We start from the raw sequence: 57,671 nt of genomic DNA on the forward strand, positions 1-57,671 counted from the left end.
TCTACGACCAGGCCACCGGCGCCGACGCCCACTGCCAACTCAACAACCCCACCCTCATGACCCAGGACATCACCGACTGGATCACCGACACCCTCCACACCACCGAATGAACCACCCCACCACCCGGCAACCCACCACTCCCAGCCGCGCACACCCACCACGGCGTCCCTCCGCCCTGGCGGCCGCGTTGCCCGCCACCGTGCTGGTCGGGCTCGACGCCTCCGCGGTCAACGTGGCGTTGCCGGCGATCGGGCGGGCGCTCGGGGGGAGTACCGCCGGGCTCCAGTGGATCGTCGACGCCTACACGCTGATGTTCGCCGCGTTGCTGCTGTCGGCCGGGGCGATCTCGGACCGGCTCGGTGCCAAGCGGGTCTTCGCCGTCGGCCTGGCGGTCTTCACGCTGTCGTCGGTGACGTCGGGGTTCGCGCCCGGGCTCGGACTGCTGGTCGGCTCGCGGCTGGTGCAGGGGGCCGCGGCGGCGGTGCTGCTGCCGACCTCGCTCTCCCTGGTCCGGCAGGCGTACGACGACCCGCACGAACGGGCCGGGGCGCTGTCGCTGTGGTCGGTCGGCGGAGCGGTGTCGATCGCGGCAGGGCCGGTGCTGGGCGGCGTGCTCACCAGTGCGCTGGGCTGGCGGTGGATCTTCTGGATCAACGTCCCGGTCGGCCTCGCCGCGCTCGTGGTCGCCGGCCGGGCGGCGCGTTCGCCACGCCGGAACGCGGCCTTCGACCCGGCGGGGCAGGCGACCGCGGTCATCGCGCTCGCCGCGCTGACGTTCGGCGTGATCGAGGGCGGCGCCACGGGATTCGGCCGGCCGCTCGTGCTGGGCGCCCTGGTGCTCGCGGTGCTGGCGGCGACGGCGTTTCTGCTGGTCGAGCGGCGCGTGGCCGAGCCGATGGTGCCGCCGGGCGTCTTCCGGTCGCGGGTGGTGAGGGTGAGCGTGGCCGTCGGCTTCGCGCTGAACGCCGCCTATTACGGCTCGGTGTTCGTGCTCGGCCTGTTCTTCCAGGAGATCCTCGGCAGGTCCGCGGTGGTCGCCGGCCTGCTGTTCGTGCCGATGACCGGCATGATCGCGGTGGGCAACGTCTTCTCGGCGCGGGCCGGGCGCCGGTTCGGCAAGCGCGTGCCGATCATCGCGGGTCAACTGGTCGCCGCCGTCAGCCCGTTGGCGTTGCTCGGCACGGGGGCGCACACCGGGCTGCCGCTGATCGCGGTGGCGCTGGTGCCGTTCGGTGCCGGTGTCGGCTTCGCGGTGCCCTCGCTGGTCGCGGCGATGCTCGACGACCTGCCCGCCGACCGCGCGGGCATGGCGGGCGGCGTGCTGAACACCGGCCGGCAGGTCGGCGGGGCGCTGGCCGTCGCGGGCTTCGGCGTGCTGGTCGCGCACCGGTCCGGGTTCGGCGCCGGACTGCACCTGACGATGCTGATCTCGGCGGTACTGCTGCTGGCGACCGCGGCGACCTCGTTCGCGCTACCCCGGCGGCACGCACGTTGACGGACGCGCCCCGACGCGCCCGGCACCCCCGCGTCCCCCACCGCCCGGCACCCCCGGAAATCGGTTGGACGGCCATGGGGAGGGCTGTCACAGTGACCCGCTATGGCGAACATCGAGCTTGTGAACGCTGCGGACGTGCGGCTCATGCAGGGGCTGGCGCAGCGGGTCACCGCCGTCCGGCCGGATCTGGTGAACAGCGACGCGTCGTACGGCGAGCTGGCCTGGATCTGGGGCAAGGGGCAGGCTGCCGCCGGTGCGACCTGGCCGCGCCGGCTGTGGTTCTCCGGCGGGGAGCTGGTGGCGTGGGCCTGGCTCACGCTGCCGCGCCGGGTGCGGCGCAACGACGGGTCGGTGAAGGACGTCAACGGTGCCTATCTGGCGTACCAGGTCCATCCCGACCACCCCGAACTGGTTGACGAGGTCATCGACTGGTACGACCGTACGGCGGCGGGCCTGGAACGTACGCTGCTGCCGAACGCCGTCGACGAGTTCGCCCTGGAGCGGTGGGCGGCGCACGGGTACCGGACCGACCCGGAGTCGCTCGGCGACGAGGGGTCCTGGACGCAGCTCAACGAGCGGGACCTCACCGACATCGAAGAGCCGGTCCTGCCGGACGGGTTCCGGTTCCGCAACGCCGACGAGGCCGGCCCCGAGGCCGTGGTGCGGGCCCATCTGGCCGCCTGGGCGCCCTCGCCGTACACGGCCGAGAGCTACGAGGGCGTCAGGGCGACGGCGCCGTACCGCGGTGACCTGCACGTCCTGGTGGAGGCACCGGACGGGACGATGGCGTGTTCGGCGATCATGTGGCTCGACGAGCTGAACGCGACCGCCGAGTTCGAGCCGGTCGGGACGCATCCGGACTACCGGCGCCGGGGGCTGGCGCGGGCGATGCTCCTGCACGGGATGCGTCTGGCGCGGGCGGCCGGGGCCAGGCAGATGACCGTCGCCTGCCTGGGCGCGCCGGGGCACGTGAAGGCGCGGCAGCTGTACTACGGCGTCGGGTTCAAGATGTTCACGCGGGACGTGCCGCTCATCAAGGCCGCGACCGCGGCCTGAGGCGGGGCGCGGCGGCGCGGTCACCGGACAGAGGGTGCGGCCGAGCGGGCCGTCGAGGGCCCGTTTGCTACCCCGTGGCCGACGAAGCCGCGCCGGCACGGCAGAACACCTCGGCACTACTTGCCCGGCACGTCGCCCGAACGTGCGATGGAACCGGCGGCGTGATCCATCGCCCCAATGCTCCCAGCGGACCCGCCAGCACTGCGCCGTCCCGAGTTCCGTGGGTTTCCGGCCGTTTGTCGTGACGTCCTCATAGTGGATCAGTAATTCGCGCATGCTCATCGTGGGCGAATTTTTGTCCGCCAGAACGAACGTGAGTATGCCGTTCCTCGGACCGTTTCAGGTCGTCCGATCGCCTTCCCTGGCCGGCGCTTTCGCTCGTTGCAGCTCATTGACCTGCAAAGTCGCCGTGCGCGCGATGCAGAGAAGGAGTGTGATCATGGCGTTGAGTTACTGCCGCTTTTGTGGAGAGCCTCAGGAGGGGGTCAAGCCGGGCGCCAAGGCCCCGGTCCACACAGCCCAGGGACAGACCAAGAAGTGCCTGGGGTCGAAGCAGACTACCACCGTGAGGTGACCGGGCCTTTTCCCGCGATCACCCGATCAGGGCTTCCGCTGGCCGAAGCGAGCGGAAGCCTCCCGTCTCCGCTATAGCCTCGACACGCAAAGTGCGGCGAACACAGCGAACGGGATCGACATGGCCTTTGAATTCTTCGACATGGTCTTCCAGCAGCCGGACATTGATCCAAACCTCGATGATCTTCCCCTCGAGGCTGTCACGTACCCAGCCACCGCCCGCCGAGATGCCGAGGTCTGGACGGCGGAGGTCCATGGCCTCCCTGACGGGCTCTCGGCACATGCCGAGGCGGCAACGTGGCACGAGATGGAGGAAGCCCTGGTCGCCCGGGTCCCCCGGGACTTGAAGGCGGCCCCCGGCACCGTCATCGTCTCCGTCGAGCCCGCCGACCAGAACGCGGTCACCGCGATCCGCGCCCTCACCCAGGCCCGGCTGAACCGCGCTCTCGCGGAACAGGCCGAGCGCGACGCGGCCCGAGCCGCTGTCCGCCTGCTGGCTTCGCAGGGATGGGACGCCGAGGACATCGGCACGGTGCTGCGCCTTCCCACGGCCCGGGTGGAGAACGTTCTCGCCCCCGCCGAGGTCTGAAGCCTCCATCAACGGCATGACCGGGTGCCGGCGTCACTGCCCGGAGATGCCGGCACCCCGGAGGACGTGACCGCCGGCCCGACTGTTGGGCCTGCCACACGGTGCTCAGGGGCTCGACCTGCGCCCGTCAGCCACCACCGCGTGACTACACCTCGCCGAACTCTCCCCCGGCGACCGCGCGCACGAAGTCCCCCCACGCCTGCGGGGTGAACGTGAGCGCCGGGCCACTGGGCGCCTTGCTGTCACGAACGGGAACCACACCGGCGGGGACGAACGCGGGGGCCCACTCGACGCAGTTCATACCGCCGTTGCCGCTGTATGACGACTTGACCCACTGGGCGCGCGAAAGGTCCGGGTTGGTCTTCATGGTGGAAGCTCCTCCGTCACCGAAAGGACGAACGCCGCCACGTCACACGGCGGCAGGGCACGCACTCAGAGCGTAAACACCAGCGAGCGCCGCAACATCCCCCAGAAAGCGCAGAATCGCGACGCCTACAACCATCCCCGCGTGACTACACCTCGCCGAAAACTCCCCCGGCGACCGCGCGCACGAAGTCCCCCCACGCCTGCGGAGTGAACGTGAGCGCCGGACCGCTGGGCGCCTTGCTGTCACGAACGGGAACCACACCGGCGGAAACGAAGGCGGGGGCCCACTCAACGCAACTGCCACCGCCGTTACCGCTGAACGACGACTTGACCCACTGGGCGCAGGAGAGATCAGGGCTGGTCTGCATGGTGGAAGCTCCTCCGTCACCGAACGGATGAACGCCGCCGCATCGCACGACGACAAGGCACACAATCAGAGCGTAAACACCAGCGAGCGCCGCAACATCCGCCAGAAAGCGCAGAACCACAACGCCCGCAGCCACCACCGCGTAACTACACCTCGCCGAACACTCCCCCCGCCACCGCCCGCACGAAGTCCCCCCACGCCTGCGGAGTGAACGTGAGCGCCGGACCGCAGGGCGCCTTGCTGTCACGAACGGGAACCACACCGGCGGAAACGAACGCGGGGGCCCACTCGACACAGTTGCCACCGCCGTTGGCGCTGTACGACGACTTGACCCACTGAGCGTGGGAAAGGTCCAGGCTGGTCTTCATGGTGGAAGCTCCTCCGTCACCGAACGGATGAACGCCGCCGCGCGTCACACGACGGCAGTGGACATACTCAGAGCGAAAACACGAGCGGCAGCCGCGACATCCGCCAGAAAGCGCAGAATCGCGACGCCTACAACCATCCCCGCGTGACTACACCTCGCCGAAAACTCCCCCGGCGACCGCGCGCACGAAGTCCCCCCACGCCTGCGGGGTGAACGTGAGCGCCGGACCGCTGGGCGCCTTGCTGTCACGAACGGGGACCACGCCGGCGGGGACGAACGCGGGGGCCCACTCAACACAGTTGCCGCCGCCGTTACCGCTGAACGACGACTTGACCCACTGAGCGCGCGAGAGGTCCAGGCTGGTCTTCATGCTGGTAGCTCCTCCATCACCGACCGGATGAACGCCGCCACGTCACACGGCGGCAGGGGACGTACTCAGAGCGTAAACACCAGCGGGCGCCGCGACATCCGCCAGAAAGCGCAGAATCGCGACGCCCGTCAGCCACCACCGCGTGGCTACACCTCGCCGAAAACTCCCCCCGCCACCGCCCGCACGAAGTCTGCCCACGCCTGCGGAGTGAACGTGAGCGCCGGACCGCTGGGCGCCTTGCTGTCACGAACGGGAACCACGCCGGCGGGGACGAACGCGGGGGCCCACTCAACGCAGTTGACGCCGCCGTTACCGCTGAACGACGACTTGACCCACTGGGCGTGGGAGAGATCAGGGCTGGTCTTCATGGTGGAAGCTCCTCCGTCACCGAACGGATGAAACGCCGCCGCATCACACGGCGGCAGGGGACGTACTCAGAGCGTAAACACCAGCGGGCGTCGCGACATCCGCCAGAAAGCGCAGAATCGCGACGCCCGTCAGCCACCACCGCGTGGCTACACCTCGCCGAACTCTCCCCCGGCGACCGCGCGCACGAAGTCCCCCCACGCTTGCGGGGTGAACGTGAGCGCCGGGCCACTGGGCGCCTTGCTGTCACGAACGGGAACCACACCGACGGGAACAAAGGCGGGGGCCCACTCGACGCAACTACCACCGCCGTTGGCGCTGTACGACGACTTGACCCACTGGGCGCAGGAGAGGTCAGGGCTGGTCTTCATGCTGGTAGATCCTCCATCACCGACCGGATGAACGCCGCAGAATCTCGCGGCGACAGGGCACACGCCCTCAACAGATCGTAGGCCCGTCGATGGGCCTTCACCACGTCTGCGTCCTCGATCAACGTACCGGTGGTGATGCTCTCCTCGTACGCCACCTGCGTGCCGTCGTCCATGGTCCAGAGCGCCAGCGTGCCACCAGCCAGTGCGTGCTCGCCGTGTGTGAACGGCAGAATCTGAACCGTGCTGGTGGGGGTGAACGCCATATCGGCAAGCCTCTCCAATTGACCCCGCATCACCTTCGGCCCACCGTACGAACGGCGCAGTACGGCTTCGTCGAGGATCAGGGCCACATCAGGTGCGGGGTCAGCCTCGCGCACTGCACCTTGCCGAAGCATCCGGGCGAGCAGCAGTTCACCGATCTCGTCCCGTGTCGCCCGTGGGTTGCCGCTCTTGAACTGCGCACGGGCGTACTCCTCGGTCTGCACGATGCCCGGAACCAACTGACCTGCGTACTCGTGGATCGTCCTTGCCCGGGCCTCCAACTCCATCCGGCGCCGGAACTGATCCGGATGAACCTCCTTGCGGGCCAGGGCGTACAGCTTCTGGAACAGCCCGCCCGTGTGGAACGTCGCGTCCAACCTGGCCGGCAGGTCGGGCGCCATCATGGCGTCGGCCGTCTCCACCCTGGACAGCACGCTCTTGCTGAACCCCACGATGCCGCCGAGGCGTTCGAGGCTCATGCCCTCCTGCTCGCGGCACCGTCTCATCTCCGCCCCGAACAGATCCCGGGCCGATCGTTCAGGTCGCAATACCCTCGCTCGCGCCGGCATATGACTCCGCCTCCCGTTCCGCAGGTCGCAACATCACTCACCGCCGATCATAGGGGCCAAATGAGTGACTATGGACACACGGAGTAAAATTACTGGAGTAGAAAAGTAGCCTGGCGAGCGCCCCCCACGGGCGTCCGCCCCGGGGCACGGAGGCCGACGGCGGTGCCGCATATGCCAGCCCGGACGGGGAAGTCGTCCCCCGCCGGTGTCACACCGTTCCGCGCGTTCGAGCCCTGTTCGGACGGCGTGGAGCGCGTCGTGACCCATGAGAATGCCCAGGTAGGATCATCGGTAATCGCCGTGGCCGTCGGCGAGTGGCGCAGCCGCTCCCGGGCACGTCGGCGCGGTGGTGGCGGGCGAAACCTGACGCTCAATCACTTCTGGACAATCACTGAGGGTGATCTACCCCCCCTCACTCGGTCGCCCCAGGCTCCTGAGCTCTTTCACAGCCTCCATCCCGTCTTCACCGTAAGTGAGGCTTCACCTCCTGTCTCTCCGGTGATCGCCCGGATTTTGTATACGGACTGGCCAGATCCATTTGCTGCGGACTGCTCGGGTCCACATCCGCCGGTAGCGTTCCGTCCGCTCACCGTCCGGCCCGACCGTTCTGGGGGCCGGATATCCCGGAATTCGTGCCGCAGAAGGGTCATCCGATGATTGTCCTCGGAATTACGAACAATGATCTCGCCGGAGCGTGCATCGTGCGCGACGGAGAAATAGTCGCCGCGGTCAGCGAGGAACGGTTCTCCCGCATCAAGGACCACAGCACCTGGCCCGAGCAGTCGATCGCCTACGTCTTACGTGAGGCCGGTGTCTCCCTTTCGGAAGTGGACCGCGTCGCCTACGGATGGTGCGCGGGATTCGACATGGACAAGCACTTGCTGCTCTACGTCGACCGCATTTCCGAGGAAGCGCTGGCCCGTCCCGAGGCCCTGCCGCACCTGCGCAAGCGCATCGCCGACGAGATGCGCAACGACAAGCCGAAGCGCGGGGAGTTCGACGCGTTCGTCGACGAGCACGGCCTGCGCGACAGGACGGTCTACGTCGACCACCACGAGTCGCACGGGCTGGGCGCCTTCCTCTGCTCGCCCTTCGACGACGCCCTCGTCGTCACCTGCGACGGGCGGGGTGACTTCCAGTCCCTGACGGTCACCAGATACTCCCCCGAGGGCGAGGAGGTCCTCCGGCGGGAGACCTCCATCGACAGCCTGGGGTATTTCTACGGCCGTATCACGAAGCTGCTGGGATACAAGCCCAACCGGCACGAGGGCAAGATAACCGGTCTTGCGGCCAACGGAGATCCCGAGAAGCTCCTTCCGCTGATGCGCAAGATGATAGACATCGAAGAGGGCGGCGCGTTGCGCGCGCGTTGCGGTGACTTCTACCAGCCGTCCTACAACGGCTATTCCGATGTCCTGCTCGCCGAGATCGCCAAGCATTCCCCCGCGGACGTGGCGGCCGCCGCGCAGCGCCACATCGAAAACCTCCTGACGGCGATCGTGGCGCAGCACATCGACCAGGTCCCCAGTGGGAACGTCTGCCTGTCGGGCGGAGTGTTCGCCAACGTCAAACTCAACCAGCGTATTTTCGAGACCGCCGGTGTCAGCAATGTTTACGTGCTGCCTCCCATGGGCGACGGCGGGCTGCCGCTCCAGACGGCCGTCATCGTGGACCACCGCGAGGAGGGCAAGCGCCCGCGCGTGCCGTCCATGGCGCTGGGGCCGGAGTCGGCGATCTCCGAGGGACAGCTGGAGGAGATCCTGCGCGACTACCCCGACCTGAAGTTCCGCCGGGTCGGGGAAGGGCTCCAGGAGGAACTGCTGGACGCCCTGGCGAACGACCGCGTCGTCGGCCTCTACCGCGGGCGGATGGAGTTCGGCCCCCGCTCGCTCGGCCGCCGCAGCGTCGTCTACAGCACCCACGACGTGACCATGAACGACTGGCTCAACAAGCGGCTCAACCGCACGGAGTTCATGCCCTTCGCGCCGATCACCGCGATGGAACTCGCCGAGGACTGCTACGTCGGCTGGGCGCCCGACCAGCCGTCGGCGCTCTTCATGACGATCACCTACCCGTGCCACGAGAAGTTCGCGGTCACCTGCCCGGCGGTGGTGCACACCGACAACACCGCCCGCCCGCAGATCGTGCGGCGCGAGGACGACCCGTTCCTGCACAGCCTGCTCATGGGCTGGCACGAGCGCAGCGGTCAGGCCGCCCTGGTCAACACCTCGTTCAACAAGCACGAGGAGCCCATCGTGGGATCGCACCGCGACGCGCTGGACCCCTTGCAGGACGACGTCATCGACCTCCTGCTGATCGACGACGTCTATCTGGTGCACAAGGCGCTTTGACCGCAGCCGGCCCGACCGGTTGTCAGCTGATCACCGTTTGTTGGCGGGTCACCACTCGGACAGGAGTCACATGCAAGGGGAAGCCGGTACCGGGCTCGACGTCGAGGCCGTCGTCTTCGACATGGACGGGGTCCTGATCGACTCCAGGCCGGTGATCGAGAACGCCTGGCGGGACGTGGCACGCCGGCACGGGCGCACGCTGGACTCCGCCGAGGTCGAGGGCTACGTCCACGGGCGCACCGGCGCCGAGACGGTCCGGATGCTCTTCCCCGAGCACTCCGACGCGGCACGCAAGGCGATCTGGGCGGAGGTGGACGCGGTGGAGGAGGAGGCCGCGTACTCCGTCGTCCCGGGCGCGGACGCCATCGCCGCACGGCTCGCGCAGTTCGGCGTGCCCCTGGTACTGGTGACCAGCAGCTGGCAGCGCAAGATCGAGAACGCGCTGGGGCGGCTGGGCCTGCTCACCCTGTTCCCCGAGGTGGTGACCCGCGACGACGTGGAACGCGGCAAGCCGCACCCGGACCCGTACTTGATGGCGGCACGCCGGCTGGGCATGGACCCGGCCCGGATGCTGGTCTTCGAGGACTCGGTCAGCGGCGTGGCGTCGGCGGTGGCCGCCGGCGCCCTCTGCGTCGGCATCGGCGGCGGCGAACTGCTCGCCGCCGGCGCCGTCGCGACGACGGTCGACTTCACGGCACTGTCGACGCGGTCGGCGGAGGGACTGTCGGCGGAGGGACTGTCGACGGAGGCGGCGGGGGCGGCGGGGTCGGGGCGGTCGGGGTCCGACGTCCTGCTCGACGGCCTCGACGTTCCGATCCGCGTCGTCGTGCGGGAAGTGTCGGGCCGCCATGCGTGAGGCCGCCCCGGCCCGCGGCCCCGCGGTGCCCGCCGTTCCGGTCGAGACGTGGCAGGCCGCGCCCGGACCGCGGATGGCGAGGTCCGCGGTGGTCTCCGCGTTCTGCATGTTCTTCCTCCTCGGCGCGTTCACCGCGTCGATCGGCGCCTCGCTCCCCGCCCTGCGGGAGCGTTTCGGCTCCGGCCACGCGGTCGGTGACATCGTCAGCCTGTACAACTTCGGCGCGCTGGCGGCCACCGCCGCGATCGGGCTGCTCGGCCGCAGGATCAGGATGCGGCTGGTCATCGGCGCCCTGCTCGTCTTCCTCGCCGCCGGAACGGCCGGCATGGGGCTGAGCGCCGGCTGGACGTCGTACGTCTCGTTCGCCGCGGTGGCCGGGGTCGGCTACGGCGGGATGACGCTCACGCTGAACACCGCGTTCGCCCGGGGGTTCGGCGAGCGCAGCTTCGTCATGGTGAACCGGCTCAACGGCGTGTTCGGCGTCGGCGCCATGCTCGGCCCCCTGGCGGCCGGCCTCGCCGGGCGGTTCGACATCCGCGTGCTGGCCCTGGCCGCCTGCCTGGTCTCCCTCACCTGTGTGCTGGTCCACCGGGCCGGCGTGGCGCTGGAGGACCCGGCGCCCGCGCGTCAGCCGTCCGGGACGCGGGACGGCACCTCGCCGGCGGCACGTCAGCCGTCCGGTGCGGCAGACGCCGGTCCGGTGGAAGTGCGGGACGGCACCTCGCCGGCAGCACGTCAGCCGTCCGGTGCCGCCCAGCGGCTGGGCTGGTCGTTCGTGCTGTTCCTCGCGGTGGGGCTGTTCTACGCGGGGACCGAGACCAGCGTCGGCACCTGGCAGTCCACCCAGCTGGTCAACACCGGCTGGAGCGCGGCGGCGGCCACCACCGCGGCCTCGGGCTTCTGGGCCGGGATGGCGCTCGGCCGGTTCGTCCTGCCCCGGCTCACCCACCGGGTACCGCCGAGCACCCTGCTGCCGCTCCACCTCGCCGCCGCGGTGGGCATGCTGACGCTGGCCGCGGTCCCCCATCTGGCGCTGCTGGCCTACCCGTTGGCCGGCCTGTGCCTGGCACCGGTGCTGCCCACCCTGGTGACCTGGGTCTCGCGCCTCGCCAGGGTCCCGCAACGGGCGACGTCCGTGCTGACCCTGTGCTGCATGCTGGGCAACGCCGTGGTCCCCGCAGTGGTGCAGACCCTGGTCGGCTCGCACGGGACCACCACGATCCCACTGGTCCTGGCGGCGTCCTGCGCGGTCACCCTGTGCTGGACGGTGGGGCTGTGGTGGGCGCAGCGCGGCAGGAACGCCTCCGGAACCGGGCCGGGAACGCGCACGGACAGCGGAGGCTCACCCCGGGCCCCGCTCCCGTCGCAGGACCCCCGGCCGGCGGTCTGACCGGTGGGGGCGGAATTCGACCGACTGCACCGCGTCCCGCCGGCCGCCGAGGACACCCCGACGCCCTCCTCGGCGACAAGGGCTACGGCTCCCAAACCAACCGCCTGAACTGCGAAGACGCGAAATCCTGCCCGTCATCTCCCGCCGTGGAGAGGCCAAGGTCCACGGACCGGGCAAGCTCCCATACGTCGTCGAGCAGACCTTCACCCCGCTCGCCAGTTCAATCGCCTCGCCGTCCGCCGGGCACGACGCACCGAACTCCACAATGCTTTCGTCTCCCTCGCATGCGCACTCATCTGCTGAAGGCGCCTCAAACGAGCCCAACCATGATCGTGTTAAAAGCCTTTATCCACTACCACAGACTCGCGCAATGAGACGGCTTCTGAGTGTGCCGAAGCCACTGCGGTGTCCGTTGATGGTCTCGGCGAGTGCGCTCGCTCCGTGTACCTCTTGCGCCACATTTACAGCCCCGAAGTTCGGGACCTACTGGCACCTGACGCCTGGTGTTGCCCAACGTCCGACGATGCCAGACTGGTCGTCAGTTCACTGTTGCGATCGGCTTGGGGGCCTCACAGCCATGTCGTCCGTCACCATGCTCTGGACCGCCTTGGAAGACCAACTGCTACCGGTCTTCAGCGACTACCGTGCCCGCCTGGCAGATCTACCAGTAGAGGTGAAGGATGACCGGACGCTGCTGACTGAGGCTGATGTGGTGGTCCAAGATCTGATCATCGCCGCCATTCGCAAGCTGGAGCCAGGTGCAGTGGTGATTGCCGAGGAGGATGAACGCACCAAGACTCGCACGGACGTTCGAGCATCTGAGGGGCGAGTCTGGGTAGTCGATCCCATTGACGGCACCGCAGAATTCGTTCGTGCGGAGCGGACGGAATTTTGTTCCGTTGTCTGCCTGCTCGAGGATTGGCAGCCCTCCGCAGCATTCGTACTGGCACCCGAGTTGGCTACTGGTCGACAACCAATCATCGTCACGGCAGATGCCTCACGCCGTGAAATCCGCGTTGGCGGCGAGCTACGCGCACCTTTCCGTGGGCTCAGCGGCCACGTATCAGCCACGCGGAGCGCGGACGAGGATCGGACCGAGTTCGATACCACTGCTAAAAAGGCGGGCCTGACGGTTAAGAGCGGAACCACGTCGCAAACCATTGACATGGTTCGGACCACCCTGGATCTCAGCGACCTCACGACACCGGCATTGCCTCCCTTCGACTTGTTCTGGCGCCGCCACCAGAAACTATGGGATGGCGCGGCGGGGCTCTGTCTGGCCAAGGCAGCCGGGCTGCGAAGTTGCACTGAACAAGGCAAGGAAATCCCGCTTGATCCGGAGTTCCTCAGCGCGGCAACACCTGTCTTCTCTTCCGACATCACCGGCCGCCCCGAGTCCGTGGACTGGCTCCTGAAGGCCATGCGCGGATGAGCACGGGGCAGCCAGATACTGGCGTCGTACTAGACGTTACTTCGCTCATCAGCGCTGAAGATTTTTTACTGTCTCAGAATAGACGAACCGCTCCGGAAGACCCATTCGCGCGACAGTGCTTCGTCGAGGTGATCCAGTCACTGATTTTTATGTCTCAGATCCACGTCGCGCACCCGATCCTGGCAGATCCACGACCGGATGATTTCGGCGAACGACCGTTGCTCTTACGCACCCTTATGGACGCCCACTTGCTCCGCCCTCTACGCCTGGACGACAGCCAGTTACGTACTGCCACGACTTTTGAAGCGGCGGCGATCCACGACCTGCAAGGCGTACACGGCATCTCCAGCATGGCCCGGTTTGTTGAGCACACATTCGCATGCGATGCAGCAACAGTCGGTGGCCAAAACGCTCTATCGGCCCGCATTCGGGACTGGAGCGCCTTCCAAGAGCGACAGGTCCGCTCAACCACGGGCCATCATGGACGTCGCATCCCTACTCTCGATGGCGTAGAGGAAGATGCCTTTGGTGAATGGGCCAGAGCAGCTGCAATTATTTTGGGGGAAGCACTGGAAGATATCACTGCTCCCGGGCAGGGACGATACCTCATGGCTACCCTGGCCCGGGGCATGAAATACCGCGCGCGGTCGGAGGCATTGGGCATCTCATATCAGTCCCACCCCATGCGTCGCGATTTTTCTCTAACTTTCGACATGACCCGCGGAGGCGCCGACAAAGATCAAGTGCTCGATCTTATTCAGACTGTGCGCGGCATTCACACTACAATTGCACAGGCAGCCGAACGCAATGAGCACCACCGAGTGCGTCTGCTTCAGCTGGAACTACCTCTATTGGGTGGGCGCCTGTGGGCTCGCGATGAAGTCGGCACTCACAGCGACAAAGAGTGGACCAAAATTGTCGTCGGACGTATCAGGGACTACCGGCAGCGCGCAGCGGAGCTGCGACGAGCTGTGCAGCAGTGTGTGACCGACGAAGACTACGCGCGCCTGGCGCGTGACATAGATAACGTCAAAAGGCAGCTTTTAGAACGCCTCGGGCTACGCCGCGTCGAACTGTCCGACATCGAGCGGGAACTGGTGGGCACCGTCGCCTCTGTTGCCGAGGCTGCTCCGGGTGTTCCAAAGGTCAGCGGGTTATGGTTCGGGGCTCGTACACTGGGCAAGCAGTTCTCCTTCACAGGAGCCCAGCCTTTCCAACGTTTCCTTTATCGAGAATTTATCGATGCTTGGAAGCGCGCTGGTCGATAATACGCGCCTGCGCTTGCGATGAAGCCTGACTTCCTGGTCATCCATCCGCGGCCCTCACGATGCCGAAGCCGCGCCGCGTGCCGGACTCACTCGTCCTGGCCGCCGTCATCGTCGTCGAGATCGACGGCCTCCGGATCGCGCGGCGGGCGCAGGCCGGTGACCGGCTGGGACCGCCTCCGGTGGGCGGGTGCCCGACACGCGTCCGGGTCCCCGGTGAGGAACAGGATGCGGTACCGCGTCAGCTCACGTTGACGGCGGTGTCGTCCACGACGAAGGACGTCTGGTCCTGGGCGTCCTCGACACCGGTGAACTTCAGCGTCACGGTCTGCCCGGCGTACGCGGCCAGGCTGTAGGTGTGCTGGGCGTAACCGGTGTTGTGGCTCAGGTTGGAGAAGGTGGCCAGCGTGCCCAGGACGGTGCCGGAGCTGTTGAGCACCTGCACCTTCAGCGTGTCGTAGGCGGTGCTGGTCGAGGTCTCGGCGGTGTCGACGTGCAGCCAGAAGCTGGCGTTCGCCGTGGTGCAGCCGGACGGGATGGAGACCGACTGGGAGGCGGTGTCCGTGGTCGCCTTCCCGTAACCGTCGAGCCACGCCTTGTACGAACCGGTGTGCGCCGGCTCCTTGGTGGCGGTGTTGATGATGCCGCTGGTCGCGGTCCAGCCCGAAGTGCCGGACTCGAAGCCGGGGTTGGTCAGCAGCTGGCCGCTGGTGCAGCCGCCGGTGCCACCGGTGGTGCCGCTGGTCGTACCGGACGTGGTGCCCGAGGTCGTGCCGCTCGTCGTACCGGTGGTGGAGCCGGCCGTCGTACCGCCGGTGCCGCCGCCCGAGGAGCCGCCGCCGAGCCACGCGGTGGCGTTCAGCGCGAGGGCCGCGTTGGAGTCGGTGTTCCAGCCGTTGTACAGCGTGTTGCCGGACTCGCCGGTGCCGTCGTCGACCGGGGAGGAGTCACCCCAGAAGGCGACGCGGCCGCTGCCGTAGGTGCTGGTCGCGAAGAACACGCCGGTGTTGCCGCTGGAGCCCGAGGTGTAGAGCAGGCCCTTGGCGTTGGCGTTGTCCGACGGGTGCAGCGTCCAGGTGGTGCCCGAGTCGATCTCGCTGCTGGTGACCTTGCCGAACGAGCCGTTGAGCACCGGGTCGCTGGAGTCGTTGATCGCGGTCGGCGTCCCGGAGGAGATGTCCAGGTCGTCGTCGCTGACACCGAACGGGTCGTTGTTGTCGACGCCGTTGTTGGACATCAGGTCCTGGATGACCTGCGGGGAGTCCCAGCCGTCGTTGTCGCGGTCGCTGCCCTTGTGGTCCGAGATCAGGAACAGCCCGCCGCCGTTCTGCACGAACTGCATGACCGCGGTCTTCTCGGCCGCCGACAGCTGGTTGTTCGGCTCGTCCAGCACGAAGGTGTTGAAGTTCTTCAGGTCCAGCGCGCCACCGGTGCCGTACGTGATGGTGTTGCCGGAACCGAGGGTGTCCAGCGTGTAGTCGCCGGTCTTCTGGAGCGCGACACCCCAGGCGGACAGCGCACCGGTCCAGTCGGTCTCCTTCGACGGCGAGGCGTTCTGCTTCGTCGGGTCCGGGATGCTGGTGCTGATGATCCAGTCGGCGTTGCCGGCCGTCTCCGCCTTGGTGTCGTCGAAGAGCACCTTCTGCGTCGTCGCGGCGGGGGCCGCGGCGCCGTTGGCCGCGGGGGCCGGGGCCGCGCTGGCGTGCGCGGCCGCGCCGGCCGCCACCGCCGCTACGACCGCCACGCCGCCGACCAGGCCGCGCAGGTGTCTGTGTGTCCCAAGCATCCGTCCTACCTCCGGGTGGGGTGACCGTGGTCCGTGCGGGTGCCGATTCTCCGCGCGTAGAACGTGGAGCCGACCACCAAGACATGGAGAGCGGCTGAACCGTACATGACATACATGCCCCGGGCAACGGGTTTGCTCCCCTGAACCGGGTGGCGGGGCGGTTTTCGTATACGGGTCGCTCCGCGGGTGCGCTCCGCTGGGTGGGGTGCGCTCCGCTGGGCGGGGTGAGGTTGCGGGGTGGGGTGAGGTTGCGGGGTGGGGGTGAGGTTGCGGGGGGCGGTGAGGTTGCTGGGGGTGCGCTTTCGGCGACGGGGAGGTTGCTGGGGGGCGGTGCGGTGAGGTTGCGGGGGGCCTTCGGCGACGGGGAGGTTGCCGGGGGGCGGTGCGGCGAGGTTGCGGGGGGCCTTCGGCGACGGGGAGGTTGCTGGGGGGCGGTGAGGTTGCGGGGGGTGCCTCCATGGTCGACCTCCCGCCGCGCCGACGGAAGAGCGGCTCGCCGGTGACCCGCCGATGGCGGTCCGGCGGATGGCAGCACGCGGCGGTGCGGACCGCGTCGCGCACGCCGACGCGCGGACGCCGGCGCACAGCCCGGCGCCGCCCGTGGCGCACGCGTGCGGTGACCCGCTGATGGCGGTCCGCCGTCCCGGCTCCGGGGAGGCGGTGCGGCGGGGTGGGGCGGCTCCGGCTCACTGGCCGGAAGCCATCCAACTGATCGTCAACTTCCTTACGTATCAGCACGGTTGGAGTTAAATTCGAATCTTCTTCCGAGGCCGCGGCGCCGCGAGGCTCCTGGGCCCTGGCACGGCGGGGGCGACATGGCCGAGGGGCGCGCGTACACCAGGGCCTTACGTGAGATGTTCGGACTCACCGACTTTCTCGTGCAGAGGTTCCGGACCGATCACGGCCTCATGCCGCTCGTGGTCTTCCAGGCCGAGAGCGGCAAGGCGAAGGACGACGCGACCGTCGAGTACATGGTCGAGCAGCTGCGCCTGCGCCACGTCGAGGGCGAACTGATCTGTTTCGACCTCAAGGAGCACGCGAACCGGACGGACGCCGGGAAGAAGCGGAACCAGGACCAGTACGACGCGGCTTTCGACCTGCTCGACTCGCTGTCCAACGCGTCCAACTGGGGCGGCTCCAACCTGCCGCGCTCCCGGCGGCTGGCCTTCCCCCGCAGCCTGCTGGTCAAGGCGATCGCGGAGGCGGCCGAATCCGGAAGCGGGAAGAACGCACTCGACGAACTCAGGAAGATGCGCTGGCGGCCCCGGAGCTCCGGCAGCAGGAAGTGGCTGGCCGGCGAGTTCAAGGCCGTCACCGACGTCGGCAACCTGTTCGGCGCCGTCGTCCTGCTCGTGGTGACGACCGTGCTCGGCCAGTCGAGCTGGCGCTGGCCCCTGGTCCTGCTCGTCCTGCTGTTCCTGCTGTTCGGGCTGTGGAGGGTCCTCCCGCTCTTCCGTCCCCAGCTGCTCTGGCTCAGTCCGGTCAACCGCTGGTTCTCCAGGAGCACGTTCCTGGCGGCGGGACAGGGACAGGCCGGCGGGAAGTCGTGGTCGTGGTGGCGTCCGCTGCGCTCGGGGCGGGTGATGACGCGGCGGGCCGACGGCCTGTCGAAGCTGTTCGCCGCGGCCCCCCGCAGCACCGCCCTCACCCGGGCGCGGGACGCCGATGCCCCGCAGGAGGAGCCCGCCGGGACGGAGGACACGGGCCGTCACCCGCCGCTGCCGCGCGCCCTCGCGACGCTGGCGGCCCGCCTCGTCCCCGCCGGGTGGCGCGAACCGGCGGCGAGCGGGACCACCGAAGTCGTCAACACGAAGCAGTACCTGCTCCAACTGCGGACCCTCGCACTGCTGGAGGACCTGCGGGCGCTCTACCGGCCGTGGATGCCCGACCTGCGCCGCCGCAAGCGGCCGACGCCCCCGATCATCTTCTTCCCGAGGGCCACCGAGGACAGCGGCACCATCGCCCTGCTCGACGCGATCAACGACATCCGCTGCCGCCGCAGCGAGGTCGACCCGCTGCTGGTGATCGCCGGCGTGGACCGGGCGGGTATGAGGAAGCTCAGCGAGTTGTCCGACTCGGGCCTGCGACGGCCGCCGTCGGGTGAGTGGAACGTCGACGTGTACGCGCAGTGGGAGGACGGGCTGCTGCTGGGCCAGTCGCCCAACGGCCGGCCGTGGATACTGCACCGCCGGATCAGCCGGGAGGACATGGAGGAGACCGCCTGGAAGCTGACCTCCCCGCAGGAACCGGCACGTTCCCTCTGGGTGAGGATGTGGTCGGTCTGGACGCTGGCGGCGGTGCTGGTGGTGGCCGTCCTCGCCGCCGGGCGCTTCGGCCAGGACTACGAACACCGCTACTGCGGCAGCCGCATCCTCTTCGGCAACCACGACCTGCGGCGGGTGCCCGACCTGGAAGGCACCGGCGTCGAGTGCATCGGAGTGACGGACCGGGCCTACCCGTTCGACGACGGCGGGTTCCGGCTCAACGGCGGCACCCCGCAGAACCCCGGCACCGGACCGGGCGAGGGCGTCACCGTGAGCACGGTCGAGAACTGGATCACCGCGTCGAACGCGACGATCGGCAACAGCCCGCACGTCACCGTCGTCTACGCGGGCCAGCTGTCGACCTGGCAGGACCAGCCGACCCAGGTGCGCAACGGCCTGGAGGAGCTGGCCGGCGTCTACCTCGCGCAGCAGTACGTCAACAGCGGCAACATGGACGGGCCGAAGATCCGGGTGCTCATCGCCAACGGCGGCCAGGAGCTGCGCCACCAGTACCTGATGGCGCAGCAGATCGTCCGGATGGCCAAAAACGATCCGACCATCAGCGCGGTGGTGGGTCTGGGACGCGACGCCGACGACAGCGCGAAGACCGTGGGCCTGCTGGAACGCAGCGGCCTGGCGGTGGTCGACACCACCAACTCCTCGCCGACGCTGGCCTCGGACAGCACCAACTACTTCGGGCTGGCCGCGACCGACCAGGAGGAGGCCAACGCCCTGACCAACGTCCTGCCCAGGACCTCCCGCGAGTCGCCCGCCCTCGTGGTGACCCGCACGCCGCAGGGCACCGACGACCAGTACAGCCCGCAGCAGCGGAAGGCGGCCACCACCGCGCTGACGCAGGCCGGGTACAAGGTGCGGCAGGTGTCGTACACCTCCGGCAGCGACACCTCGTTCTCCACCGCGATCGACACCATCTGCGGCGGCACGTCCAAGGTGATCTACCTCGCCGGCCGGGCGGAGGAGTTCTCCGCGCTGCTGAGCAGCATCGCCGGCAACGGTTCCTGCGGCCGGCCGCTGGACCTGCTGACCGGGGACGACCTGACGAAACTCGACTTCGACACGAGCACGTCGGTGCCGTCCAACGTGCAGGTGTACTTCGCCGCGCTCGCCGACCCGGCGGTCACCGGCCAGCAGTCGGCCCTGCTCAACAGCGAGCAGGACGTTCCGCAGCTCAGCGAGCACAACCCGCGGGCATCCGGGAAGAACACCGACCTGCCCGCGGCGATCCTCAGCGAGCCGATGTTCGAGGACGGCACGCTGTCCCTGGGGTACGAGGCGACGGAGGTCGTCCAGAACGCCGCGGACAGCGCCGGGGCGGTCGACCACGGCTACCGGTACGCGGTGCTCGCCCAACTGCGCCGGACCGTCCTGGCCAACCAGCCCACCGGCTGGGTCGACTTCGAACACTTCCCGCAGATCGGCACGGCGACCGGTCACGGGATCGTCATCTACGGGGTGACCCACAGCGACGAGGGAAAACCGACCCTCAAGCTGACCTGCGACACGCTGTCCGGCATGCGGTCGTTGAAGGCGGCGCCGGCGCCTGCGGCGGCGCCGTCCGGCTCGTCGGCGGGGAAGGGTTCGGTGGGCACCTGTGACCCGAGGAGGGTGACGGGGTGACGGGGTCACGGGGGCCGGGGGCCGGGGGCGGGGAGGACGGCACCGCGCACCGGCCGCGGCGTCACCCCTCCGGCAGACTCGCGGCGTAGGCGTGCGCCTCGTCGACCCAGTCGTACAGCACGACGTCGTCGACGAGGGCGTCCACGTCGACCATGATCCAGCCGCGCATGGTGTGGCCTTCGTCGACGAAGGGGGCGGCGCCGGGCCGGGCCAGCGCGGCGTCCGCCTCCGTCGGCCCGACCCGGACCACCAGGGCGTCGGCCAGGACGCTCACCGCGAGGTTGCCGTCGTGGTAGAACGCCAGCCCGGTGACCTCCACCCGCTCCGTCACCCCCCGATGCCCGGCAATCCGCTCCCGAACCCGCCCCGCCAACCGCTCGTCGTACGCCATGCGCCACTCCGATCCGTCCGGTGACTCAGCGTATCCGGAATGTGACGCGGAGGAGTGTGCGCAACGGCGGGTTGTGGGCGTTCGGCGGGGGGATGTGGCGGCGGGGGGGCGAGCGGCGGCCTCAGAGCCGGCGGCGCCTCAACGCCCGGCGACAGCCTCAACCCACGCGGCGCAAAACCGCCCCGCCGACGACGACCTGGTCCTCGGCCAGGTGGGTCGCGCCGGACTCGATGTCCCACAGGGCGTTCTGGAGGACCCGGCCCAGCGTCCAGCCGGCCGCCCGGCCGCGGTCCAGGGCGGCCACCTCCGTCATCAGGTCGTAACGCCGCAGTACCGCGTTCCGCGGCGCGCTGTCGGCGGCGATCGCCGGCCAGCGGTTGCGCAGCGCGGGGAACAGTTCGAAACCGGGGTCGCCGGCCAGCGGTTTGGGGTCGATGGCCAGCCAGTCGCCGCGGTCGGCGCCGGGGAGCGGGGCGAGCACGTTGGCGTAGTGCAGGTCCCAGTGCAGCAGCCGGTCGCCGGGTTCGGCGAGCAGCGGGCGGACCGCGCCGGCGCAGGCGTCGAGCAGCCGGGCCTCGGCCGGGTCGGCGAGCCGGGGCAGCGCGGCCGGCACCCGGCGCAGCAGGTCGGCGGCGAGGTCGGCCAGCCGGCGCAGACCTGGCGGCGCGGGCACCGCGGCGAGCCGGCCGAGCAGCGCGGCGAGCGCGGTGACGGCGGCGCGTTCGTCGGGTTCGGCGGCCAACGACCGTGCCGCGTCCAGCCGTTCGAGCAGCATCGAGCCCGAGGCCGGGTGGTGGTCGAGCAACCGGACCGCGCCGCGGCCGTGCCAGGCGCGCAGCGCGGCCGGTTCGCCGCCGGTCTCCTCGTCGACCGGCTGGAGCTTGAGGGCGGCGCGCGTGCCGTCGGCGCACCGGACCGGCAGTACGAGCGCGACGACCCCGTGCGCGGCCGGCCCGTCCCGCGTCAACCGCCAGCCGGCCATCCGCTCCCGGGCCAACGCGGGCAGCCCCGCGATCCAGACGGACCCGGCGGCCCCGAAGAAGTCCGTGTGGTTGGCGGCGAGTTCGGGCGGAACGTCGACGAGGGGCGCGGGACGGTCGGCGGGGGCGGCGGCTCCGTCAACCGCGCCTCCGTCAGCAGCAGCCGCACCGGACACCACGCCTCCCCCAACCACGCCTCCGTGCACCACGCCTCCGCCTGGCCCCGCGCCGTCGAACGCGCCGAGCGAGGAGGTGGGCTTCATGCGGTCAGGGTAGGCGCGGAAGCGGGCGGGGGCCGTGCGGTGAAGGGTCTTCACGGCCTCTCCCTGCCAAACGCACGTTTTCCGCCACGGTGGCCTGAAAGAGCGATGACACGGCAGGGCCGCTCTTCTACAGTGCGAGCCAAGGCGCACCGGTTCGGGCGGTGCCCGCGTTCATGTTCGGCCCGTGTCCACATTTTCACTGAACATGTGAGGGGAACGCGATGAAGCACTCCAAGGGCACCAAGGTCGCGGCGATAGCCGCCACCGTGCTCGCGGCCGGCCTGGTGGCCGCCGGTCCGGCCCAGGCGGCCGCTCCGGCCCACGCGGCCGGCGTACGCCCGGCCTGCGTCAGCTCCGAGGCGCTGCACGCCAGCATCCTGAAGGCGGCCGCGGCCGAGAGCCCCGACGCCGTCATCTCCACCCGCACCTCCGGCCTCGTCTCCAACGACCCGGTCTGACGGGAGCGTGAGCACCGTGGAGAACGCGGCAGACGTGGCTGAGCCGGCGAACGCCGAGGCGGAACCGGTCAGTTGGTGCCCGAGTGGGGCGATGGACCGGCCGGAGTCGCTCGTGCTGGGGGTGCGCTCGCAGGACGACGGCAGCGTGGCCTACCTGGACGAGCCGGTTCCGGCGTCCGAGGTGCTCGGCATGGTTCCGGAGGGCATAGAACCGCGGCGCATCCTGCGGTTCGCCTCGCACTGCGAGTCGTCCTGCGCGAACCGGGTGGGCACCGAGTGCGGTCTGATCAACCGGATCTCCGCCGTACCGGCCCCGCCGCACGCCGCCGCGGTCCCGCGGTGCCACCTGCGGCCCCGGTGCAAGTGGTGGCAGCAGACCGGCGTCGAAGCCTGCCACCGGTGCCCGGCGGTGTCCACCTTGATGCTGGCCGACGACCACCTGGGCAACCTGGTCGCCGACCCGGCCACCACTCAGGAACAGCTGGACTCGTGGATCGCCTCCGCGGAGCACACCGCGCAGGCCTGACGAGTCGACCGCAGCCGGCCACGCGGCCCGCCGTTACCCCTTCCGGGGGACGGCGGGCCTCGTGCGTTGCGACTGCCGTCGGGCCTCGGGCGTCTCGCCGCTCCGGCGGAGTTCCGGCACGTGGGCGCCCTGCCGCGTTGCGACTGCCGTCGGGCCTCGGGCGTCTCGCCGCTCCGGCGGAGTTCCGGCACGTGGGCGCCCTGCCGCGTTCCGGCTTTCGCCCTGCCGCGTTCCGCGCTTTCGCCTAGTCACGTTCGGGCCTTCACCCTGTCGCGTTCCGCGCCTCCGCCCCGCCGCGTTCCGCGCTTTCGCCCCGCCGCGTTCCGCGCTTTCGCCCCGCCGCGTTCCGCGCTTTCGCCCTGTCGCGTTCCGCGCTTCCGCGGCCCGCGCCCCGGCGTTCGCACCGTCGCGCTCCGCGCTTCCGCCCCGCCACGTTCCGGCCTTCGCCCCGGCCCGTTCCGGCCTTCGCCCCGCCGCGCTCCGACGGTTATTCCCGCGCTGCCCCGGCGATTTCCCGCGGCATTGCGCGCCCCGCCCCGCCGCGTTCCGCACCTCCACCCCGCCACGCGCCAGCGTTATCCCCCCGCGTTCCGCACCCCGGCCCTGCCACGCGCCAGCGTTATCTCTCCGCGCGCCCACCCCGTTCCCCCGCGCGGAGCGCCCCCGCGCGGGGGGACGGGACGGTGGGGGCGATCGGTCCGGTCTGCGGGATTTGTACCCCTTCAGGAGGGAACGATAGGAATGACGGCGGCATGACCGAAGGGGGCCGGGTACGGGGGACTGCCGGAGGTGAGGGGAACCCCGAGAGTGATGGAATCCGCGACGATGAATCCGAGTGACGCGACACCGCTTCCGCCGCCCGGCGACGGACCGCCGGACGGGGAGTCGTCGGGTACCCGTGCGGCCGTTGGCAGCTGGGCGGCCGGGCGGCTCGGTGACGCGCCCTGCGACGGCCACGCACCCTCGGTGACCGACCGCGACGGCGTACTGAGCGCCACGGCCGCCCGTGTCCTGTCCGACCTCGGCGCGTCCGCCGTCACCATCTACCTCTACGACGACCCCTCGCGGCAGCTCGTCGCGTCGGTGGCCGCCGTCACCCCGCTGGGCACCGGTTCGGTGGAACGCGTGCCGGTGGACGACTTCGCGTACGCCTCGGCGACCTCGTACCAGACCGGCGGCATCGTCACGGCGCACTCCGTGCAGGAGTTGGGCAACCACCCCGAGACGGCGGTGTTCGCGCCGTTCCCGTTCACCGTGACGTCCGTGCCGCTGGGGCCCCGGGAGCGGCCGCTCGGCACGATGTCCACGTACTGGCCGCAGATGTTCCGCAAGCTGACCGACGACGAGCGCGGCTACCTGCGGAAGGCCGCCGCGACCACCGGCCAGGAGCTGGAACGGCTGGCCTCGGTCGGCGTGTCGATGACACCGCCGGTCGTACCGCACGTCATCGCCTCCGACGCCGGCGAGGCGACCGGGCTGACCACCGGCCTCTCCGGCACCCGGCAGGGCGACCGCACGGCCCGCACCACGCCGCTCATCTACCACCTGCACAAACTGGCCAACGCGCTGATCGGCACGGTACGCACCGAGGACGCGGCCGACCTGGCGCTGGAACGCGTCATCGAGGGCTTCCACGCGCGGGCGATGGCCATCACGCTGACCGAGGGCGACCGGCTGCGGGTGATCGGCGCGCGGGGCTGTTCGCGCGCGTTCCTGCGCGAGCTGAACGGGCGTCCGCTCGGACAGCCGTCACTGGAGACCGACGCGGTCACCCAGATGCGGCAGATCGTGCAGCGGCCGGACCTCGACAAGGACGCCGATGACGGCGCTGACACCGACGACGCCGACGACACCGATGACGCCGATGCGGATGCTCGGGCCGATGCGGATGCGGATGCGGATGCCGCCGCTGCCGACGCTCGGGCCGACGGTGCCGACGCCGTCCGCCCCGCTGACGCCCTCCGATCCGCCGACGCCGTCCGGCCCGCCGACGCCCACGACGACGGGACCGGGAGCGCGTGCGTGTGGGCCGTGCTGCCGCTGCTGGCCGGCGGCCACGCCATCGGCAGCTGCTCGATCGGCTTCAGTCAGGAGCGGACCGGCGTCGTCAACGAACACTCCGTGCTGATCGCGCTGGCCACGCTGCTCGGCCAGACCTTCGAACGCACCCGGCTCTACGACTCCCGGCACAGCCTCGCCCAGAAGCTCCAGCAGGCGCTGCTGCCGCGCATGCTGCCCCAGATGGCCGGTGTGCTGACCACCACGCGGTACGTGCCGACCAGTGGCGGGATAGAGCTGGGCGGCGACTGGTACGACCTGATCAACCTGCCGGACGGCCGGATCGCCGCCGTCATCGGCGACGTGCAGGGCCACAACATCTCCGCCGCCGTCGTCATGGGCCAACTGCGCAGCGCCGTGCGGGCGTACGCGACCGAGGGCCACGACCCGGCGACCGTGGCCGGCCGCACCAACCGGCTGCTGGTCGAGCTGGACACCGACCGCTTCGCCACCTGCTGCCTGGTGTGGCTCGACCCGGACACCGGGATCGCCGAGATCGTCAGCGCCGGCCACCACCAGCCGCTGATCCGGTTCCCCGACGGCCGCTACCACCGCGACGGGCTGGAGGTGGGCATCCCGCTGGGCATCGAACCGGAGGCCGACTACCGCGCCACCCGGATACGGCTCGACCCCGGCACGCTGCTGACCCTCTACACCGACGGCCTGGTCGGCACCGACGGCCGCCCCGACGACGAGACGGTGCGCCTGGCGCTGGAGGACGCGCTGAGCGGCGCGGGCGGCGAACTGGAGACCATCGGCGACCGGATGATCAGCGGCATCTCCGAACGCCCGGCCCGCGCCGACGACTCCGCGCTGCTGCTGATGCGCTACGAGGGCGCCTCCGCGCAGGCCCAACTGCACGTCAGGCGGCTGTCGATCCACCGCCGCGACCTCCAAGGGGTGCGCCGCGCACGGCAGTTCCTGCGCGAATGGCTGCACAGCGTCGAGCTGACCGACCTGACGCAGGACGCCGAGCTGCTGGCGTCCGAGGTGGTGACCAACGCCCTCGTGCACGGCGACAGCGACGTCGACATCCACGTCCGCCGCTACCCCGAACGCGTCCGGATCGAGGTGCGCGACAGCGATCCGCACCTCGCCCTGCCGGCCGCCGCGCTCGCCGAGGACGAGGCCGAGGGCGGCCGCGGTCTGATCATCGTCTCCGCGATGGCCTCCGCCTGGGGCAACTCCCCCAGCGGGCGCGGCAAGACGGTCTGGTTCGAACTGCCGACCCCGGACGGCGACGAACCGCGAACGCCGCCCCCGGACGGCCGAACCCCCGACGGCCGCCCTCCGGAGGACCGCCCTCCGGAGGACCTCGTGGCGGACGGACGCCCGGTGGACGTGTGACGGTGCCCGCGCGGACGGCGGACGGGTCACCGTCCTCCGCACGCCCGGCGAAACCGTAACGGTGTCCGTGCCGGCCGCGATCAGCCCCCACCCGCCACGATTAACCCCACCGCGATCAGCCCCCGCCCGCCACCCGCAGGCCGCCCCACAGCGCGACGACGGCGAGCACCAGGGCCGGCGGCACGGTCAGCAGGCCCAGGACGGTGAACTCGCCGAGGTGCACCGGGTGGTCGTAGGAACGGGCGATCCGGCGCCACAGCAGAGTGGCGAGCGAGCCGGCGTACGTCAGGTTGGGGCCGACGTTGACGCCGATCAGCACCGCCAGGACCGCGCCGGCGCCGTGCGGGGCAGTCAGCGGCAGCAGCACCAGGACGGCGGGCAGGTTGTTGATCACGTTGGCCAGTACGGCGGCCAGCGCGGCGATCCCCAGCAGCGCGGGCAGCCCCGAACCGCCGGGCAGCACGTGACGCAGGCCGCCGGTGAGGCCGTTGTCGGTCACCGCCCGCACCACGACGCCCAGTCCGAGGACGAACGCCAGGAACGGCACCGCCGCCGACCGCACCAGCGCGACCGGTGTCGCGGTGCGCCGGAGCAGCGCCCGGACCGCCAGCACCAGCGCGCCGGCCGCCGCGGCCCACGCCGGGTTCACCCCGAACGCCGACGTCACCACGAACCCGGCCAGCGTGCACGCCACCGTGACCAGCGCGAACCGCGGCAGCCGCGGCGGCGGTCCGTCGTCCGGGGCGGTGGCGCCCGCCGCGAGGTCGGCGCGGAAGAAGCGGCGGAAGACCAGGTACTCCGCGCCGACCGCCACGACCCACGGCACGGCCATCAGCGCGGCGAACCGGGCGAACGTCAGGCCGCTGGCGGTGAAGGCGAGCAGGTTCGTCAGGTTGGACACCGGCAGCAGCAGCGACCCGGTGTTGGACAGGTGCACGCACGCGTAGACGTGCGGCCGGGACCGGGCGCCGAGCCGCGCGACGGTGGCGAACACCACGGGCGTCAGCAGCACCACCGTGGCGTCCAGGCTCAGCACCGCGGTGACCACCGACGCCAGCACGAAGACCGCCGCCAGCAGCCGCCCCGGCGAACCGTGCGCCGCCCGCGCGGTCCAGGCCCCGCAGGCGGTGAACAGCCCGTCGTCGTCGCACAGTTTCGCCAGCACCAGCACCGCGGCCAGGAACCCCACCACCGGTGCCAGCCGCGCCGTCTCGTCGACCGCGTCGGCCCACGGGATGGCCCCGACCGTGATCACCACGGCCGCGGCCGGCACCGCGACGACCGCCTCCGGCAACTCGCGCGGACGCAGCACGGCGCAGACCAGTACCGCCATCAGCAGCACCACGGAAACGGCCTCGGCCGCGGAGGTGTTCAGCACGATTCCCCTTCTGACGACCGGCTTCTTCCGGTTGCGGTTCCGGTCCCGGCGCCGGGTGCGGGGGCCGCGATCCGGTGCCGGCTCCGGACGCCGGCTTCGGACGCCGGCCGGGCTTCAGCGTCGACTATGCCGTCCGGGACGCTGATCGGGCGGTACCGGGCCGGCTGTCGGGCAGGTGAACGGTCGGCGTCACGGTGGCCGGCCCGGTGTTCCGGTGGGCGGTCCGCGTCGGCCGCCCGGCCTCCTCCGGGTGCGCCCGCCACCTCGGCGGCACCCCTCGGGACGTGCCCGGCGCCCGCCGGGTAATGCCTGCGAAGGACGCCGCCGGGGTGCAGGATGACTGACGTCGCCCAGCGGTGGCACCGGCATCCGCCCGTTTTCCGGGGCCCGGTGGCACCCGTCGAGGAGGAACCTTGCACAGACAGCCCTTGAGGAAACTGATGACGTCGGCGCTGGCCGCCGGCGCGCTCGCGGCGGGCTGCGTCGCACTGCTGCCGGCGACCGCCCAGGCCCGCGGGACCGCCGGCGCCGCGCAGGGCGCCGGGGGCGTGACGGCCGAACAGGCGGACTTCTCCGCCGCGTCGGCGCGGTACCACGTTCCGGTGCCGGTGCTGCTGGCGGTGGCGTACCAGGAGTCGCAGTGGGCCTCGCACACCGGCCAGTACAACACCAGCGGCGGCTTCGGCCCGATGGACCTCACCGACGTCACCGCGGCGATGGTCTCCGGCGGCGGCACCGGTGCGGCCGGCCGGGCCGCGCTCGGCACGTTCACCGCCGACCCGGCGCTGCACACGCTGACGGCGGCGGCGAAGCTGTCCGGCCTCCCGGCGGCCCGGCTGCGCGACGACACCGCGGGGAACATCCTCGGCGGCGCGGCACTGCTCGCGTCGTACGAGAAGGCGCTGACCGGCGGCACGTCGGCGGATCCGGCGGACTGGTACGGCGCGGTGGCCCGCTACAGCGGTTCCCCGGACCGCAAGGCCGCCGCGTCGTTCGCCGACGGCGTCTTCGCCCGCGTCCGGGACGGCGCCCGCCTGACGACGCCCGAGGGGCAGCGGGTGGCCCTGGCCGCCGACGGCTCGGTGCGCCCGGCGACCGGCCAGCTGGCCGCGCTGCGCCTGAAGGCCGACGACACGACGGCGGCCGAGTGCCCGGTGGACCTGGACTGCCAGTTCCTGCCGGCCGACCCGTCGAACTACCAGGCGGCGAACCGTCCCACCGACGGGATGAAGGTCCGCTACATCGTCATCCACGACACCGAGTCGTCGTACCAGAGCGCCATCGACTCCTTCCAGGCCCCGGGCAACGGGGACGCCGCCAACTACGTGATGCGCTCCTCGGACGGCGCCGTCACGCAGATGGTGCCGGACAAGGACGTCGCGTTCCAGGCGGGCAACTACTGGTTCAACATGCACTCGATCGGCATCGAGCACGAGGGCTTCGCCGCCCACGGCGCGACCTGGTACACCCGGACCCAGTACCAGAACACCGCCGACCTGGTGACGTACCTCGCCGCCCGGTACGGCATCCCGCTGGACCGGCAGCACATCATCGGGCACGACAACGTGCCCGGCCCTCTTGAGGGTTACGTGGCCGGTATGCACTGGGACCCGGGACCGTACTGGGACTGGTCGTCGTTCATGTCGCTGCTCGGCGCCCCGGTGGACGGCGGCCCGCACGGCGTCGGCGCGGTCGGCAGCGCGGTGACCATCACGCCGTCGTTCGCCGCCAACGAGCAGACGGTCGACGTGTGCCCGGCGGACGACCCGACCGGTGACACCACGACGTGCACCGACCAGACGCAGGCGTCGAACTTCCTGTACGTGCGCACCGCCGCGAGCGCGACCGCGCCGCTGGTCGCCGACCCGGCCCTGCACCCGGGCGCGTCGGCCGGCACCGACGACATCAGCGACTGGGGCGACACCGTCTCGCAGGGCCAGCAGTTCGTGGTCGCCGGCGTCAGCGGCGACTGGACGGCGATCTGGTACAGCGGCCAGAAGGTGTGGTTCTACAACCCGGGCGGGGTGAACACCACCCCGGCCTGCGGCGTGCGGATCGTCGGCGCGGCGGGCGGTGCCGCGGTCTCCGTCTACGGTGAGGGCTACCCGCAGCCGTCGGAGTACCCGGCGGGCCTGTCGCCGTCCACCGAGGACCCGCTGACCGCGTACTCGATCCCGGCCGGCCAGAGCTACGTCAGCACCGCCGCGCCGGTCAGCACGGACGACTTCTTCTCGTCCAGCGACACGCTGGTCACCGGTGCCGGTCAGCTCTACACCATCCAGTACGACCACCGCCTGGTGCTGGTCAACGCGTCCGACGTCAGCGTGCACACCCGGTAGGCCGCCCGACGGTCGGTCGCCGGACGGCAGGTTGCGGACGGTCGGCCGCCGGACATCAGGTTGTCGGACAGCAGGTCGCCGGACCCGTTGAAAAGGTGACTTCCGGTCAACTACCTGGCCGCGTCTCATCTTTGAGGCCGTCCGCTTTGGGCTTGACCGTGGAATTTCAATACGATCCGGCGATGATCATACGAAGGCGGCTGACGGCCTGGCTGGGCTGCGGTCTCCTCGCCTTTCTGGCGAGCGGACTGCTTCCCACCCAGGTCGCGTCGGCCGATGAACCACAGGCGACCCAAGGGTCCCCCAAGGTCGAGCTGGTACTCGACGTCAGCGGATCGATGAGCGCCCGGGACATCGACGGCCAGTCCCGGATGTCGGCCGCCAAGCAGGCGTTCGACGACGTACTGAACGCGGTACCGCCGGGTGTCGAACTCGGCATCCGCACCCTCGGCGCCAACTACCCGGGCAACAACCGGCAGGTGGGCTGCAAGGACACCGCGCAGCTCTACCCGGTCAGCGACCACCTGGACCGCACCGAGGCCGAGACCGCGGTGGCCACCCTCCAGCCGACCGGCTGGACCCCCATCGGCCCGGCGCTGGAGAAGGCCGCCGACGACCTCCAGGGCGGCGGCAACGGCAGCCGCCGGATCGTCCTCATCACCGACGGCGAGGACACCTGCCAGCCGCTCGACCCCTGCCAGGTCGCGCGGGACATCGCCGCCAAGGGCGTCGACACCACGATCGACACCCTCGGCCTCATCCCCGACGCCAGCACCCGCAGCCAGCTCAGCTGCATCGCCAACGCCACCGGCGGCACGTACACCACCGTGCAGCACCGGCAGGAACTCACCAGCCGCGTCAAGCAGTTGGTCAACCGCAGTACCACCCCGGCGGTCAACCCGGTCGGCACCCTCGGCACCGCCGACTGCACGACCGCGCCGCTGCTCAAGCCGGGCCTGTACACCGACCACGAGATGTTCTCCGAGAACCGCTGGTACAAGGTGGCCGTCGAACCCGGCCAGGAACTGCGGGCCTCGGTCAGCGTCTCCGACGACCGGACCGTCAACCAGGACTACGGCGTGCTGCTGCGCGCGGTGACCCAGTCCGGGCGGGAGATCGTCCGGGACCAGGAGGACGGCAGCGGGCGCACCGACGTCGTCTCGGCCGGTCTGCGGTACCCGAAGCCGAAGGCGGACAACGACTCCGACGACTCGCCCCCGCCGCCGGAGACGGTCTGCCTCCAGGTCGGCAACTCCTTCTCCGCGCCGGCGTCGGTCAAGACCACGCCCGGCCTGCCGGTCGAACTCTCCGTCGACCTGGTCAGCTCCCCGAAGGCGGCGTCGGACGTCGCGTTCTTCGGACTGGGCAGTGGCTGGTGGCTTTTGATGTTCCTGACTCTGACAGGATTCGTCGCCGGTACCTTGTGGGGCTGGCTCTCTCGCTGGCGCGTCGCAATCTGGAGAACCCATTGATACGTGGCACAACGATGTTCACCCGTGCTCTGCTCACCGGCGCCGTGCTCGCGGGGGTGGCCGGCCTGACCGCGGCCCCCGCGCTGGCCGACGACTCGGCCTCCCCCTCGCCGTCGCCGAGCGCCTCGGCGGCGCCCACCGAGGCGGGCACCAGCTTCCGCACCGCGGCGGTCTTCCAGCAGGGCCAGCAGGCCACGGCCGACGCCTCCACCGGTGACTACCTGTACTGGGCCTTCCCGGCCGACGCCGGCCAGAACGTCACCGTGCACGCCTCCGTCACCTTTCCGCAGGCCTACCAGCGGCACGGCACGTCCACCTGGCAGCTCGACGTCTACGACGGCCTGCGCCGCCGCCAGCCGTGCACCTACGGCACCAACACCCGCCCGGCCCCGGACGACACCCCGCAGATCCAGCTGACCTGCCGGCTGCGCACCGTCGAGGCGTACACCTCGGCGTGGTCCAACGACCCGCTGCGCGGCGCGTTCTACGTGCGGCTGACCGCGGTCGACGTTCCGTCGGGCGACCTGGGCCTGCCGGTGTCCACCTCGGTGACGGCCACCTCGGTCAAGGCCGGCGCCTCCGCCGCCGTCGACGGCTCGGTCACCCCGGTGGTCTCCCGCTACGGTCCGGACGTCTCGCCCACCGACGGCTGGGCCGGCACCTGGTGGTCCGCCCGCTGGCTGTGGACCGCGGCCGGCGGCGCCCTGGCCGCCCTCGCCGCGATCGGCGGCTACGCCCTCACCCGCGGCCACGGCCGCTTCCGCCGCGTCCCTCCGGGCGTCTGACGGACCCACGTCCCCCCGGGGACACGCGAAGGCGCCCGGCCGGGGTACGGCGGGGCGCCTTCGTCGCTCCGCGGGGTGAAACTCCATGCGGTGCGGTGCGGTGGTGCGCGGTGCGGTGCGGCACCGGGCGGTGAAGCTCCATGCGGCGCGGCGCGGCACCGGGCGGTGCGGCTCCGGGCGGTGCGGCACGGCACCGGGCGGTGCGGCTCCGGGCGGTGCGGTGAAGCTCCGCGCGGTGAAAGCGTGGCGCCCGGCGCGGCGCGGCACCGGGCGGCGCGGCTCCGCGCGCCCGACCGCCGTGCCGGTGACGCTACTTCACGTCGTAGCGCTCGACCTCGTTGCCGGTGCCGGCGGCACGCGGGGGCTGGGGCTGGGCGCCCTCGGCGTTGCCGAGGTTGCGGCGGACCGAGTCGAGGATGGTCAGGCCCTGGCCGACCAGGCCGGCCGCGATCTCGCCCAGGCCGTCGGCGCCGTTGAGGACGTTGACGTTGGCGCCGGCCAGGCCGCTCGCCGCCTCCTTGACGATCTGCGGCAGCTGCTCGATCAGCATCCGCTCCAGCGCGACGCGGTCGTGCGAGGCGGCCGCCTCCGCCTGGATCTTCATCCGGTTGGCCTCGGCCGTCGCCAGCACCCGGATGCGCTCCGCCTCCGCCTCGGCCGGCTTGACGACCTCGGCGACCAGCTGCTGCTGGCGCAACTCCGCCTGGCGCTGCGCCAGTTCGGTCTGCGCGGCGAGCACCTCCTGCTGGGCGTGGGCCTGCGCGAGCGGACCGGCCTGCGAGGCCTGCGCCTGCGCGCGGTCCACCTCGGCGTTGTACTGCGCCTGGACGACCTCGGTCTTGCGCTGGTACTCGGCCTGGTTCCGGGTGGCCTCCTGCTGGGCCTCCGCCGACTCCTGGTTGGCCTTCGCCCAGGCGATCTGCGCCTGCCGCTGGATCGCGGCCTTGTACGGCGCGGACATCGACTCGATGTAGCCGGTCTCGCCGTCGTCGATCGACTGGATCTGGAGCGAGTCGACGATCAGGCCGATCTTGGCCATCTCCGTCTTGGAGGTCTCCAGCACCTCGGTGGCCAGCTTCTGGCGTTCGGTGACGATCTCCTCGACCGTCATCGAGCCGATGATGGACCGCAGGTGACCGGCGAAGATCCGCCCGGTCAGCACCGCCATCTGGTCCTGGTCGGACAGGAACCGCTGCCCGGCGTTGACGATCGACTCGGTGTCGTTGCCGACCTTGAACGCGATCACCGCCCGCACGGTCAGCGCGATGCCCTGCTTGGTCACGCAGGTCTCCGCGACCTCCGCCTCGCACATCGACAGCGTCAGGAACCGGGTCTTGCGCAGCACCGGCAGCACGAACTTGCCGTGCCCGGTGACCACGCGGAACGGCGCACCGCCCTGTCCCCGTCGGCCACCCGAGATCAGCATCGCCTGATCGGGAGCCGGAACGCGGTAACCAAACATGCTCTTCTTCTCCTCAACCAGCGTCGCCGGCGTCGCCGGTCAACGCGTCCAACGGATCAGCCCACTCGATGACATCCACCTGCCGCACCCCGCGGGACTCGACCACCAAGACCTTCGTCCCGCGGACCAGCGGCTGCGCGGACCAGGCGAGGAACGTCTCCGTCCCGCCCCGCACCCGTACCAGGACCTCGCCCGGACCGGCGTCACCCCGGGTACCGATCTCCAGCACTCCACAGCATCCGACCACGGCTTCGTCCGGCGCCATCGAAGGCCGCCCCCTTTTTGTCTCGAACCCGCGGAGAAGATCCCCGTAGGCCCTGATCAACGACCATAACCCCGCCCCGCAGTCACGCCCATCCCTCTTCCGTCGCGGTTTACCGCCGATTCGGCAACAGAGGCAACGTCACCTCCCCGGAAACCGTCCGGCAATCCCGTTACGGACCTGTCAGCGCCACGGCGTACGCTGCACCCCGCGTCCACGTCTTTCACATCATGCACACCTATGTCATGGACAAGCGGCGCAGGACGAGCCCGCGCCGCCGCCCGCCACACCCTCCGCCGCATCGAGCCCGTCGGACGGCGCGTCCGGCGACCCGGACGAGGTCGACAACCTCGTCAACGACTTCGCCGACTACGTGGATGCTGGCGCTGGAGGTCTCCGGGACGGACACGCCCACGAGCGTCACCGCGGCCTTCACCCCGGCGGGTTCGCCGGCCGGTACGGCGGGCTCCGGCAGCCAGGCGCTCGCGCCGGACACGTCCGGGTGGGGCGAGAACTGCGTCCCACCGTCCCCCGCGTCACCGCCGGGAGGCGGTGGGCGTTTCCCCACAGCGAAGTGCACCGCGCTCCGGCCGCGGGAAATCTACGGTCGCCCTATGGACGACACCCTGGGCACCGCTGCCGCCGACACCGGCCACACCCTGCGACGCCTCATCGGCGAGGAGATCTGGGCCGCCCTGCTCGCCGACGCGGTCGTACGCCCGCACCGCCCCGGCGACATCCTGTTACGCCAAGGTGCGCCCGGCACACACGTGTTGGCCGTGCTGGAGGGCACCACGAAGGTCGTCCGGCTGGAGCGTGACGGAGAACTGAAGCTTCTGGCCTTCCGCGGCCCCGGTGAACTCCTCGGTGAAGTAGCCGTCCTGGACGAGGAGGTCCGGCTCGCCACGGTCGAAGCCCTGTCGCACTGCCGCGTCGCGGTGGTCAGCAAGGACCGCTTCATGGCGTTCACCGACCGCCACGACCTCTATCCCGTCCTGCTGCGGCACTCCCTCAACCGCTTCCGGGAGTCCGAACGCGCCCGTGTCGGCGGCGACCCGCTCGGGCGGCTCGCGGACACCCTGGCCCGCCTCGCCGTGTTCGCCGGCACCGGCCACTGTTCCGGGGACCGGATCGAACTGGCACTGAGCCGCAACGAACTCGCCCAGCACCTGGGCATCTCCCGCAACACGGTCAGCACGCTGCTCACCGTCCTCGGGCCGTACGGGGTGCGGGCCGGCCGGATGCGCATCGTCGTTGACGACCTGGCCACGCTGCGCCGGGTGGCGGGCGGAGCGTCGTAAGCCGGCGCCGATGTGTCCGGTGTCATGCCGGGTACGCACCGCGAGTGCACACCTCGGACGCGGACTTCGCGACAGTCGAGGAACCGGCCCGGCGGCGAACAGCCCCGGGTCGGGGACGGTGCCGCCGGCACCGACATCACGACTGCGTGGAGGCTCATGATGACCCCGTACTCCGCTCCGCTGCCCGCGGCCGCCACCGCCGCGCCGAACACCGTCAGCCGGCCGCTCCCGCCGTACCGCGGAATCGTCGCCGTGGACGCCAAGGACTTCACCGGGCGGCCGGCCATCGAACACGCCGAGATCAGCCGCAGCGTGCCGGAGTTGCTGGAGGCGTCGCTGAACCGGGCCGGCCTCGCCCACCTGTGGGCCGACCGCAGGTTCCCCAACTCCACGGGCGACGGTTACGTGTTCGGTTTCGACCCGGCCCACCTGCCGTTCATGATCCACCCCTGGCTGAACACCCTTCAGGACGTGCTCACCCGGTTCAACGCCGGCTCGCCGGGGGTGGCGCCCATCCGGCTGCGCGTCAGCCTCCACGTCGGCCCGCTGCCGGACTCCGGTGGCGAGTTCGACGGCAACGGCACCGCGCGCAACGACACGCACCGACTGCTCGACTCCGTCCCGGTCAAGGCGATCCTGGCGGCCTCCAGCGAAAGCATCACCCAGGTCGCCGCCATCCTGTCCGACCGTGCCCACCAGGACGCCGTCGCCGGCGGCTACGCGGGACGGCACCCCGACCACTTCCTGGAGGTCCCGGCCACCGTCGAGGGCAAGACGTTCGCCCAGCGTGCCTGGCTGTACATTCCGGCGCCCTCGGGGAACCTCTACGACCGCCGCATCCTCGGGGAGCAGGTCATGGCCGACCAGCGGACCCCCGGCGGGACCTGTGACGACCAAGCCGATGACGCCCCCGCCACGCGGACCGACATCAAGGCGGACAACGGCATCGTCAACACCGGCCGGGTATCGGGCGGCCAGCACCTGTCCAACCGCGGCGGCGACCACATCGGTGACCGGGTGGAGGGCTCCAAGATCGGCAGCATCGGCGGCGAACACATCGGCGGCGACAACAACGGTCACCGGGTGGGAACCGTCCACGGCAACCTGGGCGACGTCGTGCGCGACGGCCAGCGCAAGCAAGACCGGTGACGGCCGCACTGCCCGCAGGTTCCTCCCCCGCCGAGGAGGAACCGCCCCCCGGTGAACCGCTCCCGCCCGCCCCCGGCCCGGAGACCGAGGACGTGACCGGGGAGCGCGAAGAGTGGCTGAGCAAACTCCTCTACGGCCGCGTGACGATCCTCGCGCCCAACGGCATGATCAACACCGGTGTCCTGTACGGCGGCCAGCGGATGAATCGCGGCGAGGGCCCGGCCGGCGAATCCCCCGCCCCGCCACCCGAGCAGGCGGGGCCCGTTCCGAAAGCGGACCTCGACGAGGCCCTGACCGCGTTCGTCGAACCCACGTGGTTCGGCACAGCACGCACCAAGCTGGACACCGGCCTGCTCCTGCTCTCCGGCGCCCGGCGCAGCGGACGGCGTACGACGGCGCTGAACCTGCTGTCCCGGTACCCCGGCCCGCCCATCCTCCACGCCGTCGACGCGGACGCGGATCTGAGTACCTGGCATCCGGCCGAGAACGTCAAGGGGTACCTGCTGGACGGCTCGCCCGGGATGCTCCGGCGCGGTGTGGTCGACAGGCTGCGGGCCAGGCTGGCGGCCGCAAGGACCCGCATGGTCGTGGTGCTGCCCGACGACCCGGCACTGCTGGACCGGCTGGAGGAGGAACTCGGCGAAGCGCCTGTGCCGTGCCTGCCGCCGCCCGCCACCGCGATCTTCGCCCGGCACTTCGAGCACCGGGTGCCCAGTGCCGCCGACCGGGACCGTCGGCTCGGATGGGTGGACGGCAAGGACCTCGCGGAGACACTGGAGACCGGCATGGCCCCCGCCGCGGTGGTGGAGGTGGTGGCCCGGCTGGCCGCCATGAACGGCCCGCCGGCGGACGGCTCGTCGGTCTTCGACTCGGTGGAGGGCTTCGACCGCCGGGAGGCACGTCTGCTGGTGGAGAGCCTCCGCAACGATCCCGCCAAGCTGGCGTTCCTGCTGTCGGTCTGCGTCTTCGAAGGACTTGATCACCGGCTGATCCGCGCCGAGGCCGACCGCCTGCTCACGGTGGCCGCCGGCCGGCTCGACATCACCGTGCCCGGGCCGCCCGACGGCAGCAGCGCCGGCGTGGACGTGCGGAACCCGGAGTTCGTGCTGCGCCACTCGCTGAGCGAGCTGCTCCACGCGATCCGGGCCGTCCAGTCGACGGTGGAGATCCGCCATGCCGGCTACCCCTTCCGGGCGGAGCCGGTCAGCTTCGCGGAGCGCGGTCGGGCCAGGGCGCTCCTGGAGCACATGTGGCGCCAGTACAGCCGGATGGGGCCGCTGATGACCCAGTGGCTGGAAGGCATCGACAACCGGGTCGAACTCACCCTTCCCACGGGGGAGTTCATGGGGATGGCGGCCCGGTGGAGCGGCGGAAGCAACTCCCTCGGGCACATCCGCGAACTGACCCGTTCCGACCGCTGGACCAGTCGGGAGATCGCCTCCTACGCGCTGGGCGTCGCCGCCAAGGACGCCCTGCTCGCCAAGGAGATCAAGCACCGGCTCCGGGAGTGGAGCACGCAGGCGAACTGGCAGTCCCGATGGACCGTCGCACGCATGTGCGGGACCGAGTACGGAACGACCAGGCCCGATGAGGCGCTCGGCCTGCTGCACCGCCTGGCGGGTGTCACTTCCGGCGGCCACCTGGAATCGGTCGTCCTGCAGGCCACCGTTGCCCTGCACAACCTCTTCGTCCGGGGGGACCGCGACGCCGTCTTCCAGGCGGTCCGCGACTGGGCCGACGAGGACCACCCGGTGGCCGGCATCGCCCTGCGGACGTTCCCGGCTCTGCTGAACCACGACCGCGACTGGTTCGGCGGACAGCTCACCAGCGGCGGCGAGTGGTCCGGCCCGATCGTGGACCTGGCACGCCGGGGGCTCGACGAGGAACGGCACTATGCCAACACCTGCCGGGTGCTGCTCCATTGGTGCGTCGACGCCGCCGAGTCGGACGAACTGCGGTCCGCCGTACAGATGTTGCTGTCGCGGCTCGCCATCGACGTGAGCCACGGCGTCCTCAGGCTGTTCGTGACCATCGACCGGAACGAGGCCCCGGACCCGGCCTGCAAGGACATCGCGGCCGCAGCACTGCGCGACTGGCGCGAAGGCGGTGCCAGTTCGGCACACCGGGCACAACCCAGCCCGTCACGGGCGGAATGGACGTACACATGACGACCGACACCCCCATCTACCGGCAGGCCCCGCTGTCGGGGCGGCGCGAGATCGTGCGCGCGCGGCTGTCCGGGCGGCGGGACCGCGCCCTGGTCGTACGGGACCACGAGGGCGTGCACCACGTGCGGTGGCCGCCGCGCCGGCAGGCGGTGCACCCCACGCTGACGCCCGAGGCGGCGGACACCCGCAGCCAGGCGATCCGCTGGACCCTGCCCGCACTGTTGCGGCGCGGCGGTTACGACCAGGCGTTCCACGTCGATATCAGTGATCACCCCGGCGCCCTGACGGTGAGCCTCGCCGAGCCCTACGGACCGGAGTCGGCCACGTTACGGGTGGTGTGGTGGGTGCACGACCCCGCACGCGTGGTGCGGGCGCAGGCCGCCTACCCCTGGGACGTGGTCAGGACCGAACTCGGCCACCACGTCGACGCGTTGTCGCAGCGTTACGAGTCCTCCGGAAGCGTGTTCGGCGTCGCCCAGGCGCGGCAGGAGCTGGCCGCTCCCCGTCTCGTGGGGGACTACGGCCTCGTCTACCAGGTCACGGACGTGCGACCCCGGGACGCCGGCGGCGAAGTGCTGCTGGGGTCGTCGCACGGCGGCGGCTTCCCGGGTATCTGGTCGGCCAACCGGCGCGAGGAGTACGACTTCTGCCTGCGGGCGATCCACAGCGGTCCCGCCGCGCTCGCCGCGTTGTGGCTGATGAACCAGCCCGATCAGGTCTCCCGGGTGCTGGACTGGGTCTCCCTGCACGACGACGTCATCCAGCGGGAGCAGGACTGGCAGCACGAGATGGCCGGGCTGCTGGGGCGGCTCAGTGACGAGGAACAGTTGGAGTTGTCGGTGCTGGTCCGCGATCGGTTGCGCGGTCTGGGACGGCGCGTGCCCGCCCGGCCGGGCCGTCCGGTGACGTCGGTCAACGGTTCCGGCGGCCGGCCGTCCGACCTGACGAAGCGCCGCCCGGTGTGACACCGACCGCGCTGGCCCCTCCCCGACCGCGTCGGCACAATGCCCCCATGGGATTCGACAGTGTGCCGATGCCGGACGGGGTGGCGGGGCGGCCCCGGGACGGGCGGGGGTATCCGGTGCCGGCCATCACGCCGTGGGAGGGGGCCGAGCCGCAGTTCGCGCTGACCGACTGGGGGCGCAGCGCCGACTGTGCCCGGGGGCGGCGGTGTTCGGTGTGCGGGCGGGCGATGGGTGCCGGAGCGGTGTGGCGGGTGGTCGGGGCGGCGGAGTGCGCGGCGATCGGTGAGGCGCTGGCGGCCGGGCGGCCGTACCGGAACATGGCGCCGACGCTGGAGGGGCCCGGGCACCGGGCGTGCATGCTGTACGCGTCGATGGTCTGCCCGTACCTGGCCCGGCCGAACGCGCGGCGCGGGGTGTCGGCGGCCGCGCCGGACGAGATGACGGATCACGTCGTCCGGGGCGCGGCGCGCGGTGCGACCGGCGCGGTCGTGGGGTTCGGGCAGTACGAGTACGCCGTCACCCCCGACCAGGTGCTGTTCCGGTTCCTGGACGTCGTCGAGTTCCTGCCGCACGACACGGCCGACGCCCATCTGGCGGAACTGCGCGCGGAGTTGGCGCGGGATCAGCCGCGGTAGGCGGGCAGGCCCGTGTAGCCGGAGACCTTGACCGGCTGGGCGCCGTCGACCTTGAGGGTGACGATGCCGTCCGGGGTGCGAGCGGCGACCGTGCTGCCGTCCGGCGACCAGGCGGGCTCGGTGTAGTCGGTGGTGGCGTTCGGGGTGAGGTCCTTGACGGCCGACTTGGTGCCGCCGGCGGCCAGGAAGAGGTGGTCGTGGCCGGCGACCGAGCGGACGAAGACCACGTGGCCGTCGTCGGTGGGCGCCAGGGCCGGCTCGGAGCCGGGGGCGAGCACGCCGCCCTGCTGCCGCAGGTTGTCGTCGCGCAGGTAGACCTCGCCGTTGGCGGCGTTGGCGTACACCGAACTGCCGTGCTGCCCGGCCGCGTCGGGCCAGACGTTGCCGGACTGCGGCGGGGTGCTGTTCGCCTCGCCGCCGTAGCCGTTCAGGCCGAGCTTCTTGGGCGTGCCGCCGACCGCGGTGGCCCCGATCGTCTCCAGGACCGCGGTGGAGCCGGAGCCGGAGGTGAAGATCAGGTTGTCCTTGGCGGGCACACCGTCGGCGGTGTCGGCCGGCGCGACCTGCCAGGTGGGGTGCGACCAGTTCACGCCGCCGGGGTTGTGCGCGACGACGGTGCGCCCGGTGCCGTCCGGGTGGGAGACGACCAGGTCCCCCGAACCGTCGACGAACGCGGCCCGGGAGCCGTCCGGCGACCACGCCAGGTCGCGGACCGCGGTGCCGAAGTCGATCCGGGTGCCGTTCATGACCACGTAGCGGGTGCCGTCGGAGATGGTCAGCCCGTTGGTCGCGGTGCCGTTGATGACGGAGGCCGGGGCCGGCGAGGCCGAGCCCGCGCCGGGACCGGCGGCCGGGGAGGTGGTGCCGTTCGCCGTCGGGGTCAGCGGGCCGCAGCCGGTGAGCAGGGCGGCGGTGCCGGCGGTCATCGCGACGGTGAGCGCGACGGCGGATCTGGTCAGGCGGGCGCGTGCGGGCATCGTGTGGGTCCCCCGGGAAGTGTCGATCGGCGTTGCGGGTGCGCGGACGGTGTCCGTCGGCGCGTGCCGTTGACACACAGCATGACCGGCCACTGTGCACGCCGTGTGCGACGGCTGTCACAGCGGGGCAACAACTCCACGTCACAGGGCGGTTGAGCACGACCGCGATCACGACGGCTACCGCGATCACGACTGCGGCGGCGGCTCCCGGCGACCCCGTCAGCGCGCCGTTCGCCGGCGCCCGCCGCCTCGCCCCGGCCCCGTCCGCCGGCGACCGCCCCGGCCCCGGTCAGTCCTGCGGCGTGCCGATCTCGTAGACGATCTCGTAACGGACGTCCGGCACGGTGAAGTCGGCGGTCTCGACCGGGCGGCCGTCGGAGTCGTAGAAGGTGCGCTCGATGTGCGTGACGAGGTCGCCGGGGTTGAGGCTGAGGCGGGCCGCCTCCAGGCGGTTGGCACGGCCCGGGCGCAGGGTCTCCTTGGCGGACTCGACGGTGACGCCGATGATCCGCATGCGTTCCACCACGCTGAGGCCCTGGAGTTGGCCCATCTCCGGCATGTGCACCGAGGAGCCGCCGGTGACGGCGACCGGTTCCCAGCTCATGCCGAGCTGCGCGGTCCGGCGGTCGGCGAGGAACTCGTAGCGGGTCCGCATGCACAGGTCGCCCTCGGCGACGCGCAGCCGCCGCGCGATGTCGGCGGGCGCCGGGGCCACCTTGCTGCGCGCGAGGCTGATCGAGGACCGGCCCAGCTCGATGATGTCGGTGCCGGCCAGCATCGCGGCGTTGACGTCCCGGCCGACCGAACGCACCAGGCGTCTGCGTTCACGCGGCTCCCGGACGAACGTGCCGGAGCCGGCCCGGCCCACCAGCAACTCCTCGATGATCAGCAGGTCCACGGCCCGCTGGGTGACGTTGCGGCCGACGTCGTACTCCACCGCGAGCCGGGCCCGGGACGGCAGCCGGGCGCCGGGCAGCCACTCACCGCGCTCGATACGACGACGCAGGTCGTCGGCGACTTCGAGGTAAGGGGCCTCGCGTGCCATCCGCGGTCTCCCGCCTGCTGTGTTGAGGGCTCTCTGCAGAAACTGCCCCTGGGCCTGCCCCGCGGGCCGCCCAGAGAGTGCCCATTCGACCATCAAGCGGACGTCGTTGACAAAGCTACTGCATCAGGTTCAATCTGCTTAAGTAGCCTTACGATCAGTGATGAACCGCTCACCAAGGACACCCGTGCGTTCACCCGAATCCCGCGCCCGCGCCGTGGCCGGCCGACTGGCGGCGGCGACCGGCACCGAGGCGCGCACGACCGAGACCCCGGACGCCATCCGGGTCGAGGCGGACGTGCCGGAGGCGATCGGCCTGGAGTCGCTCGCCGCGATCGTCGCGGCACTCGGCACCGCGGACCACTACGGGCACGACCTGACGTCGGGCACGGGCGTCGCGTGGGCGGAGATCGACCTGCCCGGGAGGACGGATCGGGAGGACACGGGTGGGCGCAACTCCCCGCACCGGCACGGCACTTCGGGCGACCCCGCCGGCCCTCCCGGGAACGGGGGGTCGGACGGCTCGGACGGCCCCGGTGATTCCGGCGGCTCGGACGGCCCCGGCGGCTCCGGTGATTCCGAGGGCCGCGGTGGCTCCGGAGGTTCCAACGACCGCGCCGGGAACGAAGAGTCCGGCGGTCCCGGACAGCGCGGCCGGTGACGGTGACGGCGGCCCGGCATGCGGCGGTGACGGCGGGCGGGGAGGCGGCACGGCCGGGCGAACCGGGCTCGGGGGCCCAGCTGTTGGGGAGGTGAGCGGGGGAAACGGCACCCAACGTCCAGCCGCCCGGCCTGCGTTGGTCGTACGGTCGGCGGTGCCGCCGTCCACCGTGAACAGCGTTCCGCCGTAAAGGAGTTCAGCCCTGGCCGGCCCACGGAGACCGGTGAGCGCCCCCTGACGTCGCCCACGCCCCCGCCTCACCCACCTCCCCCTTCCGCACCCACAACCCCCGCACCCGCAACCCCCGCATCCGCACCCCCCGCATCCCCCTCCGCGCCCCCGAAGCACTCCTGCGCCCGGGTCAGCACCATCGCGGCGAAGTCGGCGGTGACGGGGGTGCGGTGGCGGGCGGTGACGTGGGTGAGGCCGACGGTGCGGTGGGCGGTGGGCTCGGTGAGGGGGAGGTCGACGAGGCCCGGCGTGGCGACGGACGGCGGCGGCAGGACGGCGACGCCGAGCCCGGCGGCGACGAACCCGCGGATGGTGGAGATCTCGGCGCCCTCGAACGCGACGCGCGGGGTGAATCCGGCCGCCGCGCACAGGTCGTCGACCAGCCGGCGCAGCCCGTACCCGGCGGTGGCCATCACGAAGTCCTCCCCGGCCGCGTCCGCCAGCCGCACGGCGCCGCGGCCGGCGAGCCGGTGGCCGGCCGGGACGACCAGCCGCAGGGGTTCGCGGGCCACCGGGGTCGCGGTGACATCCGGCTCGTCGGGCAGCGGCGAGGTCAGGCACAGGTCGACCTCGCCGGACCGCAGTCGCGCCAGCAGCCCCTCGGCGTTGGACTGCACCAGCCGGAACCGCACACCGGGGCGCCGGGCGCGGAACCAGCTGACCAGTTGCGGCACCGGCGCGGTGCCCAGCGCCGGCAGGAAGCCGAGGGCGATCTCGCCGGGCCGGTCGGTGGCCCGGCGCAGTTCATCGGCGCCGACCGCGATCTCGTCCAGCGCGGTCCGTACCCGGCCCAGGAACACCCGGCCCTGGCGGGTCAGCCGCAGCCCGCGGCCCTCGCGGTCGAAGAGCGGGCAGCCCACGGCGCGTTCGAGCCGGGCGACGCTGCGGCTGACGGTGGACTGCGGGACGCCCAGCTCGTCGGCCGCGCCGGACAGGTGCTCCAGCCGGGCGACCGCGGCGAACCGCACCAGGTCCGGGCACAGGCTCATCAGCTGACGCCGATCATCAGACCATTCCATACAGGGAATGTATTGGATGCTTTGATGCATTGGACGCATCACCGCCGCCCTGCCTACCGTTCCTGGGTGACTGAGAGCGCCCTACCCGCGCCCGTGCGCGCCGCCGTCTCGATACCGCCCGCGCACCTGCGGGGTACGCCGGGCTTCCGCCGGGCGACCCTGGCGCTGTTCGCCGCCGGTATGACCACCTTCATGACGCTGTACTGCGTGCAGGCGCTGCTGCCGGCGTTCTCGCACGACCTGCACCTGTCGCCGGCCGCGTCCTCGCTGACCGTCTCGGTCTCGACCGCCGCGATGGCCGTCCTGGTGGTGCCGCTGACCGCGGTGTCCGACGCGTGGAGCCGCACCGGGATGATGACCGCCTCGCTGAGCGCGGCGGCGGTGCTGGGCGTGGCGGCGGCGTTCGCGCCGAACTTCGGCACGCTGCTGGTCATCCGGGTGCTTCAGGGCATGGCGCTGGCCGGACTCCAGGCCACCGCGATGTCGTACCTGGCGGAGGAGGTCGACCGCGCGTCGCTGGGCCAGGCGATGGGCCTGTACGTGGCGGGCAACGGCATCGGCGGCATGGCCGGCCGGCTGATCGCCGACGGCATCCTGGACGTCACCGGCAGCTGGCGGTGGGCGCTCGGCGGGGTGGGGGTGCTCGCGGCGGTGAGCGCGCTGGGGTTCCGGCTGCTGATCCCGGCGTCGGTGCGGTTCGACCGGCGTGACCCGAACCCGCGCGCGCTGGCGTCCGGCATCGCCCGCGCCCTGCCCGACAGCGGCCTGCAACGGCTCTACCTGGTCGGCTTCCTGGCGATGGCGGCGTTCGTCACCGTCTACAACTACCTGGGCTTCCGGCTGATCGCGCCGCCGTTCGGGCTGTCGCAGGCCACGGCCGGCCTGCTGTTCACCACGTACATCGCCGGGTCGTTCTCCTCCGCGACGGCCGGCCGCCTGGTCGACCGCTACGGCCGCCCGCGCGTCCTGGCCCCCGCGCTGGCGATCACCCTCACCGGCCTCGCCCTCATGCTGATCCCCGCGCTCGGCGCGGTCGTGCCCGGCCTGGTGGTCTTCACCGTCGGCTTCTTCGCCGCGCACGCCGTCGCCAGCAGCTGGGTCGGCGCCCGCTCCCGCTCGCTGGGCGCCCAGGGCGCCGCCGTCTACCTCTTCTGCTACTACATCGGCAGCGCGGTCGGCGGCTCCCTCGGCGGCGTCTTCTACTCCTCCGGCGCGTGGAACGGGGTCTCCGCCTACTGCGCGGTCCTGATCGCCGTCGCCCTGCTGTCGGCGGTCACCCTGCGCAGGCTGCGCCCGATCCCGGTGCCGTGACCGTCCCCCGTCTCCCGTACGGCGTCCCCCGCACGCCGCACTCCGCCGTCCTTCGCACCCTCCCGTCTGCCGTACGCCGTCCTGCGCCGCGCTCCGCTGTGATCCGTGTCGCGTTCCGGGGCGGACCGCGGCGCCGGCCGGGTCGCCGGCCGCCCCGGCACGGGGGACGTACCGGTCGCTGACGGGTGCGCTGGTGGGGGGCGTGCGGTGGGGCCGGAGGCGCTCGTGGCGGCCGGTCGTCATCCGTTCGTGCGACCGCGTCGGCGCCCGGCACGGCGGGGGACGAGTGCCGCGTCACACCCCGACGCGGCGAATCGTTCCGGCGGCAATCGCGGGGAAGCGCATATGCTCTCTCCGGTAGCGGGAAAAATCTGTCGCCGTCGCGGTAGACATGACGAACTCCGGCGACTAGATTTTCTTTCGTACACGACAGAGGTGCATGTGACCCAAGAGCCCCGCCCCAGCACGGTCGACCGGTTCGACGACGACGACTACCCGGCCTACACCATGGGCCGCGCCGCGGAGATGATCGGCGCCACCCCGGCATTCCTGCGCGCCGTCGGTGAAGCGCGCCTGATCGCCCCCCTCCGTTCCGAGGGCGGCCACCGCCGCTACTCCCGCTACCAGCTGCGCATCGCCGCCCGCGCCCGCGACCTCGTCGACCACGGCACGCCGGTCGACGCGGCCTGCCGGATCGTCATCCTGGAGGACCAACTGGATGAGGCCCTGCGCCTCAACGAACGGCTGCGGGACGACCAGGACGGCGGCGGCGACCGGACGGGCTGAGGCGGCACTCCACCGGGGGCGGAATATCTACGGCCCCAGGTGCAGAAATCAGTGGCACGCGAAGTAAGAGTTCAACCGACCGGGACGTCGTGGCAAGGGCACGCCTCGCCCAGCAGGGCACGCCATGCTATCTTCGTCCTCAGTTGCAGTTGTGGTTCCCCAAACTTCAAGTGCCTCACCGGCTTCACGGTCGGCGGGTGCACTTTTTCATTTGCCGGTGCTTTTTGCCGGAAGGGTCAATCATCGCGGCAACTCGGAGGTCGCACAGTGCGGCCCCGGCACTGCCCCGAGGGAGAACAACATGGCATCTGGCACCGTGAAGTGGTTCAACGCGGAAAAGGGCTTCGGCTTCATCGAGCAGGACGGCGGCGGCGCCGACGTTTTCGCCCACTACTCGAACATCGCCACGTCCGGCTTCCGTGAGCTTCAGGAAGGCCAGAAGGTTAACTTCGACGTCACGCAGGGCCAGAAGGGCCCGCAGGCCGAGAACATCGTTCCCGCCTGACGCTGACGCGTTCACGTGGCCGGGGCCCGCACCTTGGGGTGCGGGCCCCGGCTTCGTCTCTTTTCGCCCCATCCCGCGCGGCCATGACGGCCGCGCGCGGCAGCGAGGGACGGCAACGGCCGGCCCCCGCCGAGGATCAGCACAGCGCAGGACCCGTACGGCACGGCTCCGACAAGTGCCACCGTCGCGATCCGCGGCGCGCGGACCTGGAATCGCACCAGCGGCTGCCCGGATTCCCATCGAGCGCCCGCTGACGGCCCGCCGGTCATCGCACGGCGATCCGTCCGGAGTACGCGGTCGGCGGGAAATCCCGCGGTGTCCGGCGGACCCCGTGACCGAGCCGGATTCCAGCGGAGCGCACCGGAGTACCGCCGGGGCAGCCCCGGAGTCCGCCAAGGCACGTCCTGAGTGTCCGCCGAAGGCAAGTCCGGCAGTACGCCCGAGGCGGAATGGGGAGTCATCCCCATTCGACCGCCCCACCCGTTCACGCAGCAGGACCGACATTTCCTCCGGGTAATGCCGGCCCCGCCGAAGTATCCGAAGTACCGGAAACATTCCGGGAGTTCGGATTTCGTTTTTCATCCGGCCCGTGCCTGCGACCCCGCGCTGCTCATTCCCGCGAGGCTTCCCCGATACGTGCCGCATCGAGGAAGGTTTCGTATGAAACGCACGACCGGCACGAACGATCGCCCCGGGCGCTCCGGCGCACCCACCGGTTCCGGCGCCGGCTCCGGCGGCCGTTCCGGCGCCAACTCCGGCGGCAGCCGTTCCGGCTCCGCCGCGGGCGGCGGTTCCCGCTCCGGCGGTACCTCCGGTTCCGGGTCCGGCTCCCGGTCCGCCTCCGGCGGCAACCCCAACTCCCGTTCCGGCAACGGCGCGAACTCCGGTTCCCGTTCCGGCTCCGGCGCCAACGGCGGCAACCGCTCGGGTTCCGGCGGCGGTTCCGGGTCCGGACAGCGCGGCCGGTTCCGTTCGCAGGGCCCGGCGCGGTCGAAGGGGTCCGGCAACTCCGCGGGCTCGCGCCGTCCGGTCGCGGTGACCGGCGAGTTCGCCGTACCGGTGCCGATCGCGCCGGCGCTGCCGCCGGTGGAGTCGTTCGCCGACCTCGGCATGCCGGCGCCGCTGCTGGAGACGCTGACCGCCCAGGGCATGCGGGAGCCGTTCCCCATCCAGGCCGCCACGCTGCCGAACTCGCTGGCCGGCCGGGACGTACTGGGCCGCGGGCGCACCGGATCGGGCAAGACGCTCGCGTTCGGTCTGGCGATGCTGGCCCGCACCGCGGGGCAGCGCGCCGAACCGCGCCACCCGCTGGCCCTCGTCCTGGTACCGACCCGCGAACTGGCCCAGCAGGTGACCGACGCGCTCACCCCGTACGCCCAGGCGCTGCGGCTGCGGACCGCCTCCGTGGTCGGCGGCACGTCGATCAGCCGGCAGGCCGGTCTGCTGCGCGGCGGCGTGGAGATCCTGGTGGCGACCCCGGGACGGCTGAAGGACCTCGTGGTGCGCGGCGACTGCGCCCTGGACCGGGTCGCGATCACCGTGCTGGACGAGGCCGACCAGATGGCCGACATGGGCTTCATGCCGCAGGTCACGGTACTGCTGGACCAGGTGCGGCCGGGCGGGCAGCGGATGCTGTTCTCCGCGACGCTGGACCGCAACGTCGACCTGCTGGTGCGGCGTTACCTCGACGACCCGGTGGTGCACTCGGTCGACCCGTCGGCCGGTTCCGTCGTCACGATGGAACACCACGTGCTGTACGTGCACGAGGCCGACAAGCACTCGGTGACCACCGAGATCGCGGCCCGCGACGGCCGGGTGATCATGTTCCTCGACACCAAGCGCGCCGTCGACAAGATCACCAAGCACCTGCTGAACAGCGGGGTGCGGGCGGCCGCGCTGCACGGCGGCAAGTCCCAGCCGCAGCGCACCCGCACGCTCAGCCAGTTCAAGACCGGTGACGTCGGGGTGCTGGTCGCCACCAACGTCGCCGCGCGCGGCATCCACGTCGACAGCCTCGACCTGGTCGTCAACGTCGACCCGCCCGCCGACCACAAGGACTACCTGCACCGCGGCGGCCGCACTGCCCGGGCCGGCGAGTCCGGCAGCGTCATCACCCTCGTGCTGCCGCACCAGCGCTCCGAGGTCAGCCGGCTGATGAACGACGCCGGTGTCACGCCCACGGCGACCCAAGTGCGTTCCGGCGAGGCGGAGTTGACCCGGATCACCGGTGCCCGCACCCCGTCGGGCGTGCCGGTCGTCATCAACACCCCGGCCCCGGAACGCCCCAAGCGCGCCCCGGCCGGCGGCGGTTCGGCCTCCGCTTCCCGAAGCCGCCGCAGCCGCCCCGCCCGTCCCGCACGCCCGGTGGCCGGCACCCCGCGCCGCCGCAACGGGTAGCACGGACCCGCCCTGCGGGGTGGAGCGCGGTGCGCGTGCCGAAGCCCCCGGCCGGATCGACGGCCGGGGGCTTCGGCGTGCTCACGGGTGGGCGGGGGCGGCCGGTTCGGGGGCCGGCGCTCCGTCGGTCAGGCCGGCGGCGGCCGGTTCGGCGGCGTCGGTCCAGCGGATCCGCAGGCTGCACAGCGAGACGATGACCGCCGAGACGGCCACCGCTCCCAGGCCCCACACCAGGCTGCTGGCGCTCGCTATGAAGCCGATGACCGGCGGCCCGGCCAGCAGGCCCGTCGTTCCCATGGCGGCGACCAGGGTCAGCGCGTCGGAACCGCGCGCCGCCGCGGCCACGTAGACGCACGGGGTCACCGCCGCGATGCCCAGCCCGACGCAGGCGAACCCGAGCAGGGCCGGCACCACCCCGCCGGCCAGCAGGGCCACCGCCAGCCCGAGCCCGGCCACCGCGCTGCCGACCCGGACGATGCGGGCGTCGCCCCAGCGGCTGCGCCAGCCGTCGGCGAACAGGCGGGCCAGCACCATCATGACCGAGACGACGGCGATGCCCATGGGCGCCAGTTCCGCCGACGCGGCGGCGACGTTGCGCAGGTAGAGGGCCGACCAGTCGTTCATGGCGCCCTCGGTGATGGTGCCGAACGCCATGGCCAGGCCCATCCACAGCGTCATGCGGGCCGGCAGGCTCCAACTGCGGCGGGTCTTCTTCTCCTTGACCGGGGCCGGCTGGTCGCGGGTGAGCAGTCCGGGCCCGGCGTAGGCGACCAGCAGCACCAGGATGACGGCGGCCACGCCGAAGTGCGCCACCACGGTCGAGGTCAGCGCGTTCATGCCGGAGGCCAGGAGCGCGGCGAACAGCGACCCGGCGCTGAACGTCGCGTGGAGCCTGGCCATGGCGTTGCGCCGGTACTCCACCTCCAGCGCGGCGCCCTGCGCGTTCATGGCCACGTTCAGGCAGCCCACCAGGACGCCGTCGCAGCACATGACCAGCAGCGCGAGCGGGTAGTCCGGCGCCGCGGCCAGCGCGAAGAGCAGCAGGGCCAGGCCGAGCGCCGACAACAGCGCCAGCCGGCGCGAGCCCAGCCGTCTCATCAGCGACGCCACCAGCGGGAACGACGCGGCCGCGCCGATGCCGGCGGCCATCAGCAGCAGGCCCACTTCCGCCGTGGTCAGGCCGAGGTGCGCCTTGATCGCGGGAATCCGCGACGCCCAGGTGGCGTACTGGAATCCGAGGGCGCAGAACAGGGCGGCGATCGCCAACTGCGCCCGGCGGAAAGGATCGTGCACGCGGAACATGTGAATCAGCCCACTCCGTCTTGCGGTGATGACCCGCGCGGGGAGGCGCCGGTCGGCTTCGGGTGGCCGGACGGGTCCGCCGGCACCGTCATGGACATGTACGCGGAGTTGGCGCCGTAACCCTCCGACAGGGCGATTTCCCGGTGGCCGGTGAATCCGTTGGCCGCCCAGAAGGTCTCGGTGCCGGCCACCGCGACCAGGGAGACGCTCCGGTAGCCGTGCGTGCGGGCGGTCGACAGCAGGTGCCGCAGCAGGTGCCCGGCCAGTCCCCGGCCGCGCAGGTCAGCGGCCACCACGCAGTCGTGCAGGTGCAGGTTGGCGGAGGTGAAGGCGGTCTCCTCCGGGCCGCCCAGCTCCGGGTACCGGCTCTCGGGGTAGGGCAGCGCCAGCAGGTAGCCCGCCAGTCGCTGCCCGAGGTCCAGCGCGAAGCAGGTCCGCGGTGACGCGCGGACCTTGGACTCCAGCGCGGCGCGTTCCTCCGACAGCCCGAGGGGTTCGTACGCGGCGGCCTCCAGGGCCACGATCGCGTCCCAGTCCCCCTCGCGGACCTCACGTATCCGGGTCGGCGGCGTCATCTACCGCACCCCTTCCGGCAGTCGGGGCCGCTGGTCGTCCGGGCCGCTGTCCTCGCCGCGGATCCAGGTGTACGGCAGCGGGCTGAAGCCGTTGAACCCGCGCGTCATGTAGCTGATGGCGTAGGCGCCGCAGGACAGCACCCAGACCGGGTCACCGGAGACGACCGCCTCGGGCACCTGGACCAGGCCGTGCTCGTGGGAGTAGGCGTCGTCGCTGTCGCAGCTGGGACCGGCGACGACGGCCGGCACCCCGGCGGCGTCGCGGTGGGTGGGGAAGACGAGCCGGTAGTGCAACGCGTCCATCTCGTACAGGCCGTTGAACTTGCCGCAGCTGAGGTAGAGCCAGCGCCGCGGTTGTCCGTCCAGGCCGTGCCGTACGGTCAGCCGGGCCACGTGCGCGCGGATGGCACCGTGGTCGGCGACCAGGTAGCGGCCCGGTTCCACGACGAAGTCCAGGCCGGCCCCGGCGATCTCCCGGCACCGGCGCATCCCCTCGCGGACGACGACGAAGATCTTGTCCAGCGGCGGGTCCAGCTGCTGCCCGCGGTGGTCGAGGTAGCCCAGCGCCGGCAGGCCGCCGCCCATGTTGACGTGGTCCAGCGACATCCCGCGCCGGGCCAGGGCGGTGAGCACGTCCGCCAGCCGGTCGAACGCCGTCCGCCAGGCGTCGGCCGTCATCTGCTGCGACCCGACGTGGACCGACAGCCCCGCCGGGGTCAGCCCCGCCCGCCGGGCCGCCTCCATCACCGCCACCGCGTCGGCGGCCGAGCACCCGTACTTGTGGCTCAGGCCCCACAGGGCGCCCTCGCCGTCGGTGGCCAGCCGGCAGAACACCCGGGCGCCGGGGGCGTGTTCCGCGATCGCCCGGACGTCCTCCAGGCAGTCGGTCGCGAACAGCCCGATGCCCAGGCGGTGGGCGTCGGCGATGTTCCGGTCGGACTTGACGGTGTTGCCGTAGTGGATGCGGTCGACCGGCACGCCGGCCCTGATCGCCTGCACGATCTCGTTCGGGCCGGCCGCGTCGACCCCGGCGCCCGCCGCCGCCAGGCAGGCCAGCACCTCGTCGACCGGGCACGCCTTCATGGCGAACCGCACGGCCACGCCGGGCAGTTCACGCACCAAGGACGCGTAACGCGCCTCGATCCCGGCGAGGTCGAAGATGATCCGGTCGTCGGTGGCGGCCGCCAGGGCGGCGAGCAGCGGTGAGTTCCCGTGGGCCGTCTCGTGGGCCGTCTCGTGGGCCGTCTCGTGGGTCATCGGCTGCCCCGGTCCGGCTGGCGCTGAACGGAACGCGGCCGGGTGAGCCGGGCGGCGGCCACCATCGGCTCCCACGCCTCGATGAGCAGCGCGAAGTCCTCGGTGTCCTGCTGGGCCTCGGCGAGCAGCCGCTCGCGGCGTGCTGCCAGGACGTCGGCGAACTGCGCGTACCGGTCGCCCAGCCGGCAGTAGGACCGGTCCAGGCTGTCGAGCCGCGCGACGTTCTCCGAACGGTCCAGCCCGGTGCTCTCCCGGACGAACCCGGCGACCACGGACGCCCGTACCCGGTACTGGTCGTCGAGCAGCGACTCGCCGGCCTGGGCCATCCGGTCGTAGACGTGGTTGAGGTACAGCATCGACAGCACGAACTTCACGAACCGCGTCTGGTACGCGATGAATCCCTGCGGGGTCCTGCGCTCGCCGGTGTAGTAGTTCACGATGTGCCGGTTGTGCAGGACGCCGGGCAGCGCGGCGGACTCCACCAGGTGCATGAGGAAGTAGTCGCTGCCGATGGTGTCGGTCGCGGGCGGCAGCGGCACGCTCTCGTGCACCCGGTGGAAGCTGATGTTGCACATGTCCACCCGCATGGGGTCGACGACCGTCAGGGTCGAGTCGTCCCGGGTGAACACCTCGGCGCCGGCCCCGAGAAACGATTCCTCAGCGAGTTCCCGCTTGCGCTCGGCCGACCACTCGGCCGGCGCCCACAGGCCGACCATGTCGAGGTAGACGTCACGGTCGCGTTCGAGGATGTCGCCGATGTCCACCGACAACTCCCCCACGAACGACGCGCCCACCATCGTCACCGGCCGGTCCGCGTACCGGGCGTCCAGCGTGCTGCGCGTCACGCCGCCCACCGCGTCGGCCGCGCGCGATCCGATCGACGTCAGCTCGTGGTGCACGGGGAAGACCGGCACGCCGTCGACGGTCTGGTAGCGGCTGTCGGAGTCCCTGCGGTGCACGGACTCGCAGCCCAGCGCGGCGGCGATCAGGAACGCCCGGTTGGTGCACGCCCCGTACGACAGGGCGGCCGGGAGCATCAGGTCGAGCATCAGGTCGGGCTTGGCCGGGCCGGCCCGGTGGATCACCTGCCGCAGGAAGTCCCGCTGCACCGCCTCGTCGAAGTGGTGCACGACCACCCCGGGCACCGCGGGCAGCTCCCGGACGACCGCGGCGTGCGCGGCGAACACCGGCGCGGCGGAGGAGTCCAGGATCAGCAGGTGGACCTCGACGTCGAAGTGCCCGGCCGCGTAGGCCGCCTCCTCGCCGATGGCCGTGATCGCCTCGGCGCAGGCCCGGTTGGTGGGAAGGGTCAGACAGATTCGGCGCATGCCGGTTCTCCGGTCGTCACGTCGCGTTCCGGCCCGCTCCACGACTCCAGGCCCAGCAGCCTGGCGCCCAGGCCGGTCAGTTCGGCGGTGCCGTACCTGAGGGATTCGTGCTTGTCGGCGTCGCCGACCAGCGTCGCGTTCCAGTCCGGCGTGCTGAGGTTGCGCCAGGAGTCCACCCGGGACGCGCGCAGCCGCTCGTTCGACTCCAGCGCGGGCATCATGGACAGGTACTGGACCGCCCGCACCCCGTTGTCGGAGGTGTTGCGCGCCACGCCGTGCGCCAGCAGGCCGTTCCAGATCAGCAGGTCGCCGGCCTCCAGCTCCGGCCGGACCACCGGGAACTCCGCCCGGTCGCACGCGGGCCGGATCGGGTCGCGGTCCGCCGGCTGGGCGACCCGCCAGGGGTCGAACCGGCGGAACAGCTCCGGCGAACACTGGAAGCCGCCGTGGTCCGGCCGGGTGTCGTTCAGGGCGATGATCCCCTGGACCCGCTGCGGCAGCACGCCGAGCGTGGTGTCGACGTCCCAGTGCAGCTCGATGTCGAAGCCCTGGTCGGTGGGCGCGATGAGCGCGCGGTCCCGGTTGCGGACGTTGGGCGGGTTGAGGTTGAGCCGGTCCAGGGTCACCCACAGCTGCTCGCAGTCCCACACGTCGACGAACGCGTCGTAGACCCGCTGCGCCTGGCGGCTGTCCCACATCAGCTGGTGGTGGTACGCCTCGACGAACCCGTAGATGTGCAGCTCACGGTCCAGGTCCGACCGGAACTCCCGGTCCTGGTACCAGGTCTCCGGCCGTTCGGGGTCGAGCCCCTGGAAGTCCCAGGCGAAGTCCAGCAGCCGCTTGGCCGCGTCGGCGGGTATCGCGCGCTTCACCACGACGTATCCGTAGGTCTGCCAGAAGGCGAAGTCCTCCGGCGACAGCACCCGCAGCGGCCGGGTCTTGCGCAGGTCGCGCAGCATCGTCTGCGCCAGGTAGGTGTCGCCGTCCGAGCTGAAGTACGGGACGTCGCTGGGCGCGCGGTACAGGTAGCGGTCGGGCACCGGCATGCAATCACTCCAAGGTTCGAACGCTTCCCGTCCCCGGGCGGATGCCTCTCGCCGGCGGCGGCTCGGCCCGGTCGGGTCACGCCGGCGGGCCGGCCGCGCGTCGGCGGGCGGCTCGGCCGGGGCGGGTGGCTCCGCCGGGCGGTTGGCGCGGGGTGGCGCGGGCTGCGCGGCCGGGGCGGTCGCGTGTCGCAACGGTCTGGACGGTCGGCGCGGTCGGCCTGTCGCCGGGTACGGGTCGGGCGTGTCGTCGGCGCGGTCGGCCTGTCGCCGGGTACGGGTCGGACGTCGGCGGTGAACGGCCGCGGGGGCGACGGCGCACGCCGGGCACCCTGCCGCACGGCACCGGCCGACCAACTCGCGTGCCGCCGACGGTGGTGCGCCGCACGCGTTCCGATTGAACACGTGTTCCACTAAAATGGACTAGACCAACTTCGGTGTCAACAGGTGATTCGCGGGGTGGGTGCGGTGGGGCCAGGCGGGACGGGGGTCATCCGGGGGGGGGGGGGGGGGTGGCGCATTGGCGAGGGGTGCGGCCCGGAGCCGGGCCGGAGGGATGGTGGGCGGCACGGTCCGGGAGCCGGCGAAATGGCGGGCGGTACGGCCCGGAGCTGGGCCGGAGGGATGGCCGGCGGCGCGGTCCGGGAGCCGGGGACATGGCGGGCGGTACGGCCCGGAGCTGGGCCGGAGGGATGGTGGGCGCGGCCGGAGGGGCGAGGTGGGCGAGGGCCCGGCGCGGTCGACGGGGTGCCGGCGGGCCGGCGGGCGCGATGCGTACCCGCCCCTTGACACTGAAGATTGGTACAGGCCAATATCCCTGTGGTCTGTACCAGTTGTCGCCGGTGCGATCAGCGGGTCGGTACTACCCGGAAGGCGCGTTCCATGTCCTCCAGCAAGCACAGCGATGAGCTGCGACGACTCGCGCTCTCCGTCCTGCAACCGGGTTTCGTGGGCACCGAGGCGCCGGACTGGATACGGCGCGACATCGGTGACGGCCTGTCGTCCGTCGTGCTCTTCGCCCGCAACATCGTCTCCGCCGAGCAGGTCGCCCGGCTCACCGACCAACTGCGCGCCGAGAACCCCGCGTTGATCATCGCGATCGACGAGGAGGCGGGAGACGTCACGCGGCTGGAGTCCTCGACCGGTTCGACCCGGCCGGGCAACTTCGCCCTCGGCGCGGTCGACGACGTCGAACTGACCGAATCCGTCGCCCGCGACCTGGGCCGCCAGCTGCACGCCGCCGGGGTCAGCCTGAACTACGCGCCCAGCGTGGACGTCAACTCCAACCCCGACAATCCCATCATCGGCGTCAGGTCGTTCGGCATCGACTCCGGTGTGGTGTCCCGGCACGCCACCGCGTGGATCCGGGGTCTCCAGTCGGCCGGGGTCGCCGCCTGCGCCAAGCACTTCCCCGGCCACGGGGACGTCGCCATCGACTCCCACCACGGCCTGCCCACCTACGACGCGGACCTGGAAGAGGTCACCACGCAGGCGCTGGCCCCCTTCCGGGCCGCCCTTGCCGCGGGCGTGCGCGCGGTGATGAGCGCGCACCTGCTGGTCCCCGCCTACGACCCGGACCTGCCGGCCACCCTCAGCCGCCGCATCCTCAACGGCCTGCTGCGCGAGGAACTCGGGTTCGACGGCCTGATCGTCACCGACGCCATCGAGATGGGCGGCGTCGCCCAGCGCTACGGCATCGACGGCGCCACGGTGAAGGCGGTCGCCGCGGGCGCCGACGCGATCTGCGTCGGCGGGGAGAGCGCCGAGGAGTCGACCGTCGGCCAGTTGTCCGGTGCGCTGGTGCGGGCCGTGACGTCGGGAGAGCTCACGCAGGAACGGCTGGCCGAGGCGGCCGACCGCGTCGCGCAGTTCGCCGACTGGTCGATCGGCCTGGGCCGGGCCGTGCCCGTCAACCCCATCAGCGGCGACATCGGCTTCGTCGCCGCCCGGCGCGCCATCCGGCTGGCCGGCCCCGCGCAGAACGCGCTGCCGCTGGCCGCCCCTCCGCACGTCGTCGAGCTGGTCCCCTCCACCAACCTCGCCATCGGCAAGGAGACCCCGTGGGGCGTCGCCGTCCCGCTGCGCGAACGGCTGCCCGGAACGACCTTCGTCCGGGTGCACCACCAGCAACTGGCCGCCCGACCCGACGTCCTGGCGGAGTACGCGCTGGCGCCGGCCGTGGGACGCCCGCTGGTGGTGGTCGTCAGGGACGCCTCACGCAACAAGTGGATGGGCGCGGCCCTGGCCGACCTCACCGCGGCCCGCCCGGACGCGATCGTCGTGGAGATGGGCCTGCCGGGCGGCCCGTCCGCCGGAGCGGTCCAGATCTTCACCCACGGAGCGACGGCCGCCTCCGGCGTGGCAGCGGCGGAGGTCCTGGTCGGAGCGCGCTGAGGGGGAACGGGCGGGAGACCTTGCTGGGGTGACGGCGCGAGCGGGGAGCCTTGCTGGCGGGGGGGGTTACCTTGCTGGCGGGGGCCTTGCTGGCGGGGGTGGTTCGGTCGGCGGGGGGTGACCTTGCTGGCGGAGGTGGTCGCCGGCGGGGGTGACCCTGCTGGCGGGTGGTGGTGCGGCGTCGTGTGTTGATCGGGTCGGTGGGCGCTGCTCCGGTCGGCCCCCGCTGATCGCTGACCGTTCACCGCTGACCGCTGACCGTTTGACCGCTGACCGTTTGATCGCTGACCGTTTGATCGCGCGGACGATGACCCTGCTGCTGAGCACCGGAGCGGCGGATCCCGGACTCGCCCTCGGCCCATCACCTACCCCCGTACCCAGATCCGTAGCGGGCCGGCCGGCTCGAAGCCGTGGCGCAGTGCCGCGTCCAGGTCCGCGTCGCGCTCGTAGCCGACCGCGGGACGGGTGGGGAACAGGCGGTGAACCGCGTCCAGCACCACCGGCCAGGCCCGGTCAGCGCCGCCGTGCGACGCGAAGAGGTTGGAGACGCCGACCACGTGGTCGCTGCGGCTCGCCACCGCGCCGGCGCTCACCCGGCCCTGCGCGGAGAATCCGGCGAGCACGAACGTGGCCGGGTCGTCGAGCAGTTCGGCCCGGAAGAGGTCCGCGTTGCCCGCCCCGTCGTCCCAGGCGAGCGCCCAGGCCCGCAGCGTGTCGCGGTCACCGGCCACGTCCCAGGCAAGCTCCGGCGAGGTGGTCGGGGCGCTCGCCGGGCGGTGGATCCACTGGGCGTCGAAGAGCACCTGGAAGCCGGCGCCCATGAGGTCGAGGTCGGCGAAGCTGTCCTTGACGCAGGCGCCGGGCGCGGCGGTGTCGATCCGGGCCACCAGGGCGGCCGCATCGGCACCGGGCGTCAGCGTCACCGCGTCGGGGTAGTACGGCGGCGTCCGGGCCGGCGCGGTCCAGGCCTGCGGCCCGAACTCACCCGTCAAGCCGTGCGACCGGCACATCGACGCGCACCACTCGGCGTTGTTGCGGGCAGCGGCCCGGACCACGCACTGCTTCGTCGCCGTCATGAGCGTGAATCATCCCCGTCCCCGGACCCGGCCGCGTCTCCGGGCCGGCCGCGTCTCCGGGCCCGTGGCACTCTCCGGCACGCCACGGAACGGACC

48 protein-coding genes are annotated in these 57,671 nt (G+C 71.6%); 26 read left to right on the plus strand and 22 right to left on the minus strand.

All coding sequences use genetic code 11. The features are described from left to right. The first annotated feature begins 106 nt into the window (after positions 1–106). The 3 genes from POF43_RS23300 (at position 107) to POF43_RS23310 (ending at position 3,713) form a co-directional block, all read left to right on the plus strand. A complete protein-coding gene (locus POF43_RS23300) occupies positions 107–1,495 on the plus strand; it encodes an MFS transporter (protein WP_271324739.1) in 1,389 nt (462 codons plus the stop codon). A gap of 102 nt (positions 1,496–1,597) precedes the next feature. Continuing rightward, positions 1,598–2,551 carry a GNAT family N-acetyltransferase gene (locus tag POF43_RS23305; protein ID WP_271323275.1) on the plus strand — a complete coding sequence of 318 codons (954 nt, stop codon included), beginning with the start codon at positions 1,598–1,600 and terminating at the stop codon, positions 2,549–2,551. Between the two features lie 694 nt (positions 2,552–3,245). Then, positions 3,246–3,713, plus strand: a complete 468-nt coding sequence (locus POF43_RS23310) for a hypothetical protein (RefSeq protein WP_271323274.1) — start codon at positions 3,246–3,248, stop codon at positions 3,711–3,713. A gap of 145 nt (positions 3,714–3,858) precedes the next feature. Here the strand turns inward: POF43_RS23310 and POF43_RS23315 are convergent, their stop codons facing one another. The 7 genes from POF43_RS23315 to POF43_RS23345 form a co-directional block, all read right to left on the minus strand. Next, the gene (locus POF43_RS23315; RefSeq protein ID WP_271323273.1) at positions 3,859–4,080 is read right to left on the minus strand and encodes a DUF397 domain-containing protein; all 222 of its coding nucleotides are present in this window, start codon (positions 4,078–4,080) and stop codon (positions 3,859–3,861) included. Between the two features lie 145 nt (positions 4,081–4,225). After that, the gene (locus POF43_RS23320; protein ID WP_271323272.1) at positions 4,226–4,447 is read right to left on the minus strand and encodes a DUF397 domain-containing protein; all 222 of its coding nucleotides are present in this window, start codon (positions 4,445–4,447) and stop codon (positions 4,226–4,228) included. 145 nt (positions 4,448–4,592) lie between these two features. Then, positions 4,593–4,814, minus strand: coding sequence for a DUF397 domain-containing protein (locus POF43_RS23325; protein WP_271323271.1), 222 nt, complete (start codon positions 4,812–4,814; stop codon positions 4,593–4,595). Positions 4,815–4,961: 147 nt separating this feature from the next. Further along, entirely contained in the window at positions 4,962–5,183 is a 222-nt protein-coding gene (locus POF43_RS23330; protein WP_271323270.1) for a DUF397 domain-containing protein, read from the minus strand. A 146-nt stretch (positions 5,184–5,329) separates the two neighbouring features. Further along, positions 5,330–5,551, minus strand: coding sequence for a DUF397 domain-containing protein (locus POF43_RS23335; protein ID WP_271323269.1), 222 nt, complete (start codon positions 5,549–5,551; stop codon positions 5,330–5,332). 147 nt (positions 5,552–5,698) lie between these two features. Then, on the minus strand, positions 5,699–5,920 hold the full coding sequence (locus tag POF43_RS23340) for a DUF397 domain-containing protein (RefSeq protein ID WP_271323268.1): 222 nt from the start codon (positions 5,918–5,920) through the stop codon (positions 5,699–5,701). Further along, positions 5,917–6,750: a helix-turn-helix domain-containing protein gene (locus tag POF43_RS23345; protein ID WP_271323267.1), complete on the minus strand. Its 834-nt coding sequence runs from the start codon at positions 6,748–6,750 to the stop codon at positions 5,917–5,919. Before POF43_RS23345 ends, POF43_RS23340 begins: the two co-directional genes overlap by 4 nt. 653 nt (positions 6,751–7,403) lie before the next feature. Between POF43_RS23345 and POF43_RS23350 the strand changes: the two genes are divergently transcribed. The 5 genes from POF43_RS23350 to POF43_RS23370 all read left to right on the plus strand — a co-directional run bounded on the left by POF43_RS23350 (position 7,404) and on the right by POF43_RS23370 (position 14,047). Then, complete coding sequence (locus POF43_RS23350) at positions 7,404–9,101, plus strand: carbamoyltransferase family protein (protein ID WP_271317374.1); 1,698 nt, start codon at positions 7,404–7,406, stop codon at positions 9,099–9,101. A 70-nt stretch (positions 9,102–9,171) separates the two neighbouring features. After that, positions 9,172–9,957 (plus strand): HAD family hydrolase, encoded by a 786-nt coding sequence (locus POF43_RS23355; protein WP_282704734.1) that lies wholly within the window; start codon positions 9,172–9,174, stop codon positions 9,955–9,957. Beyond that, on the plus strand, positions 9,950–11,347 hold the full coding sequence (locus tag POF43_RS23360; protein ID WP_271323265.1) for an MFS transporter: 1,398 nt from the start codon (positions 9,950–9,952) through the stop codon (positions 11,345–11,347). The genes POF43_RS23355 and POF43_RS23360 overlap by 8 nt, the downstream gene beginning before the upstream one ends. Before the next feature lie 577 nt (positions 11,348–11,924). Continuing rightward, positions 11,925–12,779, plus strand: coding sequence for an inositol monophosphatase family protein (locus POF43_RS23365; protein WP_271316896.1), 855 nt, complete (start codon positions 11,925–11,927; stop codon positions 12,777–12,779). 128 nt (positions 12,780–12,907) lie between these two features. Continuing rightward, positions 12,908–14,047, plus strand: coding sequence for a hypothetical protein (locus POF43_RS23370; RefSeq protein WP_271323264.1), 1,140 nt, complete (start codon positions 12,908–12,910; stop codon positions 14,045–14,047). Between the two features lie 238 nt (positions 14,048–14,285). Here POF43_RS23370 and POF43_RS23375 read toward each other — a convergent pair whose 3' ends face one another. Beyond that, positions 14,286–15,830 (minus strand): hydrolase, encoded by a 1,545-nt coding sequence (locus POF43_RS23375; RefSeq protein WP_271323263.1) that lies wholly within the window; start codon positions 15,828–15,830, stop codon positions 14,286–14,288. Between the two features lie 908 nt (positions 15,831–16,738). Between POF43_RS23375 and POF43_RS23380 the strand changes: the two genes are divergently transcribed. Continuing rightward, on the plus strand, positions 16,739–19,732 hold the full coding sequence (locus POF43_RS23380) for an ABC transporter substrate-binding protein (protein ID WP_271325438.1): 2,994 nt from the start codon (positions 16,739–16,741) through the stop codon (positions 19,730–19,732). A 61-nt stretch (positions 19,733–19,793) separates the two neighbouring features. Here the strand turns inward: POF43_RS23380 and POF43_RS23385 are convergent, their stop codons facing one another. Both POF43_RS23385 and POF43_RS23390 read right to left on the minus strand, forming a co-directional pair. After that, a complete protein-coding gene (locus tag POF43_RS23385) occupies positions 19,794–20,123 on the minus strand; it encodes a TfoX/Sxy family protein (protein ID WP_271326179.1) in 330 nt (109 codons plus the stop codon). Between the two features lie 157 nt (positions 20,124–20,280). Then, the gene (locus POF43_RS23390; RefSeq protein ID WP_271325622.1) at positions 20,281–21,366 is read right to left on the minus strand and encodes an aminoglycoside phosphotransferase family protein; all 1,086 of its coding nucleotides are present in this window, start codon (positions 21,364–21,366) and stop codon (positions 20,281–20,283) included. A 221-nt stretch (positions 21,367–21,587) separates the two neighbouring features. Here POF43_RS23390 and POF43_RS23395 point away from each other — a divergent pair, with 221 nt between their 5' ends. The 3 genes from POF43_RS23395 (at position 21,588) to POF43_RS34965 (ending at position 25,755) form a co-directional block, all read left to right on the plus strand. Further along, positions 21,588–21,824, plus strand: coding sequence for a hypothetical protein (locus POF43_RS23395; RefSeq protein ID WP_271318296.1), 237 nt, complete (start codon positions 21,588–21,590; stop codon positions 21,822–21,824). A gap of 16 nt (positions 21,825–21,840) precedes the next feature. After that, positions 21,841–22,350, plus strand: a complete 510-nt coding sequence (locus POF43_RS23400) for a hypothetical protein (RefSeq protein WP_282704735.1) — start codon at positions 21,841–21,843, stop codon at positions 22,348–22,350. Between the two features lie 966 nt (positions 22,351–23,316). Continuing rightward, complete coding sequence (locus POF43_RS34965; RefSeq protein WP_271325551.1) at positions 23,317–25,755, plus strand: ATP-binding SpoIIE family protein phosphatase; 2,439 nt, start codon at positions 23,317–23,319, stop codon at positions 25,753–25,755. A 115-nt stretch (positions 25,756–25,870) separates the two neighbouring features. Here POF43_RS34965 and POF43_RS23410 read toward each other — a convergent pair whose 3' ends face one another. After that, on the minus strand, positions 25,871–27,130 hold the full coding sequence (locus POF43_RS23410; RefSeq protein WP_271323004.1) for an SLC13 family permease: 1,260 nt from the start codon (positions 27,128–27,130) through the stop codon (positions 25,871–25,873). Positions 27,131–27,546: 416 nt separating this feature from the next. Here POF43_RS23410 and POF43_RS23415 point away from each other — a divergent pair, with 416 nt between their 5' ends. The 3 genes from POF43_RS23415 (at position 27,547) to POF43_RS23425 (ending at position 31,729) form a co-directional block, all read left to right on the plus strand. Then, positions 27,547–29,472, plus strand: a complete 1,926-nt coding sequence (locus POF43_RS23415) for an N-acetylmuramoyl-L-alanine amidase (RefSeq protein ID WP_271323002.1) — start codon at positions 27,547–27,549, stop codon at positions 29,470–29,472. Positions 29,473–29,654: 182 nt separating this feature from the next. Further along, positions 29,655–30,944, plus strand: coding sequence for a VWA domain-containing protein (locus tag POF43_RS23420; protein WP_271314616.1), 1,290 nt, complete (start codon positions 29,655–29,657; stop codon positions 30,942–30,944). Between the two features lie 14 nt (positions 30,945–30,958). Beyond that, positions 30,959–31,729 (plus strand): hypothetical protein, encoded by a 771-nt coding sequence (locus tag POF43_RS23425; protein WP_271323003.1) that lies wholly within the window; start codon positions 30,959–30,961, stop codon positions 31,727–31,729. A 310-nt stretch (positions 31,730–32,039) separates the two neighbouring features. On the opposite strand, the gene POF43_RS23430 is transcribed toward POF43_RS23425, so the two are convergent. Further along, positions 32,040–33,191, minus strand: coding sequence for a flotillin family protein (locus POF43_RS23430; RefSeq protein ID WP_271323001.1), 1,152 nt, complete (start codon positions 33,189–33,191; stop codon positions 32,040–32,042). Positions 33,192–33,204: 13 nt separating this feature from the next. Beyond that, the gene (locus tag POF43_RS23435) at positions 33,205–33,456 is read right to left on the minus strand and encodes an NfeD C-terminal domain-containing protein (RefSeq protein WP_271314614.1); all 252 of its coding nucleotides are present in this window, start codon (positions 33,454–33,456) and stop codon (positions 33,205–33,207) included. Positions 33,457–34,067: 611 nt separating this feature from the next. On the opposite strand from POF43_RS23435, the gene POF43_RS23440 reads away from it, so the two are divergent. From POF43_RS23440 to POF43_RS23460, 5 genes are all read left to right on the plus strand, one after another. Next, complete coding sequence (locus tag POF43_RS23440) at positions 34,068–34,754, plus strand: Crp/Fnr family transcriptional regulator (RefSeq protein WP_271323000.1); 687 nt, start codon at positions 34,068–34,070, stop codon at positions 34,752–34,754. Positions 34,755–34,913: 159 nt separating this feature from the next. Then, on the plus strand, positions 34,914–35,903 hold the full coding sequence (locus tag POF43_RS23445; protein ID WP_271314619.1) for a hypothetical protein: 990 nt from the start codon (positions 34,914–34,916) through the stop codon (positions 35,901–35,903). Continuing rightward, positions 35,900–38,071, plus strand: coding sequence for a hypothetical protein (locus POF43_RS23450; protein WP_271322999.1), 2,172 nt, complete (start codon positions 35,900–35,902; stop codon positions 38,069–38,071). Before POF43_RS23445 ends, POF43_RS23450 begins: the two co-directional genes overlap by 4 nt. Further along, positions 38,068–39,036, plus strand: coding sequence for a hypothetical protein (locus POF43_RS23455; protein WP_271322998.1), 969 nt, complete (start codon positions 38,068–38,070; stop codon positions 39,034–39,036). The genes POF43_RS23450 and POF43_RS23455 overlap by 4 nt, the downstream gene beginning before the upstream one ends. A 47-nt stretch (positions 39,037–39,083) precedes the next feature. Further along, positions 39,084–39,671 (plus strand): hypothetical protein, encoded by a 588-nt coding sequence (locus POF43_RS23460; protein ID WP_271322997.1) that lies wholly within the window; start codon positions 39,084–39,086, stop codon positions 39,669–39,671. On the opposite strand, the gene POF43_RS23465 is transcribed toward POF43_RS23460, so the two are convergent. Together POF43_RS23465 and POF43_RS23470 are read right to left on the minus strand one after the other, a co-directional pair. Further along, positions 39,659–40,648: a TolB-like translocation protein gene (locus POF43_RS23465; protein WP_271317999.1), complete on the minus strand. Its 990-nt coding sequence runs from the start codon at positions 40,646–40,648 to the stop codon at positions 39,659–39,661. The genes POF43_RS23460 and POF43_RS23465 overlap by 13 nt on opposite strands. Positions 40,649–40,937: 289 nt before the next feature. Continuing rightward, complete coding sequence (locus POF43_RS23470) at positions 40,938–41,693, minus strand: GntR family transcriptional regulator (protein WP_271322996.1); 756 nt, start codon at positions 41,691–41,693, stop codon at positions 40,938–40,940. Positions 41,694–41,877: 184 nt separating this feature from the next. On the opposite strand from POF43_RS23470, the gene POF43_RS23475 reads away from it, so the two are divergent. Continuing rightward, positions 41,878–42,351 carry a hypothetical protein gene (locus POF43_RS23475; protein WP_271322995.1) on the plus strand — a complete coding sequence of 158 codons (474 nt, stop codon included), beginning with the start codon at positions 41,878–41,880 and terminating at the stop codon, positions 42,349–42,351. 257 nt (positions 42,352–42,608) lie between these two features. Here POF43_RS23475 and POF43_RS23480 read toward each other — a convergent pair whose 3' ends face one another. Next, on the minus strand, positions 42,609–43,601 hold the full coding sequence (locus POF43_RS23480; RefSeq protein WP_282704736.1) for a LysR family transcriptional regulator: 993 nt from the start codon (positions 43,599–43,601) through the stop codon (positions 42,609–42,611). A gap of 66 nt (positions 43,602–43,667) precedes the next feature. Between POF43_RS23480 and POF43_RS23485 the strand changes: the two genes are divergently transcribed. From POF43_RS23485 to POF43_RS23500, 4 genes are all read left to right on the plus strand, one after another. After that, the gene (locus POF43_RS23485) at positions 43,668–44,912 is read left to right on the plus strand and encodes an MFS transporter (RefSeq protein ID WP_271316295.1); all 1,245 of its coding nucleotides are present in this window, start codon (positions 43,668–43,670) and stop codon (positions 44,910–44,912) included. Between the two features lie 441 nt (positions 44,913–45,353). After that, the gene (locus POF43_RS23490; RefSeq protein WP_271316294.1) at positions 45,354–45,698 is read left to right on the plus strand and encodes a MerR family transcriptional regulator; all 345 of its coding nucleotides are present in this window, start codon (positions 45,354–45,356) and stop codon (positions 45,696–45,698) included. A gap of 301 nt (positions 45,699–45,999) precedes the next feature. Then, positions 46,000–46,203, plus strand: a complete 204-nt coding sequence (locus POF43_RS23495) for a cold-shock protein (RefSeq protein ID WP_010985872.1) — start codon at positions 46,000–46,002, stop codon at positions 46,201–46,203. A gap of 660 nt (positions 46,204–46,863) precedes the next feature. Beyond that, positions 46,864–48,600 carry a DEAD/DEAH box helicase gene (locus POF43_RS23500; protein ID WP_271324909.1) on the plus strand — a complete coding sequence of 579 codons (1,737 nt, stop codon included), beginning with the start codon at positions 46,864–46,866 and terminating at the stop codon, positions 48,598–48,600. A gap of 81 nt (positions 48,601–48,681) precedes the next feature. Here the strand turns inward: POF43_RS23500 and POF43_RS23505 are convergent, their stop codons facing one another. Genes POF43_RS23505 through POF43_RS23525 form a run of 5 tightly spaced genes read right to left on the minus strand, consistent with a single transcriptional unit; the run spans position 48,682 to position 54,108 of the window. Continuing rightward, positions 48,682–49,902 carry an MFS transporter gene (locus POF43_RS23505; protein WP_282704737.1) on the minus strand — a complete coding sequence of 407 codons (1,221 nt, stop codon included), beginning with the start codon at positions 49,900–49,902 and terminating at the stop codon, positions 48,682–48,684. A gap of 5 nt (positions 49,903–49,907) precedes the next feature. Further along, a complete protein-coding gene (locus tag POF43_RS23510; protein WP_271317020.1) occupies positions 49,908–50,477 on the minus strand; it encodes a GNAT family N-acetyltransferase in 570 nt (189 codons plus the stop codon). Next, complete coding sequence (locus POF43_RS23515; RefSeq protein ID WP_271324914.1) at positions 50,478–51,734, minus strand: alanine racemase; 1,257 nt, start codon at positions 51,732–51,734, stop codon at positions 50,478–50,480. Continuing rightward, on the minus strand, positions 51,731–53,062 hold the full coding sequence (locus tag POF43_RS23520; protein WP_271324913.1) for a DUF6271 family protein: 1,332 nt from the start codon (positions 53,060–53,062) through the stop codon (positions 51,731–51,733). The genes POF43_RS23515 and POF43_RS23520 overlap by 4 nt, the downstream gene beginning before the upstream one ends. After that, positions 53,044–54,108 carry a phytanoyl-CoA dioxygenase family protein gene (locus POF43_RS23525; RefSeq protein ID WP_271324912.1) on the minus strand — a complete coding sequence of 355 codons (1,065 nt, stop codon included), beginning with the start codon at positions 54,106–54,108 and terminating at the stop codon, positions 53,044–53,046. The genes POF43_RS23520 and POF43_RS23525 overlap by 19 nt, the downstream gene beginning before the upstream one ends. Before the next feature lie 879 nt (positions 54,109–54,987). On the opposite strand from POF43_RS23525, the gene POF43_RS23530 reads away from it, so the two are divergent. Next, positions 54,988–56,499, plus strand: a complete 1,512-nt coding sequence (locus POF43_RS23530) for a glycoside hydrolase family 3 protein (protein WP_271318573.1) — start codon at positions 54,988–54,990, stop codon at positions 56,497–56,499. A 365-nt stretch (positions 56,500–56,864) separates the two neighbouring features. Here POF43_RS23530 and POF43_RS23535 read toward each other — a convergent pair whose 3' ends face one another. Next, a complete protein-coding gene (locus tag POF43_RS23535) occupies positions 56,865–57,575 on the minus strand; it encodes a hypothetical protein (RefSeq protein ID WP_271325451.1) in 711 nt (236 codons plus the stop codon). Between the last annotated feature and the right edge of the window lie 96 nt (positions 57,576–57,671).

It is taken from the genome of Streptantibioticus silvisoli, assembly GCF_027947535.2.
Taxonomy (GTDB): domain Bacteria; phylum Actinomycetota; class Actinomycetes; order Streptomycetales; family Streptomycetaceae; genus Streptantibioticus_C; species Streptantibioticus_C silvisoli.

What these genes read in the sequence shown, in the direction of transcription:
- POF43_RS23480 (WP_282704736.1), bottom strand. Translation starts at nt 43,601, where the DNA reads ATGGAATGGTCTGATGATCGGCGTCAGCTGATGAGCCTGTGCCCGGAC.
- POF43_RS23385 (WP_271326179.1), bottom strand. Translation starts at nt 20,123, where the DNA reads ATGGCGTACGACGAGCGGTTGGCGGGGCGGGTTCGGGAGCGGATTGCC.
- POF43_RS23375 (WP_271323263.1), bottom strand. Translation starts at nt 15,830, where the DNA reads ATGCTTGGGACACACAGACACCTGCGCGGCCTGGTCGGCGGCGTGGCG.
- POF43_RS23355 (WP_282704734.1), top strand. Translation starts at nt 9,172, where the DNA reads ATGCAAGGGGAAGCCGGTACCGGGCTCGACGTCGAGGCCGTCGTCTTC.
- POF43_RS23360 (WP_271323265.1), top strand. Translation starts at nt 9,950, where the DNA reads ATGCGTGAGGCCGCCCCGGCCCGCGGCCCCGCGGTGCCCGCCGTTCCG.
- POF43_RS23350 (WP_271317374.1), top strand. Translation starts at nt 7,404, where the DNA reads ATGATTGTCCTCGGAATTACGAACAATGATCTCGCCGGAGCGTGCATC.
- POF43_RS23530 (WP_271318573.1), top strand. Translation starts at nt 54,988, where the DNA reads ATGTCCTCCAGCAAGCACAGCGATGAGCTGCGACGACTCGCGCTCTCC.
- POF43_RS23505 (WP_282704737.1), bottom strand. Translation starts at nt 49,902, where the DNA reads ATGTTCCGCGTGCACGATCCTTTCCGCCGGGCGCAGTTGGCGATCGCC.
- POF43_RS23435 (WP_271314614.1), bottom strand. Translation starts at nt 33,456, where the DNA reads ATGGCGCCGGACGAAGCCGTGGTCGGATGCTGTGGAGTGCTGGAGATC.
- POF43_RS23495 (WP_010985872.1), top strand. Translation starts at nt 46,000, where the DNA reads ATGGCATCTGGCACCGTGAAGTGGTTCAACGCGGAAAAGGGCTTCGGC.
- POF43_RS23515 (WP_271324914.1), bottom strand. Translation starts at nt 51,734, where the DNA reads ATGACCCACGAGACGGCCCACGAGACGGCCCACGAGACGGCCCACGGG.
- POF43_RS23525 (WP_271324912.1), bottom strand. Translation starts at nt 54,108, where the DNA reads ATGCCGGTGCCCGACCGCTACCTGTACCGCGCGCCCAGCGACGTCCCG.
- POF43_RS23305 (WP_271323275.1), top strand. Translation starts at nt 1,598, where the DNA reads ATGGCGAACATCGAGCTTGTGAACGCTGCGGACGTGCGGCTCATGCAG.
- POF43_RS23325 (WP_271323271.1), bottom strand. Translation starts at nt 4,814, where the DNA reads ATGAAGACCAGCCTGGACCTTTCCCACGCTCAGTGGGTCAAGTCGTCG.
- POF43_RS23315 (WP_271323273.1), bottom strand. Translation starts at nt 4,080, where the DNA reads ATGAAGACCAACCCGGACCTTTCGCGCGCCCAGTGGGTCAAGTCGTCA.
- POF43_RS23500 (WP_271324909.1), top strand. Translation starts at nt 46,864, where the DNA reads ATGAAACGCACGACCGGCACGAACGATCGCCCCGGGCGCTCCGGCGCA.
- POF43_RS23345 (WP_271323267.1), bottom strand. Translation starts at nt 6,750, where the DNA reads ATGCCGGCGCGAGCGAGGGTATTGCGACCTGAACGATCGGCCCGGGAT.
- POF43_RS23440 (WP_271323000.1), top strand. Translation starts at nt 34,068, where the DNA reads ATGGACGACACCCTGGGCACCGCTGCCGCCGACACCGGCCACACCCTG.
- POF43_RS23390 (WP_271325622.1), bottom strand. Translation starts at nt 21,366, where the DNA reads ATGAAGCCCACCTCCTCGCTCGGCGCGTTCGACGGCGCGGGGCCAGGC.
- POF43_RS23420 (WP_271314616.1), top strand. Translation starts at nt 29,655, where the DNA reads ATGATCATACGAAGGCGGCTGACGGCCTGGCTGGGCTGCGGTCTCCTC.
- POF43_RS23425 (WP_271323003.1), top strand. Translation starts at nt 30,959, where the DNA reads ATGTTCACCCGTGCTCTGCTCACCGGCGCCGTGCTCGCGGGGGTGGCC.
- POF43_RS23445 (WP_271314619.1), top strand. Translation starts at nt 34,914, where the DNA reads ATGACCCCGTACTCCGCTCCGCTGCCCGCGGCCGCCACCGCCGCGCCG.
- POF43_RS23535 (WP_271325451.1), bottom strand. Translation starts at nt 57,575, where the DNA reads ATGACGGCGACGAAGCAGTGCGTGGTCCGGGCCGCTGCCCGCAACAAC.
- POF43_RS23455 (WP_271322998.1), top strand. Translation starts at nt 38,068, where the DNA reads ATGACGACCGACACCCCCATCTACCGGCAGGCCCCGCTGTCGGGGCGG.
- POF43_RS23365 (WP_271316896.1), top strand. Translation starts at nt 11,925, where the DNA reads ATGTCGTCCGTCACCATGCTCTGGACCGCCTTGGAAGACCAACTGCTA.
- POF43_RS23465 (WP_271317999.1), bottom strand. Translation starts at nt 40,648, where the DNA reads ATGCCCGCACGCGCCCGCCTGACCAGATCCGCCGTCGCGCTCACCGTC.
- POF43_RS23310 (WP_271323274.1), top strand. Translation starts at nt 3,246, where the DNA reads ATGGCCTTTGAATTCTTCGACATGGTCTTCCAGCAGCCGGACATTGAT.
- POF43_RS23300 (WP_271324739.1), top strand. Translation starts at nt 107, where the DNA reads ATGAACCACCCCACCACCCGGCAACCCACCACTCCCAGCCGCGCACAC.
- POF43_RS23335 (WP_271323269.1), bottom strand. Translation starts at nt 5,551, where the DNA reads ATGAAGACCAGCCCTGATCTCTCCCACGCCCAGTGGGTCAAGTCGTCG.
- POF43_RS23460 (WP_271322997.1), top strand. Translation starts at nt 39,084, where the DNA reads ATGGGATTCGACAGTGTGCCGATGCCGGACGGGGTGGCGGGGCGGCCC.
- POF43_RS23320 (WP_271323272.1), bottom strand. Translation starts at nt 4,447, where the DNA reads ATGCAGACCAGCCCTGATCTCTCCTGCGCCCAGTGGGTCAAGTCGTCG.
- POF43_RS23470 (WP_271322996.1), bottom strand. Translation starts at nt 41,693, where the DNA reads ATGGCACGCGAGGCCCCTTACCTCGAAGTCGCCGACGACCTGCGTCGT.
- POF43_RS23430 (WP_271323001.1), bottom strand. Translation starts at nt 33,191, where the DNA reads ATGTTTGGTTACCGCGTTCCGGCTCCCGATCAGGCGATGCTGATCTCG.
- POF43_RS23510 (WP_271317020.1), bottom strand. Translation starts at nt 50,477, where the DNA reads ATGACGCCGCCGACCCGGATACGTGAGGTCCGCGAGGGGGACTGGGAC.
- POF43_RS23380 (WP_271325438.1), top strand. Translation starts at nt 16,739, where the DNA reads ATGCCGCTCGTGGTCTTCCAGGCCGAGAGCGGCAAGGCGAAGGACGAC.
- POF43_RS23330 (WP_271323270.1), bottom strand. Translation starts at nt 5,183, where the DNA reads ATGAAGACCAGCCTGGACCTCTCGCGCGCTCAGTGGGTCAAGTCGTCG.
- POF43_RS23340 (WP_271323268.1), bottom strand. Translation starts at nt 5,920, where the DNA reads ATGAAGACCAGCCCTGACCTCTCCTGCGCCCAGTGGGTCAAGTCGTCG.
- POF43_RS23520 (WP_271324913.1), bottom strand. Translation starts at nt 53,062, where the DNA reads ATGCGCCGAATCTGTCTGACCCTTCCCACCAACCGGGCCTGCGCCGAG.
- POF43_RS23395 (WP_271318296.1), top strand. Translation starts at nt 21,588, where the DNA reads ATGAAGCACTCCAAGGGCACCAAGGTCGCGGCGATAGCCGCCACCGTG.